Origin of the sequence: Phaeodactylibacter xiamenensis, assembly GCF_965229835.1 — a bacterium.
In the GTDB taxonomy this organism is placed as follows: Bacteria; Bacteroidota; Bacteroidia; order Chitinophagales; family Saprospiraceae; genus Phaeodactylibacter; species Phaeodactylibacter xiamenensis.
In genome coordinates this window covers 1,153,429-1,211,099 of sequence record NZ_OZ245931.1, presented here as the reverse complement: position 1 = coordinate 1,211,099, position 57,671 = coordinate 1,153,429, and the positions used below count along the sequence as shown (strand labels likewise).

The following is a 57,671-nucleotide window of genomic DNA, read 5'->3' as shown; positions in this document are numbered from 1 at the left end:
AACAATGGAATCATAGAGTGATTCTTGGTATCGAAAAGAAAAAGCCCCTGATCCGTTGCTGTAATTAGTGCATTACCGTGAGCAATGGTCTGGTTGTAGTAGTACTTTGGTAAGCCGTAGGGCTTTGCTTTATAGTCTTTTGTCAGTAGTACGATATCCTCTGAAGTAGAAAGGATGAAGCCATTTTTAGCTGGAGTTATCCCTTCGATACAGCTTCCTTTGAGTAGATAGGAGATATTGTCAGGTGTTCTTATGGCGAGTCCATTAGTTGTACCTATGAGCCAATCACTCTCTGGAGTTTGTATTATTTGGGTTATGTTAGGGCCATCTCCGTCCTCTAGTCCAATGATGTCCTCACTAAGCGTGAGCCTTTGTATACCTCTATCTTTTATGCTGTAAAGGTTGGGGCCTTCTGTGACATAAAGCTGACCTGATGAGTTTTGATAAAGGGTTCCTCCAATTATACATGTATCTAAAACTTTAGCACCCTTGAATAAGCCATCGTATGTATTGTAATAGAAATCTTTATTCCAGAACGCAATACCGCGCACAGAATGAGCACGAAGACTTCTGTCAAAAGAATGTAAAACCTTAAATTTGTAAATGTGATAATCTGTTGCAACATAGAAGTTTGAAGAGCTATCTACAGCTACAGTTGGCATAGGGTGCAAATCGGAGGAGGGGAGTTGATCGAGCCACGAAAGGTAGCTTTGCTTCAAGTTGCTGATTTTGACTTGGACATCATATTCGCAGGGGCACTTTTCATAATAGAGGCTGTCGAGGAAAAAGATATGACCATTGAAATCTGAGTCATAAAGACGAGTTGCGCCACTGTCGCCATCAACGTAGTATACACCTGTGCTGAAAGATGCAAAGATATTACCATTGCTATCATTAGCAATGGTGCCAATTGACTCGTTATAAGTGAAGACTTTTGTAAGAAGGGTGTCATTTCCCAATATTCTGCTTGAATAAAGTAAGGATATCAAGAGCAGGCAGCTGCTGAGTTTGTGCATATTCTGATTTTTAAAGGTGAACACAAATAATAGATGCTAGTGTATTTACCTGTCCGAATCTAAGAAGAAAAAAATGAGACTTAACTGCTTCTTAATATACAAAGCATTTCTCGATCATTTGATCAAATAAATCTCAATTGATTTCAAGCTTTTGGTTGTCAATCACTTGAAGTGGAATCCGTGTTTGTGCTTAGCGGGAGAAAGGGGTGAAAGTCAGGGGGGAGGCACTACACTCTAAAAGTGGTAAAGAGCCATAAATCACTTTGCACGTGGCCATGTAAAAAGGCCAGTGAAATAGTAATTGCTTGATAATCTAGACTTTACCTGAATTAAGCCAGAATTACTCTTTGCACTCATGAGATCCTTACCATTGCACTGGTTTGACGTGCCCAATCCACTGCTGTTTTTTTAAAAAGATGCCAAATATAACTTTAATTATTTTATTCTGCCACTTCTTGTGTATCCACTGAGAGGGCGGGCTTTACCGGTACGCTGTGTACTTAAGCTACTGAGCATTTTGAACGAGCAGCTTTTCCTCAATCAAAGCACTGCTGAGCCTCGATTTCAAAAAAGGGACCTATAATTCTCTCTTTTCATAAGGATAGGATAGACGAACACGAAACGAATAGAAAGGAGAAAAGAGCCCTACACAGAGCACTAGGAGTGGTTTCTTTTCTTACCAAGTTTAATGAACAGGCTGTCTGCAAAAGCAGGCTGACTGCATCATTTCCTTTGCTGCTATGAAATTTCGTGCCTCCATGTTCCATTTTTTCGCTCGTCCTGCATCGAAATTGTTGGCGATATTGACCCTCCTGCCCTGGTTATGTCAATATAATTGTCCTGAATTCTTATTACGAAAGAGAATCTTCAAGTTTTCAACAAAAATCATAAGCTTATGAAAAAACAAGGACAAAAGACAATGGTAGAACTGGCGAAGCGAAACATTGCGTGTAATGGCCGTAGTAGATGGGGCAGCCTGTTAGTTCGGATTCCCTGGCAGGCGAGTGTCTGTCTGATCTTATCGTTATGTTCTCAGGGGGCAGGTCCGATAGCGCCTGGGGAGAATATTCTTGGAAGAAGTAGCGGTAGGTCCTATGATGTTTGAAGAGAGTATCTGGAAGTCTGTTGCTAAGCAAATAGCACAATACAACAAAACTAAAATCACATGAAGATTTACTCAAAAAATGTGCACAAAAACCGTGTTTGTCAAAACACAACTTCACTCATGATTACTCAACTCTCAAATTCAACTCGAAGGTTGAGCCAAAATAGCTTCTTACTAGTCCTCTTCTTTGCAATTTCCTCCGCGTCAGTTTCTTTTGGGCAGAGTTGTGACTGTACGGAGTACGTTTACCTCAACGAGCCAGCTATTGGTTCAGTTTTAAAGTTCGAAGTAGGGGCTGAAGTTGCGCTTACAGAAGTGGTAGGAGTCAATGGAGGTGCTCCGCCGGCCCAGCACTGGTATCCAGGTACGGGGGTGTCAGAAATGCCTAGTCCACATGGTTTAGGGACTGATTTGAACGGTAGATTATTTATTGGTGCAAACGTTGGAAATAGTGCAATACGTGAATTTGATTGCGATGGAGCCATCAGCCCTACAGGTCCAACAACTATTCTTAACTTTGGAGATCACCAGAATATATTTGGTATAGGAAACACATTGTATGTGAATACTAGTGGTGGTCCTACTGCTTTTAACTCCTGTACAGGTGAAAACCTGGGACAGCTTTGTCTAAATGGTGCTGAAGGTAATTTATGGGGTTTATCTTATAACCCCGTGACGGAAACGGTTTATGCTGCACAGCGCGGGGGGAGTCATAAAGTATGGGTTTTTACACGAGCTGAATTAGAAGCGGGGATAGCAGGTACAGGTGCTTGTATCGACCCACTAATCACAAGAGGTACTAACGAAGTGGTGAATCCCGGGGAGAATTTTTTACCCAATACCTTTGAAAGTGTCTTTGGTGTTGTAGGTGATAATTCCGGGAACATCTATGTGGTTAAATCTAATGTAGATGGAGGAACATTGACCTATATTATTAAATATGATGCTTCAGGAGGGTATATTTCACAAACTCTTGATGGTATATGTGGTACGACACCTTGGTGTGCAGGGATAGGTTTGGCTTGGTCTGAGGCTACGGATCGGCTTTATTTGTCAAATTTTACGGACAACGCGGCTACGGATTGTATTTCGGCATTCGATGCAAACACTATGGCGTACGTTGGTACAGCTGCAGCGAACCCGGGTCTACCCCCAGATAATAGGGGTAAAGCTATCTCTATTTTAAAAGAGTGTTGCCCGGTTGGGTTGGCATCAAATTTACAGAAAGAAGTACGTGGAGCTCAGAATGACAAATTTTTCTTGAATCAGGAAACATTTAGTGAATGTGACGGTGTAGTCTGTGGTAGTAGCTGGACACCAGTAGGTACATTGACGAATATGACATTTGATGACTGTGACAACAGTATAACAGTAACAGGTCCGGGGTGCGGAACATTTTCATTGGACATTGGTGCAATCACAAGCACCGGTTGCGGTTCTCAGTCAACTACGCTCACGATTTGTAATGTTGATACCGATGGAGATGGCATTTCAGATGGCGATGAGGATGAAGATAATACTGACCCGATGGATCCCTGCGACCCTGCACAAAGCCCTAACTACGCGGGTTACGATGCGGAAAATGAAATCTGGGCTGCGGGTGACTGTGATGATGATGGTTTGACGAATTCAGAGGAGCTGGAAGCGGGCACTGATCCTTACAACCCAGATACAGATAGAGATGGAGTTATAGATGGTACTGAGGTTGAAGATCTTACCGATCCGCTTGAGCCATGCGATTACGAGTTTGCATCGGTAACCCTGGCAAAAGGTTCACTTTGGGCATTCGCCGATTGTGACAATGATGGTCTTTTGAACGAGGTTGAGCAGGATGAAAATACGGATACGGATGGTAATGGTACACCTGACTTTTTGGATAGCGATGATGATGGAGATGGTATTCCAACTAGTATTGAATTGGGAGAGCTTACCTGTATTGATGGTTTTAGTGTCAACCTAACGGGGGGGCTGAGTACAGGTAATCAATCTATGGATGCCTACTTAGATTCTTTAGGGGTGTTAATTAGGCATACGGATGCCGTTAACTTTATTCCCAATACCACCTTTTTTAATATTATTAATCATCCAACTTGGGATGAGGAAGGTGATACAGATGGGAAAATGATTTTTCAACCCAACTCCGGGGTGAGTTTTTCCTATTATGAGTCAGATGGTGTTACGAAATCAACAACAGACGCTTTTTCCGTATGGAGTGACCCTGTCACGGGGTTAGGGACTATCCGGGTAATTGCGAGAGATATAGATGGAAATATCCTTATTGACCGGCAAGATCCGGATGGGTCCAAACATTCAGTCAATACTTCAATGACTGAAGGGGTCAGAATTCATGAATTGGTTTTCGCCAATTCGACATCCGCGATTGACTTGCTTTCGGTAGGTCAAACATGTACTCCTCAAGATTCAGATAGTGACGGGCTCCCAGATTATTTCGATTTGGACAGCGATAACGATGGTATTCCCGATGCAGATGAAGCAGGAGAGGGGTACGCCTTTGACATAGATGAGGATGGCATACCTAACTACCTTGACTTAGATAGCGATGGGGATTCTTGCCCGGATGCTGTTGAAGCGGAGAGTGGGTTTAATCTTTTTGAGCTGGATGAAGAAAACCGCCTCCCTGGGGAAGTGAATGAAGATGGCATCCCCCTGGCGGCGATTGAAGGTGAGATGGTAGGGCTTGAAGCGACACAAGCCTGGGGTAGCGAAGAGTTTTTTGGTGAGCTGTGCGGCTCCGACCTTGGCGGCTACGTCTGGCTGGACAATGACCGCAACGGGTTATTTAATCAATGTAGTAACGGAGTAGCATTGGAGGAATCGGTATTTGGCTTCTCTGAATGTGAAGTAGGGCTTGCTGGCGTGCAGGTACGCCTGTACGGTACTGATGCCAACGGTAATCCCGTTGATGAGGTGCAGATGGCAGATGAAGACGGCTATTACCTCTTCGAGGTGGTACTGGCCGGCGACTACTGCATGGAGGTCAGCTTTGAAGGGCTGGACAATGCGGAAGACTACGTGCTGACCATCCCCAATGTAGAGTTCAACATGATCGACAGCCTGGACTCTGACTACTCCCTGGAAGGGGAGCGGTGCTTTACTTTGGAGACGGGAGCAGCGAGTGTCTATGACCTGAACGCCGGTGTCTTCCTTGATGCAGATGGGGACTACATCCCGGACGTGAACGACCCGGACATTGGTGGCGAGATGCTGGACCCACAGGGCTTCATCTACTGTGAGAATACGGGCGAGATCATCAGCGGTGCGGCCATTCAGGTAACGGGCCCGGGCAATGTGACGATGGTCGCGGACGGCTCTACAGGCTTCTATCAGTGGTTTGTGGACGCAAGCGGGGTCTACACGATGACACTAACAACACCAAACGGCTATGGTATCAGCACGGACTGTACTGACAGCGGTCAGCTGGACCCAGAGCCGGGCATTACAATCGTGGGCAGCTCAGAGGAAGCAATGAGTGGCTTCATGGAAGACGCGTCCTGCGGTGCGAACCCGTTCTACATGGAGTTTGTGCTTTCACCGGGCGACCTGGTGCTGAACAACAACCTGCCGCTGGTATGTGCCGAGATCGGCGACCGTGCATGGAAGGACTTCGACCGTGACGGTCTGCAGAGCCCCGGCGAGCCGGGCTTAGGCTACACGGAAGTGCGGCTGCTGGACTGCGCGGGCAACGGCGTGGACACAGTGGTGTCGGACATCGAAGGGCGCTTTTTGTTCACCGGGCTCCCGGCGGGCGGCTACGTGCTGGACTATGAAGGGCGTGCCGAATGGGCCGGCAGCCTGCCGAACCTGTGGTCGTATGCGGGCTATCAGGCCGGCTCAGCAGAGCTGGACTCCGATATTACGGCGAGCGGTTCCACGGAGTGCGTGACGCTGGGCGTAGGGGAGAAGAACTACACAGTGGACGGCGGCTACGAAGTGCCGTACACGTACAGCTGCAACTGCGACGGCTCGATCACTTTGGAGTGGTCGCCGGTCAGCGGGGAGCCTGGCGTGACGTACACGGTAGACATAGAAGACAGCGCGGGCAACCCGGTGCTGGACTACGTGAACATGACAGAAACGAGCGTGACGATCGCCCACGGCACGCTGCAGAACGGCGAGGAGTACCGCCTTGCGATCACGGAGAACATCAGCACGAGCAATGTCGTGTCCATCACCGGGCCACTGTACGCAGACTGCAACCCTGTGCCAATGGCATCGGTCATAAGCGCTGCGGGCCCTGCATGCCCCGGGGGCACAGACGGCAGCGTACTGTTTGAGCTGGAGGAATCAGGCTGTGCGGGCCGCTACGCGGTGTACCTGGAGCAGGCTGGCAGTGATATATTGGTCGCAGGGGACACGACGCTGGCGAATAGCTTCAGCGTGAGCGGGCTTGGCGAAGGCAGCTACAGCCTCCGGGTAGAGCTATTGGATACGCTGAGCTGCGGCTACGGCGTAGGGTGCTTCCCGCTGGAGGTGGAAGATTTTGTGGTGCTGTCCAATCAGGACATGGAAGGCCCGTCGCTGGGGGTTTCAGCGCAGGGCGGCGTAGGGCTGGGCTCTGGCGCGTCGTTCACTTATACGCCCCCTGAAGGGGAGTGCGGCGTACAGCTGGAGTGGCTGGCGATCACCACGGACAACTGCAGCGCTGTGGGTTCCATCGGGCTGAGCGTGAGCATTGAGAGCGATGTGGCAGGCGCGGCCCCCTGGGCGACAGCCGTACAGGCGAGCTCCGGCTATGCGGTGAGCGTCCATGCAGGCATAGGCACGAACACAGTGGTGCTGACCGCCACAGACGAGGCGGGCAACAGCACGGAGCTGTCCTACGAGATTACGGTAGTGGACAACCGCGCCCCAGAGATCTACGGCCCTGGCGACATGCAGGTGCAGATCCCGGGCTGCGAAGACGGCATGCCTGTGAACTGGCAGGTATCAGCAATAGACGACTGCAGCCTGGACGTGGAGCTGGTGCAGATCAGCGGCCCGCAGCCGGGCGATGTGCTGGCGCCAGGAGTATACACAGTAGTCTACGAGGCTACAGACGACTATGGCAATACGAGCCAGTACAGCTTTGACATCACCCTCACGCAGGCGCAGAGCCCTGCGCCGATCGTGGACGTGTCCGGCAACGGGCAGTTCGTGATCGAAGACTGTGCTGAGGACGGCTTTATCGTCTTCTCGGGCCATATTTATGACTGCGAGCTGCAGGCGGGCGATGTGCCCGACGGGCTGATCAGCATTAGCGGCGCGCCACTGGAGATCACCTACATCCTGGTGAACGAGGGCTATGCGTACTTCGAAGCCACGGGCAACCTGAGCGCCGGCAGCTACCTGATTGTTACCAGCTACGAAGGGGTAACAATAGGCCATGCTGTAGAAGTGGTGCAAGGCCCGGACACGCCGGCGGTAATAACGATGCCCGGCAACCTGGCCTACCAGGTGCCGAACTGCGAAGGCGAAGCGGCGGTAAGCTTTGCGGTACAGCTGGAAGACGACTGTGATGAAGACTTTGGCACAGCCAGCTTCACGGTGAACGGAGCGCCAGCGCCCCCATTCGACGCAGCGCTGTCGGGCCCTGCGAACGGCTACTTCGCGTGGAGCCTGAGCCTGAGCCCTGGCGTGTACACCATCGTGGGCACGTACACCGATGGCGGCGGCAATACCACCGAGGCTACGGCTACAATTACGGTGAACGCGGACGAAGACAATTCCGCCCCCGTTATCGTGTACCCATCGCAGAACATCACGGAGGAACTGGACCCCTGTGGGCCGGACGAGGCAGAAATCTGCTTCCAGGCTACGGCCATTGACGATTGCGAGGGCGATATTGTGCCCACGGTAACGGTGACAGGCCCTGGCGGCGCTGCCATCCAGGTGACGGCAGACGGCACTACCTACTGCTTCACAGCGGGCCCTGGCCAGTACACGGTGAGCATAGGGGCGGTGGACGCAGCGGGCAACAGCACAAGCGAAGCCTTCGGGGTGTCTGTCACACAAGACGATGCGCCGGAAGCGAACCTGGCGTGCAACGATGATATCAACGTGACGCTGGACGAGAACTGCTCCCGGGTGATCACAGCAGATATGGTGCTGGAAGGCAACTTTGGCTGCCTGCAGGAAGACGATTTCGCCATCACTATCGTCAACGATGACAACCCCGCCAACGGCAACATCCTTGACGGGCACGGGCAGTGGATTTACGAGATTGATGGGCCGGACGTAGCAGGCTTCGAGCCATGCTGGGGATACATCACTGGCGAAGACAAGACCGCACCAGTTGTTGAGTGCCCGGACGACACAGACGTAGCGACGATTTCTGAGTCTGTACAGAAGATCCAGGGTGCCCTTGAGACCACTGACGCACAGCTTGAGCTTGCGGACTACTCTTGCTTCCTTGACGGAGCGGGCCCAGTTGCAGGCGGACAGTACTATGACATCATCGAGTTCCAGGTGAGCGCAGATGATATCTACACGATCTACCTGAACACTTCCTGGGGCGATGGCTTCACTGCACTGTACCAGGGCAGCTTTGATGCGGACAGCCCATGTGAGAATATCCTTTACGCAGCGGATGACAACATCCTTGGCAACGCAGGCCCAATCGGCGGCTTGTTCGACCCACAAGTGCGCGTAACGCTGCCACTGCGTGCGTACGAGACTTACTTCGTGCTGGTTTCCAGCTTTGGCTCAGACGTGACTGGCTCCTACGAGCACACGATCTTCAGCGACGGCAACGGCCTTGTAGGCGCATGGAACTTTACAGAAACGATGCTGCCAGACTGGACGATCCAGTATGACACGACGTTCTCTGCCCTGCCATCGACTACTGAGCAGCTGTCTATCCCGCTGTTCTGTGACGACTTCGACCAGATCTACGGCGGCGACGCAGGTTCTGTAGCACAGGAGACTGCATTCATCAGCGGCACTTACCAGTGGGTAGGCGCGCCAAGTGCGACGGACAACTGCGACAACAACGTAGACATCACAGCGACGGACAGCTTCACTTCTTCAGGTGACTGTGGCGACGTAGTGATCACGCGCACGTTCACTGCTATTGACGACCAGGGGCTGACAGACGAGTGCCAGCAGCAGATCACGATCCGCAAGCCAACGCTTGACGACGTGAACTTCCCAAGCTTCACAGCAGTAGTAGAGTGCGACGAGGACTACCCAGCGCTGGCGAACGGCAACCCGGCTCCAGAGCTGACTGGCTATCCGTTCATCTTCACAGCGTTCGGCATCTTTGACATCGCTCCGAATTACTGCAACATCGGCGCTTCTTACGAAGACCTGCCAACAGTAGACGAGTGCGAAGGCCGCTTCAAGTTCCGCCGTGAGTGGACCATCTTTGACTGGTGCGACCCAGGCAGCAGCCTGCTGGTGAACCAGCTGATCAAAGTAGGCGACTACACAGCGCCAGAGGTGTCTTGCCCAGCGGGCACGCCAATCGCTTACTCTACAAGCCCATTCTCTTGCGGTGCATCTTTCGAAGTGCCAATGCCAAGCGTGAGCGACAACTGCTCTAACGTAACGGTATACACTGAGATCGTGACGACAACAGAGGAAGAGGTGATCAACCAGTACGGCCTGCCAACCGGACAGTTTGTGATCGACACCGTAGTGGTGCGCACAATCCAGCCTGGCGCGAACCGTTTTGTATCCTCTATCCCATTCGGCGACCACTTCTTCCGCTATGTGGCAGAAGACGACTGTGGCAATGAGACGGAGCTGTACTGCCCATTCTCAGTGATCGACCAGATCGAGCCAGTGGCAGTATGCGACGACCAGCTGAACGTAAGCATCGGCGGCGGCAACATCGTGCCTGGCCAGCCAGCGCTTGCACGGGTGTTCGCATCTGACGTGGACGAAGGCTCATGGGACAACTGCGGTGATGTATCTATCGCGATCTTCCGTAACAACTTCAACCCGGTCACTTACACTTGCGGCACGCAGAACAGCGTAACCGGCGATTTCGTCGACTTCTTCTGCTGTGACGTAGGCGTTACATCTGATATCACACTGGTTGTAACCGACCAGTACGGCAACCAGAACTCCTGCTGGCTGAGCGTTACGCCAGAGGACAAGATCAACCCATTCTGTGACGCGCCAGACAACGTAGTTGTGGATTGCGACGGCCTGCCATACGGCTTCGACGCATCTGACGCAGGCCAGCTGGAAGACCTGTTCGGCATGGCGACGGGCGCAGACAACTGCGGTGTAGCATCTGTACAGCAGGTAGCATCGAACGCTGACCTGGAGTGCGGCTACGGCTCCATCACTCGTATCTTCCGCGTCACTGACGTGAACGGCCTGAGCAGCACAAACAGCTGTGTGCAGGTGATCACGATCAATGAGGTGCACAACTACGAGATCTACTTCCCAGAGGACGCTGAGGCGAACTGTGGCACGCCAACGCCAGACACCGTTGAGTACAACGAGCTTGGCTGCGACCTGCTTGCAGTGACAAGCAACGACGAGCAGTTCTCTGCATCCGGCGACGAGTGCTACAAGATCTTCCGTACGTGGAAGGTGATCAACTGGTGCCAGTATGACGGCGAGAGCGACCCTTACATCGTGGGCCGCGACGAGGACTGCAACGGTGTTCCAGGCGATGGCGACCGTATTGCGAACAACGGCAACGGCTTCTGGCTGCTTGCACGCCCGAACGGCAAGATCTACTTCGACCGGGACACAGACGAGACACCTGACAACAACGTACCAGGCATCAACTTCTGTGGCGTATCGAACGACTACTACAGCTTCGAGTATGACGAGACTGGCTACTACCAGTACACTCAGATCATCAAGGTATACGACGACACCGCTCCTGAGATCAGCTTCACGCAGGCAGACGCATTCTGCTCCCTGGACAACGTGAACTGTGATGCGAACGTAACTTATCCGTTCAGCATCGATGAGGACTGTACGCCAGACGACCTGACGATCAAGGTGTTCCTTGACCCATTCCTGAGCGGCGACCTTGTACAGCTGACAGGCGTGGTATCTGGTTCTTACCCAGACTACACGATCACAGTGAACGACCTGCCAATCGGCAGCCACGCGTTCGAAGTGCACGTACTGGACGGCTGTGGCAACTCAGACCTTGCCATCCTGCCATTCGACATCATCGACTGCAAGGCGCCAGCGCCAATTTGCATCAACGGCATTGCGATCGAGCTGATGCCAGTAGACGAGGACGGCGACAACCTACCGGACCCGGGTGCAGGCATGGCTGAGATCTGGGCGAGCGACTTCATCGCTTCTCCGATCACTGATTGCTCTGAGCCGATCAAGTACTCTATCAACCGTGCAGGCGAGCCTAACGACCCTGACCAGACCGGCCTTGTGCTGACTTGTGACGACGAAGGCACGCTGGTGATCGAGATCTGGGCGTACGACGCAGCTGGCAACAGCGACTTCTGCGAGACTTACATCCTGGTACAGGACAACATGGGCGTATGCGGTGCAGCAGCACCAATGGCAGCCGGTGCGGTCAATACCGAGGACAACGAGCCGGTAGAAGATGTACAGGTCAGCCTTTCCGGCCAGGCTTCTACAGCGATGACGACTCAGAACGATGGCGCTTACGTATTCACGAACCTGACATCAGGCCTTGACTACACGATCACGCCACAGCGCGACGGCGACTACCTCAACGGTGTGTCTACGTTCGACCTGGTACTGATCAGCAAGCACATCCTGGGCGTTGGCCCGCTGAGCACGCCATACCAGCGTATCGCAGCGGACGTTAACAACTCTGGCTCTATCACAACTCTGGACCTGATCCAGCTGCGCAAGCTGATCCTGTCTATCGATACAGAGTTCGCTAACAACACCAGCTGGCGCTTTGTGGAGACGGCTTACGTCTTCCCAGACCCATCTAACCCATGGGCAGAGCAGTTCCCTGAAGTGATCAACATCAACGACCTGCCTGCGACAAGCATCATGGATGCGGACTTCGTAGCCGTGAAGATTGGTGATGTGAACGGTGATGCGGCAGCAAACAGCTTTGCAGTAGTTGACGAGCGCAGCTACGAAGGCACTTTTGCACTGCAGACAGACGAGCAGGAGCTGAAGGCGGGCAATGAGTACCGCGTAAGCTTCACAGCTGCTGAGCTGGCACGCATCGAGGGCTACCAGGCGACGCTGACGCTGAGCAACGGCGTAGAGCTGGTAGACATCGTAAGCGGTGTAGCTACTGAAGACAACTTCGGCCTGTCTTACCTGGGCGAAGGCATGATCACGACAAGCTGGAACGGCGAAGCATCTGATGCAGAGCTGTTCACACTGGTATTGCGCGCAAACAGCGACGTGATGCTGAGCGAAGTACTGGGCGTAAGCTCAGCAGTTACGAAGGCAGAAGCTTACGGCAAAGACGGCAGCTTCCAGGACGTAGCGATCGAGTTCAGCACCGGTACTGTAGCGGGCGCAGGCTTCGAGCTGTACCAGAACCAGCCGAACCCATTCAAGGGCGAGACTGTGATCGGCTTCAACCTGCCAGAGGCAGCACAGGTGACGATCACCATCAGCGACGTAACCGGCAAGGTACTGAAACTGTACCGCCAGGATGGCTCTAAAGGCTACAACCACATCACGGTTAAGTCTTCTGAGCTGGCGGCGACAGGCGTAGTGCAGTACACGGTCAGCACCGGTACGCACAGCGCGACGAAGCGCATGGTAATCGTGGAATAGCGATTGCAAGATGTTTTACTACGAGCAATAGCATTCGGGGCGTAAGGTGTTTTACGCCCCGCTTTTGCTCCTGACTGATTACGTAATAGTTTTGTGCTAATTCAAAGCGCCCCGCACCGGTATTTGGTGTGGGGCTTATTTGTTTGCAGATTCTGCAAACTTATTTTGAAGCCCCGAAGTGGGTAATTGCTATGTTATCTTGCGGCGTAGAAGCAAAGCCCCGTGCAACTAAGCAGATGGGAATTATAGATTAGGGAGTTTCAGGGAAACCTGTGTACATATCGAAAGCCGGGCAATCTTTCTAAGGTTGCAGGCAGTAGGGTAGGCCATTCCCACCTGAGTGGTTGTTGAAACATCAATGTATCTGGGCTGCTAATACTGGTGAACCGGTTTTTGGATAAACTCCTACATCAAAATTGACGCCCAATTGATTCCATCTTGCAGGGTATGAAGGATTGAAGCCTTTACGGATTGGCTTAAGCTGGACATCCGGACAAAACCGCGGGTTAGTCTCCTGTCAGTTTCATCCGGATGTCTCACAAAATCATATTTAGTTTTTCGAGAGCTTTAGTTTTGACAAGCCACTAGTGCGACTAAACCGAATTGTTTGATAGTGTTTTCACGCTTAAGCCTTCTGTAGTGCCTGATCTTTAACTGTCAAATATTTACGGCTCAATCCACTAGATGTCATTTTCCCAGAAAAACTGTACTGTTGTACCGTTCCCATCTTGATTGACCAGCCCTTCGACAGTAAAGAGGTCCTGCCCGACTACTGTATGGACTCCAAATGCTTTAGCTTTCCAAAAAGTCAAAATAAAAGGGCTCATTGGATTAACATCAGAAAGTGGCGTTACTGCCCACCACTCTTCATGGTTGTCTCCCTGCAGCTCCATCATCAAAGATTTTTCAGTACCATCTGAGCTAAGGTAGTGCATTTGTACTCCTTTCCACCAGGTAACATTGGTATTGGTTTTAAACCCAAACTGAATATTTTTGTCTGTCCTCGGGGTTTTAGTTACCGTGATTAGGTTGTCGTTGTCTACTGTATAGCTCTCTTGAAGTGCCTGTAGCTGTGGAATAGGCTTAGTGTTCCCTTTGAAAAAAGTACCTGCAGGGTAGCTTGGGCCTGAGTATTTTGCCCAGTAAACATCGTGATTGTTCGTGCTGTCTCCGGGAGGTGTCCAGACCAGCTCAAATGTATTGCCGTCTAAAGAAATATGTCCTGCTTTAGCAGTATAAAGGTAGCCTTCGCTTTCGACTACATAGGACCATTCCCGGTTTTTGCTCCAGGTTTGAATTGGAACTGGCAGACCAAGCCCCATATGTACCAAAGAATAGAGGTGGCTAACCTTTTGCCGGTCTTCCTTTTCTAAATCCTTGATAAGCTTAAATCCTTTTTCCTCTAACTTCTTTACGTCCTTAGCTATTTTATTTAGGGCCTTTAGCTCGCAAGCCATGTCGTCAGTGGGCGGATCCTCTGACTCGTAATCAATAGGATGGTCGTCGTCGTCAGGAGAAAGAACCTTTGCATAGAGCTGTTCTGCCGGACCTTTAATGAACTGGTACTGGCTGCGAAGTTCTTTGAAGGTTTCCTTCATAGGATCAGGGATTTTAGCCTTGATATTCTTATAAAGGCTTTTAGCTTTAGCAATGGCTTTTTTTGCGGTGGTTAAGTTTTTCGTAGCACTTGAAGAATTGGAGTTGCAATCATCTTCGTCCTCATCTTCGTCTTCGTCATTAGAATTATCTCCATCCTCATCCTGGTCGTCACTACTATCGTCCTGGTTATCAGAACTATCATCACCACTGTCTGTATCTTCATCGCCATCAGGATCGCTGCCATCACCGCTATCTGTTCCGGAATCATCATCCGCTGCCTGATCAGCGCCATCGGCTGCATCATCGGCTAAGTCTTCCGTCTGCCCTTCCATTTGTGTAAGAGCTTCGCTGCCCATATCTGCTGCCGCATCACCACTATCTTCTGCCGCGCTGAAGACTTCCGGGAATTCGGTAGCGACTTCCGAGGTGGTTTCGATAGACATTTCGGTAGTTTCTGCTGCAGTTTCAATAGCTTCGGCGGCGTCAACGGCATCAAGACCAGCTTCTGCGCCTGTTGTAGCTACTACTTCTGCGATGGCACCCGCTTCCACTTCTGCTCCAGCCCCGGCTGTAACCACGGTAACTACAAGCCCGGCAACAATCATCAGTGCATCCCCAACAAACTGGAATACCTCTTTGAACGTATCCCAGTTACGAATAATATCAGGTGGCGTATAGCTCACCTCTTGCCCCGCATCAAGACCGTCATTATAACAAAGCGCAGGGATGGCGCTTTCAAAACACCCTTCATGGTAAGCGTAGACCCAGATTTTCTCGGTACCTTGGTTAGTGAACGATACAGCTTGTTGGCTGGTCTGTGCCACACTATGGACCGTCAGTATCCAAAAACTGAGGAGCACAAGCAACGTTTTCTTTAAAAGCATATTTGTTATTTTAAATGAGTGAATGAATGACGAACTTGTCCCAGCGTATATATTGGGAAATCGAGATACAAACCCAGATTAAACCGAAGGATATCAGTTTCCTGCCCTCCAGGGTCGGTCCTGCCGTTGTTGACCATAGCGGCACTAAGCCCCAGGCTAAGCGGGCTGTTCTTTAATCCAAGAAAATATCCTGCACCCGGCGAGACAAAGGCTTCCAGGTTGATCTTTTCGGGAAACTGTCCACTTCGGATATCTTCCGCATCCTTGATCAGAAAAGAAAACGGGGCTCCAAGGTCAATGATCTGTAGTAAGAATGTATGGGCATACTTCCCTGTACCCATACTTAGAGCCGGGCCAGCGCAGATACCCATCGCTGTATGGAGGCCTCTCATGTTGCGGTCCGGGTGAAGGCTTGTTTCCATCCCGGAATGCAAGCCTGCATATCCCATCAGAAGGTAGGTCCGCTTGTTCTTTCTAAGGCTGGAAAAACTGGCATGTGGGAGGTAGATTTCCTTCAGGACCTTCTGGAAGCTATCCAAATCATCCTGGACTGCAAGATTCCCTAGTAGAAGCAAAAGCGGATGATTGTAAAGAGCTAATTCTTCTGCAATATTCATCAGTGCTTTATGCTGAGCTGACTTCGATTTGTTATGGTATCTGAGGTTGGCAATCGCAGACAGAATTTGCTCAGCGTCAAGAGCATCCTCAACGGACAAAAAGCACCCTCTTAGATCAAGGAAAGTTTGGATGAAATCCTGGAGTAGTTCAGGTCGCCGTATATTCCAATTTGCCCGCCGGGTATTTCTAACGAATCTATGGTAACTAATCATACCCTGAACATAGTTATCCGGGAGATTATCCATTATCTCAGAAGGTGCGGAAAGCCCGGGGGCATATAGCCCTGCCCACCAATGGCACAGCCGGGCTACTCTGCCACTCTCCTGCAAGCGTTTGATTGTGATAGGATGGAGGGGCTGATTGGCACTTACTTCGAAAGCCTCATTCAGAAATGAAAGCCAGCTATTGACCGGAAAAGAGGTCTCATCGTTATCTCCAGGAAAAACCGGAGGATCAATATGCCCTTGCCAGTAACGGTCTAACCAATACTCCCCTTCCTCAATGATCCGAGTACTTTGACTACTAAGCCGGCCTGTCTGTTGCAAGGCATAAGGAAAACGAGCGTCAAGTTGCTGATAATCGACTGCAAGAGCCGCCTTGAAATGCTGTAGAGCTACTGATGCCGGCATACCTGTTGAGTAGTTGAGTATTTGCCGGCTCACATTTGGGAATAAGATATGAACAAGAGTGTCAGTTTCCTGCAGCTGCTGCAACTCTGTTTTTATTATTCCAACAGCAGATTCTATGGCTTCTTCCTCAATTGCGTTAATCAGCAGCTCGTCGGTCACTTGCAGCCAAAACGGCTTGGGGGAATTTAATTGCTGGCGAGCGGGCATCCTCGGCTCGTCAGGCAATTCCATTACTCTGGTTAATCTCAGCGATACAGAGTCTGATAGGGGAGGAGAAATCATAGTTTGCAGTGTATCGATCGAGATCCATTCTCGGATGTCCCGGTACTGCTCTGACATCCGAGTGCTATCATACAGTTGTTGCTCTATAGTGGCACGGAGCATATCTTGTATCTTATCTACGGGGAGATCGCTGCAAGCACCTGTGGAAAGGCAGGCTTCCCAACTTTCGATAACAGGCCTGTAAGTCTCGCCAAGTACAGACAGGAGGCTTTCTTCCTGAGTGTTTTCCCAAATGAGTAATTGCTTAAGGGGAGAGGTCGTTTCCTCCTGCGCAGTTAAAGGGCACGCCCCAACGATAATCAACAGGAGGCTAAACCCTTTTATTAGTCTTTTCATATGTTGGATGATTAGAAAAAAATAGGCCATCAGCGAAATGTGCCGCCACTGAAGTGGATAGGATTATACGCTCAGAAGTCTTTTGTCATTTCTGCTCCGGCACTTCCAATATGCGCTGAGTTGAGTTAGGTTTTGATGCGATCCACTGAAAAAGTAAGAAGAAACAAACCAGACATATTTGTTTAATACGCTGATTATCATTTTTTTATAACGTGTTCTTTACAGGCTTTTTAAAATCAGTAAATACTTGTATTTTAGCTTCTAAGAAGCAAACACAACAGAGCAGCACGCCATAAATATTCTATAATCTGCCCCGGAAGGGGCTCCGGTTTGAATAAGAATGAGTAAAATAATTATTGCTGCAACTCTGGTTTGCTTATCTCTCTCCCTGATGGCAGAATGTCCGCAAGTTATAAATGCTTTACCTCCTGATTTTTCCGCAGGACGGTTGATTTCTCATATCGTACAGATGGATGCGGAAGGCAGCCCGGACGTGGACTGCCTGGCTGCACATTACAATAAGCAGTATGTAGTACCTGCACCCTTTTCGCTGCATGCACAATACTATTATAATCATCGGGCCAATCATTTTCTGAGAAGGAGCGCTTATGACTCTGCCTTTCACTACACCCGTTTAGCATTAAAGTGTGACTCCATACTTTCTGATTCCTTCTATCTGGCAACAGATCTTGGCTTGCTGGCGAACATCCATTTGATGAAGGGAGAGTTTGATAAGTCGATTAATTATTATGAACAATCCTTAAGTGTTCTAAATCCGAGAAAACACCCGGCAAATGCACTTTCGCTATTGTCGAATCTGGGAGTAGCCTATTTAAAAACAGATTACTACGAAACAGCGATGCAGTACTTCAGGCAAGCTTTGGAGTATGGGCAATATGCAGATACGCCTTATGGAAGAAGAAGCAGGCACGTTACCCTTCTTAACATTGGAATTATTCATAAAAAGCAGGAAGATTTCCCACAAGCTATTCAGGCGTTTCATAGCCTTTTGGATACCGCGCGCCTGTATGAATATCCCTACCTTAGCTATCTGGCTCATTTTAATATTGCACAAGTTTATCGCCAAACAGGAAGTGAAAAAAACTTTTTATCTCACCTCGATACAGCCTGGAATGTTGCGATAGAGCATGATTTTAACCAGCATTACCTGCTCACCGAAAGCATTTCCCATGCGCATGAGCAAAAAAACTGGAAGAAGTTTATAGACTATCTGGAAAAATACCGCACCTACTATGAAGAGGACGAGTTGGAATGTGATCCGGAATGGGCTATTTGGAATAGCCGACTTTTGCTGGAATATAATACGGAACCGGCACAAGCCTTATTCTTACTGAGCGAAGGGTTAAACTGTACTGATTTCTACACAGAAGATGCTCTTGATCTGTATGCGCTTCGGTCAGAAGTGTTTCAAAAACTGGGTTCTTACAAGAAAGCACTCAAAAACTTAACCAAAAGCAAAGTTATAAGCGATAGTCTGGCTAGAAGAACTAACCTTCGGATTCTGGCTGATGCGACTACTAGCTATCGCGTTGCCGAATATCAGCAAATGCTGGATCAAAAGGAAAAAGAAAAGGCGTGGTTGCGAAAACGGGCAAACTACACCAATGCTCTCGCGTTGGGGCTGGGGGCTGTTTTGCTACTTATATCCTTCCTTTTTTACTTCTATCGCCAAAAAATGCAGTACAAAAAAGAAGCTCTTGAGGCCAGAAGGCAACAACTTGAAACCCTGAACAAGTCCAAGCAGGAAGAACTAGCCCGTCAAAAACAACGTCTGCTCACTCAATCTGTACAGTCCAGCCAGCTGAAAGCAAAAGTCCTGGATGCTTGTGAGCGCTATCGGCGCAATTCAGCTATGCTTACCCGAAAAGTAGAAATGGCCTTTAACGAACAGCCTGTTTGGGAAAACTTTCTCTTGGATTTTAACCAGAATTACCCTGGCTTTATTGACCGTATCCTTCAGGAATATCCAGATACATCCAAGCGGCAGTTGCAGTATGTAGTACTTATAGCCTTGGGCTTTAGTAATCAGGAAATTAGCGATATGTTATTCGTAACGCCCGGTGGAGTGGAAAAAGCTAAATCCCGTTTAGCAAGGCAATTCCAAATCAATGATAAGAGGAGGCTTTCACAGGAAATAATGAACTTGTTTTTTAGATCAAGGCAGGAGCAATAGCAGCCCTACAATCTCTATGACTTCGAGTACGCTCAATTAGTGCTAAAGTGAGGCTGCGGGCTGTTCATTTGCTTTTAGTCAATGATCCAGGTATTAAAACACAGGGCGTTCAGAGGCCTGGCAAAGTCAGTGTCACAGGGAGCGGATTTAGGCTTCCGATGCAGAGTATCTTATCATTATTGGGAGAGCTGATGCAAAAGGAACGAATAACAAAAACCGGTTTTGTAGAAGAAAATTTTTTACAAAAAGAGGAAGGCAGAGTAAAAAAAAACAGCCAAAAGAATATACAGTTTGTCTACAACAGCAGAACAGCAAATCAACAAATTTGTATAAAATCCTGTTAATGAAGGATTTGTGTTTTAAGGGGCTGGTTTGGCGCAGTTGTATTTTATTGTCGAAATATCCTATACTTGTAAGAGAAACGCGGTAATAATCTAACGGTTAAATTGTTATCGAAGTGAGAAAACACGTGTGTGCGCTATCCTCTGTTAGAAACCCTCCTAAAGGGGCTGTTTGTTAGGCAGCCTGGCTTTTGTTAATGGTCACAATGCTCGCTCTTCCCCCGGAGGAGAGGTGTAAATATTTTTATTCAAACAATCAAAACGAAATGAAAGAACATTTGAATTTCAGGCAATGGATATTGCCGGTACTACTGTTTTTTTGTGTGTCAACTGCCCTTGGACAAAACCGTATCACTGGAACAGTAACAGATTTGGAGACCGGAGCGCCGCTCATTGGAGCTACTATAGAAAATATAGGCAACGGTAATGGTACGGTTACAGACCTCGATGGTCGATATGCTATCACTGCCGAATCAGGTTCTACCTTGCGATTTTCCTACATAGGGTATTCCAGTGTAGACCAAATAGTAGAGGCTGAGTCCGTTTTGGATATTGCTCTGTCCTCAGATGGCGAGAACCTTGAAGAAGTGGTTGTGACTGCTCTGGGTATCCGAAAGGAAAAGAAAGCGCTTACTTATGCAGTACAGACTCTGCAATCTGAATCTATTGTAGAATCTCAGCAGCCCAATATCGTTAACAGCCTGCAGGGGAAAATTGCGGGAGTGATGATCAATAACTCGAGTGGGGCACCTGGTGCTTCTTCTGTCATTATGATCCGGGGAGGAACTTCACTGAGCGGTAACAACCAGCCTCTCTTCGTAGTAGATGGCATCCCTATTGACAATAGTTCTCCTGTTGGCGGAGGGATAGGGCTTAGCGCTCAAAATACGAACAACAGCAACCGGGGAATAGATATTAACCCGGAAGACATAGCATCTTTGACTGTACTGAAGGGGCCTGCTGCAGCCGTATTATACGGTCTTCGTGCTTCAGAGGGAGCCATTATTATTACTACTAAAAAAGGACAGGCAGGAACTTTCCGTATCAACTACAGTAATGCCTTCTCCTATGATGTGGTCAATAAGGTTCCTGAATTCCAAACGGCCTATAAGCAAGGTATCGATGGCAACTTCAACCCCGATGCGCGGAGTTCATGGGGCCCTGCGTTCGGTGCCAACGAAACGGTATATGATAACCTTGGTAATTTCTTTCAGCCTGCGGTTTCACAGCGCCACGATATTTCTGCTTCTGGCGGTAGCGAACGTAGTACTTTCTACCTTTCCGCTAGCCGCTTAGACCAGAACGGCATAGTACCGAATACCAGTTTTGACAGGACTTCTTTCAGGTTGTCTGCAGACAGCAAAATCGCTAAAAACCTTAGTGCAGGTGGTTCCGTCAACTATATCAATTCTCAAAACCAGTCAACCCTTGGTGGATCTGGCATAGCAGAGACTAACATCATTGGTGTGACAGGTGGCGGCGGCGGCGGTACGATCAGAGGATTGTACAACTGGCCGCTCAATGATGACGCCCGCAATTATCTCACTGCAGATGGGAGGCAGCGTACACTTCTAGGTGTTGACAATGATGCTTCGTTTGTAGACAACCCATATTGGAGTGTATACAATAATCCGACAAGCAGCAATGTAAACCGTGTCATTTCAACAGTCAACCTAAGTTATGACCCTTTCTCCTTTCTCAACATAACCTATCGTGCAGGCACTGACTTTTACAATGAGCAGTTTACCTCCATACGAAGTGCAGGCACCGTAATTGGAGGAGAAGAAAAAGGAGCGATCACAGAAGTCGACCGTTTCAATCAGATTACAACTTCTACTCTTGTTGTTACAGGCAAGAAATCGTTTGGGGGGAATATTAACACGAGCCTCGCTTTGGGCCACAACCTTGAGTCAGCCCGAAACACTTCTGCCAACTGGTACGGCCGCAACTTCATCGTACCAACCTTCGCCAGCATCAATAATGTTCTCCAAAACGAAAGGGTGATCTCAGCAGGAGGCTCCCGCCGCAGAATCGTTGGTGCTTTTGCTGATTTTAATGCGGACTGGAAGTCCATATTATTCCTGAATATCCGGGCACGTAACGACTGGTCTTCTACATTGCCGGTAGCCAATCGTTCCTTCTTTTACCCCTCTTTTAGTGGGGGAGTTGTGTTGACAGACCTGCTCAATGAGATAGGAGCGGTCAATGGTGAAAGCGACTTCATCCCTTACGCAAAGCTGCGTGCTTCATGGACCCGGGTAGGTAAAGATGCGCCCCCACACGTGCTCGGCAATACTTACTTTAATACCACCAACTCTTTTACGGCAGGCCCTCGTGGTTTTATTGCTAATGTCTATGCTTTCGGTGCACCGGCACTGCGCCCGGAGTTCACCAACGCATTCGAAACGGGTGTGGATATCCGCCTGTTCAGAGGAAAGATCGGCGTTGACTTCACATACTACAATATGAGCTCGGACGATCAAATCCTTTTCACTCGTGTACCTCCTTCAGCCAGTTCTTTCATCTCCTATCTCAATGGTGGAAGAATAGATAACGAAGGCATTGAGCTTATGATAAATGCCACACCGATAAAAAGGAGCAACTTCACATGGAATGTAGACCTCAACTTCTCCCGGAATACTTCCACCGTTGTGGAGCTTCCAGGTACGTTAGACCGGGTAGAGCAGTCTGATGCCTCAGTAGATGGCTTTGTCGCTCAGGGAGCCGGTTTCCTGGGACAGTCTCTATTTGGCATCAACGGTGATGTATGGAAGCGCAATGAAGAGGGACAATTATTGCTTGACGATATGGGCTATCCTCAGGTGAGCTCCATTAAAGAAATTATTGGGGACAGGAACCCTGATTTCATTGCTGGTTTGACCAACTCTCTTCAGATTGGGAATTTCAATTTCTCCTTCCTATGGGATTTCCGAATAGGAGGGGATATCTACAACGCCACTGAAAACGCTCTGGTCCGCAATGGGTTGAGCACTAAAACGCTCGAACGCGGATCGGTCACTACATTTGAGGGCATTATCGAATCAACGGGTGAACCTAATACCCAGCAAGTCGTATTGGACCAAAACTACTACCAGACTATCCTGCGCGGCAACGGCCAGCTGTTTGTAGAAGACGGCAGTTGGTACCGCCTCAGGTATGCCACCTTATCCTATCGCATACCAAAATCATTTTTGGATCGAATTAATATTAAGGGTCTGGAAGTGTACGCTACCGGTCGAAACCTCATCCTCATCACGGATTATTCGGGCGTAGACCCTGAAGTAAGCTCAGGGGGGGCAGGCGTCCTTGGGACAGGCTCTATGGGTATGGACAACCTGGGCACCCCTTCGACCAGAGGTGCGGACTTTGGTCTCAGATTGAGCTTTTAATCAATGATTAATTCAACTAAATTACTTTGAAATGAAGTATTTATATATAATTGTTCTTACGACAATCGGTCTCTTACTGAGTTCATGTCAAGAGTTTCTTGACATCAATGCCGATCCTAACAATCCGCAGGAAATCCCGTTGGAGAGCCGTTTGATCGGCGCTATAACAATGACCAACGGAGCAGCGATGTGGAGAGGGGCCCGAGAGGTTTCCGCAGTATGCCAATATACCGCTTCTGGCAATGAAACTAGCGCACCAGAAACCTGGCGCTTTACCTCTAGCTATTTTTTCTGGCAAAACTCCTATACCTGGGCTATCCCCAACTGTGTCGATATGGTCGTGATGGGCAAAGCTGAGGGAGCGCCTCATTATGCAGGAGCTGGCCGTACATTAGAAGCACTGGTTTTTGGAATGCTAACGGACCAACTCGGTGCGATCCCGGTCAGCGAAGCCTATGATGGCGTTACTACAGCCCGCTTGACCCCTGCATTCGATTCTCAGGAAGAAGTGTATGCCCAAGTCATCGAAAAACTTGATGAAGCAATAGCACTTTTTAACGAGACAGAAAATGCCAAAGGGCTAAATCTGGACAATGGTGACATCATGTATCAAGGGGATATCGATAAGTGGCGGCGCTTTGCTTATGCTCTGAAAGCCCGCTACCTGAATCACTTAAGCAAAAAAAGCATATACGATCCTCAGGCAGTCATCGAAGCGTGTAGCAATGCCTTTAATTCGGATGGCATGGATGCGGAATTCCCCTATTTGGATAACGGTACAGCCACTGAGGCTAACCCTTGGAGTGATAAAGGATATGGTGGTTTCACCAGCGCAACTGCACCGCGCTATTTCTCCTTTACTCAGTTTTTTGTGGACCTCATGAAAACAGCACCCGTCACCAACGATAGCTTATTAGACCCCCGAATTGGGATCATCATGAATCCTGCTCCATCAGACGGGGAATTCAGAGGCCTGATACCGGGCCAGGGAGTTCCAGGAGGCATAGAAGTCAATGGGGATGACTATGGAAGAGTCACCGGAGGTTTTTATAGCCGGCCCACTTCTCCATTCCCTTTTATCACCTACGCAGAAGTCAAATTTATAGAAGCGGAAGCACGGCTTCGTTCAGGAGACAGCGGCGGAGCACTTGCCGCTTATCAGGAAGGAGTGAGTGCAAATATGCGCAAGTTGGGCGTAGCAGGTGATGACATAACTTCTTATTGGAATACCTTGGTTGACAATGGTGTGCAACAGCACTTCGATGACCTCACCTCCGGACTTAGCCATATCATGCGGCAAAAGTATATCGCGCAGGTCTTCAACCCGGAAACCTGGGTAGACATGCGACGAATGGATTACAGCCAGGAAATCTATGGCCCTTCTCTTAACAGGCCGACAAACCTGAATCCGCTCTTCAACGAAGGCGAGTGGATCCGCGCTATGATAGTGGAAGGTAACGAGGAGGTACGAAATGGAGCAAACGTAGGCAATAACACTCCTGTCTTCCGGTTGAAAACACCACTTTGGTGGGATACTCTCGATTAAATGTAACTGGTGGCCTGTCAAGGCTAAAACTAAGGGTTGCCGGCGGCGACTTTTGAGGCTACTCTTCCCTGCCTGACTGTGTCCAGCCAGGCAGGGTTGGGTAACCCCTAACATAGCGCTGCTATGCGCGGGAATCCCGCAGATGTTGCGGGACAGGCTATCCACCCCGCCTACCTTAGTACCTAAGTACGGTCTCCGGTAGTCAAAGCCAAAAGGCGACGAGACACGGACAGGTTGATTAGCCTCAAAATTCGCTCCCACTCAACCCAGAAATTAGCACCTGACAGACCACTAGATTACTCATGAGTAGTATGCATAGATGTTCTCCTGTAAACTCAGTTTAGTGGCCACTCCCTTTTGCGCCTTTTCCGGCTGGAGGCGCACGCAGTTATTTGATCAGCTGCCCCAAAGTCTGGAAATATTGAATAGCAATAGTATCACCGCTACCTCACATGTCCAGAATATCTGCTACCTTGCTTCCGCCGGTACGGCTTCACAAAACGATTCCTATGAGCACGTTCCATCCCCGCAATCTTCACCGCGATGGTTATGATTTTGACAGGCTTACGAAAGTCTATCCGTCCCTGCAGCCATATGTGACCAAGAACCCTGCTGGCGAGCCCACGATCTCCTTTTCGGACCCGGAAGCCGTGAAAGCGCTGAATACCGCCCTGCTCATCGGGCACTATGGTGTGCAGCACTGGGACATTCCCGATGGCTACCTGTGCCCGACAGTGCCGGGCCGGGCTGATTATCTACATCATCTGGCGGACCTTCTGGCAGCCGGAGGCCCCCTGCTGAGGGGCAAAGATATCCGCATACTGGACATCGGCACGGGCGCCAACCTGATCTACGCCATCCTTGGGCAGCGCATTTACGATTGGTCTGTGGTGGGCACGGAGGTGGATCCGCTTGCGCTGAAAACAGCGAAAGCCCTGATCGGCATCAATCCGGTACTGCAAAAGGGCATCAGGCTGCGACAGCAGAAAGATCGCCGCTCTATTTTGGAAGGGATCATCCGTGAGCATGATTTCTTCCATGCTACCGTATGCAATCCGCCTTTTTACGCATCCGAAGCGGAGGCAGCTGAGGCCAACGCCCGCAAACGGAAGAACCTCAAGCTCGGCAAGGTAGGCAGAACTGTGGCCGGGCAGCCTGCGGAGCTGTGGACGGAAGGTGGGGAAAGGTCGTTTCTCTTACAACTTATCAGGGAGAGCCAGGCCTACGGTCAGCAGATCGGCTGGTTTACCAGTCTGGTGTCCCAAAAAGAAAATGTGGAACCCCTGGGGCAGGCTTTGGAAAAAGCGGGAGCCAAAGCGGTGAAGGTCATTCCACTGGCTGCCGGACAGAAGCGCGCGCGGGTGCTGGCGTGGCGCTTTCAGGAATAGGGGCATTGCGCTGTTTGCAAAAGCCCGGCATTTGTCCAGGTATCCGTCCTCACTCCAAGCCGCAGTCCGATTTTAACAAATCCATAGTACTTCCGGCATTATTAACACGTTCTTAATACCCGTTAAACTGGGATTAAACCCCTTCCGGGCACTAGGGGTCAGTTGTTGAAAGGCATATCTTATGGTAAAGATTAAACCAAACCCGACCACCATGAGAACCCTTCAGTTTATAGTCGCCCTGGCCATCATCACCACCTCCTTTTCCTGCTCAGATTACGCCCGTCTGGAACGCAAGGAAGACCGCCTCATTGGCGCGTGGGAATTTGATAAAGCCTTCTACCGTGGCCATGGGCAAATCTTCCGAGACAACGTCATCGATCAGTTCAACGGAGACATCATCGAATTCTACGAAGACTACACCGCAATTTACGATGACTACAGTTCAGGCATCGTCTACGCCGGAGAATGGGAACTCTTCTTTGACCGCCAATGGGAAGGTGATGATACAGACATCGAGTTCTTTCTGGATATGTACTTCTTTGACCCTTACGGCCAGGAGTCTTTTGCCTACTTCACCTGCGTGAATCATATTAGCAACAATAAGCTACATATTGAGGCCCGTACCCGTCATGGTTTGTATACTTTTAAGCTTCGGCGGTTGTAGAGCTTATGAGGGGTGCAGGCACCACCACTGCCTCTACACCCAAACCAATTTCCCCTCATTCAGTTCCAGCTCCCCATCAAACCGGTAAGCAGTGAGCACCCCGCCCTTCGCCACGCTATAGTCTAGGCAGCAGGCATTGGGCGTCAAAAGCTCAGGCGTGCCCTTCAGCCAGTAGTGACCGAAGAATACCGGGCGGCTTCCGGTAGGGTAGTGGGTGGCCTCAATATCCCGGAAAGGCAGGTGGTCGAGCCCCAGTCCCGGGATGACGCTCATATCCTGAAAGGACTGCCCCTCCGGGTTTTGCCACCACTTGATGCGTATTTCGCGCCGCTCGTGCCCGTCTTTATCGTGGAAGTTATAGCCTTCCGGCAAGTCGGCTTCCCTGCCTTTGCAGGTCACTTCCACCCAATGGTACAAATCGGTACCCTTTTCTGCCGCTTCGGGCAGTAAGCTTTCCGGAAGGACTGCTCCGCCCAGCGTCTTGTGTAGCTTCCTGATCACCGCTTCATCCCAGCAGGCATGTACAGCACGTAAGTCTTCCGTTTCCAGGAACAGCGGTAGTGTCCTGAACCACGCAATAGCCGAGTCATAGTCGCCCGGCTTGTCACGGTACTGCTCCAGCGTAGCGGCATGCTGATGCGTATTCTTGGCCGTATGCGGCCGCAGGTACCCGCCTCCTTCCTTTGGCGTATTGTAGCAGATCGCATTGAACTCGTGGTTGCCGCACAAGGCAACCGCACTCCCCGCATCCACCATCGCCCGGACGATATCCACCACCTCCGGGCTGTCCGGCCCGCGGTCGATATAGTCACCAACAAAGATGATTTTGCGGTCGGGATGGCGGTAAGCACCGTCTTTGCGCTCATAGCCGAGCTTTTTCAATAAGGCTTTCAGGCGGTCGGCGTGGGCGTGGATGTCGCCGATGAGGTCGGTTGGGGTGGTCATTGGTTGATTTTTTATTACACATGAGTCAGTGCGTATCTTCCAATAACGTCAGAATTCAGAAAGTTTTTTTCTAAGCCTCTCGCGAAATTCCCGAAATTCTCGAATTTCTCGTTGCTTCTCAAGGGTACTAAAGTTCTTTATATGCCTGTCATCTACCTGAGAGTGGCATTCGATACAAAGGCACTGTAGATTACTTCTACTATTGTTTGTTTTCTCGTAGGCTACTTTGTGATGAACATGCATTAAATGATAGTATTTGGGGTCTGCAATATGTATGTTACACTTTTCGCATGTGAAGTTTTTCGTTTTTCGGAATGCAGTGCTGATCTCCTGCCAATTTAGCGTATAGCCATTTTTGTCAGTTCGGGTTTCCTTGTCTTCTGATTCTTCCATATCAAGAATAAAATCTGCAAAACTTTTTCCAGTCAAATCTTTAGCTGTCTTTTCCTTGAAAATAGATTCGCAGTATCCGCAAACATCAAGGGAAACTTTTTTGTAAAATTCAAATGTTTCACTGCAGGTGATGTTTACTAAATCCTGATTCGAGGGCACGTAGGGTAATCCCCCTTTTACTTTTTCACATTGAAAATAGTGTCGTTTAGGTAGGCCATAACTAGCAACTCTTGACCTTTTTAGATATAAAAAGGCTCTTCGCCATTAATAGTGGGTTTCGTATTTTTAGCAGATGAAAGACACCGAACTATTTGCAGCAGCCTTAGCGCTAAAATCACCTTGGTATATCAAGAAAATTGACTTTCGAGATACAGCACAGGGAGAAAAGGAACTCCATATCGAAGTAGACCACCATAAGCGGGTCAAATTTGAGTACGAGGGCGAGCTGTGCCCTGTGCACGATCATCAATTGCGGAGTTGGCGGCATCTGCGTTTTTTCCAACATGACTGCTATCTGCACGCACGTGTGCCGCGGGTGAAGACGGAGTCAGGAGAGGTACGCCTGGTAGCTGTGCCCTGGGCTGAGCCGGGCAGCTCCTTTACCCTTTTGTTTGAGCTTGACGTTCTAAAGCTTATGGATAAAGGGATGAGCGCCTCTGCAGTTGGCCGCCACTACAGCTTTGATTCCCGTATAGCTAGCCGTATAGTGGGCCGCCATGTAAGCAACGCTTTGGCTACTCAGGAGCTAAGAACGGTCAAGGACCTGTCTGTCGATGAGACCTCACGAAAGAAAGGGCACAACTACCTGACCATCCTATGTGACCGGCAAGCTAAAAAGGTAGTAGGCGTATCTCGGGGCAAAGACCAAAAAGCTGTAGGCCAAGCACTTATCGATATGGAAGCACGTGGCGCAGACAGGGCTACAGTACGGTCAGTGACTCTAGATATGTCACGCTCCTATATCGCGGCCTGTGAGTCCTACCTTCCACAAGCCGAGATGGTTTTTGACCGCTTTCATTTAGTCAAAAAGCTTAATGAAGCTATTGATACTATTCGAAGAGCAGAACAAAAGCAGTTTAAGGAGGCGCTCAAGCACAGCCGGTATTTATGGCTGCGCAATGCCAGCAAGTTATCTCAAAAGCAGCAACAACGCCTGGACTTGTTAAAAGAAGCATTCCCCAATCTAGGCCAGGCCTACCGGCTCAAAGAGCTATTCCGGGAAGTTTTCGATGCGGCTCAGTTCACCAAGCGCCTCAAGCCGCTCAATGAGTGGATAAAGATGGCTTGGGACAGCGGGATCAAGCCCATCCAGGAGTTTGTCAATATGCTCCATGACCATTGGTACGGTATTAAGACCTACTTCAAAAGATTGGCAAATAATGCTTTCGCTGAAGGGGTGAACCTAAAGATTCAGGAAATAAAGAGAATTGCCAGAGGCTATCGGAACCCACACAATTTCATCCTGATGATCTATTTCAAACTCGGAGGACTTGATTTGAAAATCCACTAAATATGGCGAAGAGCCTATAAAAAGGACCGGTAACGCTGATTCCCGGAAGCAAGAAAGTAGGCTCCATGATCTAGGACAACACCTGCACCGGTCATGCCAGCATCGAAGGAGGGACTTGCCCCCCGAATCACCAGAGCTTCCTGAGCCTCTCGAGTCGATCCAATTAGTTCCCCCAAGTAGGTGTCGAACTTACCATTTCTAAAATCGTACTCATTCATCGTTGAAAAGATTATTTAGCTTCATCACCACTTCTTCATTGGTTGTCACAACTGAAAAAGTTACTCGTCGGGAGCATGCCGGGCAGGGTGCTTCATTAGAGTTATGCACAAAGCGGCCGTTCATATCAATCATTCGTGTATACCCCATCCCGGTAGTAGTCATTTTAAAGTCCAGCTCCCCCTTTATACTGTCAGGTAATGCTTTATAAGTGGGGTGGGTACGTACCTTATTTAAGATTACCCTGGCTCTATCCTGTGATCCCTTCAAAATGGTCAAAAAAGGTTCATTCGATTTGTAGGCATGCCCCTCAATTCTGACTTCCTTTATTTCTTTCCAATACCCTCCATCAACTAGCAGACTGATGTACTTTTCAATAAATTCATTAAGTACTGCTTTGAAATCAGGTAGCATGGTCGCTTCACTTGGATAGAATTTTGCCTTTTGCTCCTGAAAGCTAATGGTTAATGTTGTGCTATCAAGTAATGCACCCCATTCGTCGAGATCGTCCCCCAGTTTATCTCGCAAAAGGTGATATACTTCTTTGTGCATATTCCTGTAGTTGCCCATGATTTTCGCTACAGAATCCTGTCGGTTTTTAAGGCGGTCATGTTCTTCCACCACTTGTGTTAAGACGAACTGAAGTGAATCCTTTGATATCTTTAGTGTCTTCGCAATATCATCAACGACTTTGGTTGTTTTTTGTGCCTCAAGAATATAGGCTACAGCAATAAACATAAAGATGATCATAAGCCCTGCCATGATATCCGATATCGAAACCCACTGCTGTTCTTCACTGAATAGGTTCCTCATCCTTAATTTTGATTTTGTACAGTTATCTCAATTGTTTTGTTGCTCTCGATATATTGCACGTACTCCATAATTAGTCTATCAAGGTTCTCGAAGCTTTTGTCTAATGCAGTTGTAATGCGCTTGTCAAATGAATTGTCCAGGATTTGCCACTCTTCCATTTTGATTCTTTCAAGATTAGCCAGATGGGAATTCAAGGCTGCTATTGCGCTATTGAACAATTGCATAGCATTATGCAAACTTTGTTCTCGTTGCAGCCATTCTGTAATTATGGCTTGTTCCTCCTCGGCATTTTTGGAAGCATTTTCCATCAAAGTTGCTGTATCCTTGATTTTATTCATAAGCTGCTGAAACTGACCATCTCCAAGTGCCACATTTTCCAGCTCTGTCAAAATTTGTGCTAACTGACTCTCAGAATCTACCAACTGGCTGATTAATCCGCTTATGTTTGAAAGGGTGCTATCGGTTTGAGACAGAGAACCAACAACTTCGCTTAGTCGGTCAACAAGAGCTCCAACTGCTTCGCGATTGGCATAGTGCCAGGAATTAATATCATTTAGCGCGTTCGTAGTAGTCGCTAGCGCATTCTCTGCACCCGCCAGCCTTTCTGAAGTTGCTGAAAGACGATTGACAGAAGACGTTACCATATCTCCTAACTGAACAAAACGTTCATCTTCTATCATTACCGTTTTCAGTGCGTTCAGAATTTCCTGTAGCTCACCCTCTGAACTTGAAATAGCAGCTACATGCTCAGACATACGTTGCAGTGAGCCTGCCGTTTGATCCAACTGTGATACAGCCAGAGGTACTTTTTCCTCTATCGCCTGTGTAAATTGATCGGTACGGTTCAACAGGAGGTCGAGCTTGTTGTACAGGGTATCCACCTGTTGACGGTTCTCCTGTTGCCAGCTATTGAGCGACTGTACACTTTCATTAAGTTCCTTGAAGTTTTGATTGACGAGGCTGGTGATTAGGTCACTGAACATATCGTTGAAGTCTTTAACCAGTCTCTCCATTGCCTCACGGAGCGCCTCTGTATTCGCCTGCGCCATCAATTCGCTAAATTCGGTGAATTTATCCCGCATGAGTTGATGGTTCTCGTTCAGTGATTTAACCATCGCCTCGGTATTTTTATTCGACTGTTCAGAAGCTTCAATAAGATGTTTATTTGTATCCTGAATCTCTTTTAGAAGTTTTTGAGTTGAATCGGCATTTGTTTCCTTGATTGTCCTTTGGTTCTCAGATAGACTTTTTGATATCGCCTCCAATAATGTATGCTGCTTTTCCGCTTCCACTCTTAAGACCTCTAATCGCCGGGATTCTTCAGAAGTAGGAAGCCTTATTGCATCGCCTTTTGAATGCAGTATGCTCCTCATAAACAAACCTGAAACAAAGGATAAAAAGATTCCGATAATGGAGGTCAGGAATGCTAGCTTCATTCCATTAAGCAGTTCTGTAATACTACCTTGGATATCATCCACCTGGAAATCATTCAGACCAATTGCTATGCCAAGGAAAGTTCCAAAAACGCCTATGGTTGTGAATAGACCGGGAACGCCTTGTAATAGGTAGGAGTTAACTTTTTCGGGATACCAGTTTGCCTTAATCAGATAAAATAGGGAGAATACAAACCATCCAGCTAACAATCCATACGGTAGATAAAATACTAGCGCTTCGTAGTTCATTTTTGTGGTTTCGCTTTGTTTAGGTATAAAAGGGGTATACGGATTCCCGGTATCAATGTTACGGACTGCCGATAAATTTCTAACCTATGGTGGTGGACATTACACCTCATCTGTATCTTTCAAGGACATTTGAGCGGCATTGACTTCAGTTCCATGAGCAGAAGGCTTGGAAGACATCTTCCTATATGAAAAGTGCTAAAGCGATACAGAATAAAAAAGATATCTATCTTTCCAATTCAAAACCAAGCGCTATGTCCCACATCTACCCCGATTCCTACCGCCACCCCCTCCCCAACGGCTTGTACTACGATATGGTACGGGTAGGCCCGGGCGTGTTTGTGATGGGCAGCGAAAGAGAGGAAGCTTATGCTCGGGAAAAACCCGAACATTTGGTACGCATTACCCAAGGTTACTACATCGGTATATACCCGGTTACTCAGGCAGTCTGGAAAGTAGTTATGAATGGGCACAACCCTTCCCACTTTGTTGGAGATAAACGTCCCGTAGAGCAAATCTCTTGGCAGGAGATTGTAGAGGTAGGGCAAGATGATGAAGTATCGCAAAGCTTTCTGTCCCGGTTGAATACACAGTATCCGGTAGCAGAGGGAGCTTTGAAAAACTTTGGATTCCGATTACCAACGGAAGCAGAGTGGGAATACGCTGCAAAAGGTGGGCATAGAACTGCGCTTTCGTCAGAACAGGTGCAGTCGTTTTTTAAAACCAACGAACCAAAGGCAGCGGGGCCGTACTCTGCATATGCCGGTAGCGATCAATTGAAAGAGGCGGGATGGAGCGATTTAAACAGTCATGGAGAATCCAAGCCTGTTGGTCTTCGGGAACCAAATGAATTGGGATTGCACGATATGAGTGGAAATATATTTGAATGGTGCCAAGACTGGTTCGATAGTGATTACTATGGGTCCTGTAAAAAACAGGGCATACTAGAAGACCCTCAGGGGCCTGATTCGACCCAATACCACGCCTACCGTGGCGGCTCTTGGGACGGCTACCCACGGCTCTGTCGTACGTCCTTTCGTGGCGATGGGCGCTCGACAATCCGCAGCTACAACGTCGGTTTTCGTTTGGTGTTGGCTCAGTTCAGCGGAGCGAAAATTTGGAATCAACTATTGAAGCAGAATGGATATCGAAAGCTTTTTTATATTTGAGTTTCCATCAATGTCAATAGTAATCCTATGCCCCAGCCCGCTATCATCGCAAAACTAGAGCAACAACTCCGCATCCCCATCGCTCCATCTGATGCGCCCGACCTCAACGCATTCATGCGCTACGGGCGCAAGGATAAGGACAATAGTCAGTATTGGTTAAAAGACGGTACACTTACCGGTCTGAAGCTGCGCACGCTGGGCTTGCAAGATACCAGCTTTCTGGAAGCACCGGAACTGTCAGGCTTACAGGGCTTGTACCTGGCGGAAAATGATTTCTCGAGCCTGCATTTACCCGAGTCATTGCAGCAACTGCAGCTGCTCAACCTTGCAGATAATAAAGTACTACAGACGCTGGAATTTGCCGGAGCTATGCCCCAATTGGAAGAAATCGACCTCAGCGATAGCGGCATACAGGCACTGCACCTACCGGACTGCCCGGCCCTGCAAAAACTGGATGCAAGCCGCTCCAGGCTGAAAGCGTTTTCTTTTGCCTCTGCCTGCCCCAAGCTGTGGTGGCTGGACTTGAGTGGGAATGAGGGGCTGTCTAGTTTGGAGCTGCCGAGCGGGTTTGAAGCATTACAATACCTGTATTTGTACAAGAGTGGTATACAGGAGCTACAAATCGGTGGTAAGCTGTCGAAGCTTATTGTACTGGACCTGGAAGGCAACCAGTTAAAGCAGTGGCCGGAAAAGTTCTTGCTGCCGGAAGGCTTGGAAACGCTTTACCTGGAAGGTAACCCCATCGAGAATATCCCGGAAACGATCCGGGGTAGCGGTGAACGCCATAATTCGGTGGAGGATGTGCGGCAGTACCTGCTTTCTATAATCGATGAGGAAAAGAGGGAATACCTGCATCAGGCAAAGATGATCTTGGTGGGGAACGGGGAAGTAGGGAAAACGTCTATTCGTATAAAACTGCTAGACCCGAAAGCACCTCTGCCGGAGAAAAAGGACCGCACTGCTGGTTTGGATATTGTCCCCTATGAACTCAAGCAGCTGCCTCAGGATTTGACAGGCTTGGATGAACCTATTGACTTCCAGCTCAATATCTGGGACTTTGGGGGGCAGGGGAAATACCGGGAGGTTCAGCAGCTCTTCTTTAGCCCGCAATCTTTGTACCTGTTTGTGACGGCCTGTGATGATACGCCAGAGGAAAAGGAAAGCTACGTCGCCTTTGACTATTGGATGTCACTGGTGCATGCCCTGAGCTACGACCGGGAACAGAAGCGTTCCAGCCCGGTCATCCACATAGTGAACAAGATCGATAAAGAGCGGATGGATATTGACCAAAGGGCGCACAACCGTTTTGGGAATGTGGAGGAATTCCACGCGATCAGCTGTAAGGAATTGACCAATTTTGAGGCTTTGCGAAAGGCCATTCCTCGAGTGTTGCCAAAGGTAGGCCAGGGCATCTTCCGCGATCAGTACAATGAAGACTGGCTCTGGGTTATGGAAGCGTTGCAGCGACGGCAAGCAGAGCAGCATATCACCTATCAGGACTACCTTGAGGTGTGTAAAAACCGCCTGGATGAAAAAGAAGCCCGTGCATGGCTCCGCATCCTGGACAGAATCGGGACGGTCATCTACTTTGGCGAGTACGAAAAGCTTAAGGACTGGATCATTCTCAATCCGAATTGGGTGAAGCAGGCGGTCTTTGAGGTGATCGACAGCGGAGAGCGCAACCCCGTACCTCAATGGCGGTTTGAAAAGCAAATCTGGAGCCATTATTCCGAACCAGAAAGGGAAAAGTTGCTGGAACTTTTGCAAGCCTATGACCTGGCGTATGTAAAGGAGAATGCCTACCGGGAGCAAGAGTTTGTCATCCCAGCCTTACTTGAAAAAGAAGCTCCAGATTATGAAGGGTTATTGCCACAAGAGGCATCGCCTTTGAAGCTGCGTTTTGCCTTTCAGCCTTTCCTGCCTGCGGGTACCGTCAATAAGCTGATGGTGCGGCTTAAGGATCACATCTACCGGGGCTTGATGTGGAAAGACAACGTAGTGGTCCACCATCCCGACACCAATGCCTACGGGCACATCAAAGAAGACTGGCAAAATCATTTTGTCAATCTTTCGCTCTACGGCGAAGACCTTGCTGTACTTTATGGGATGGTCGCCTCAACACTCGAAAGCCTCAACGAGGATTTTAAGAACGCCAAGTTTTTGAAAAGCCTCGACTTTGTGGTAGAAGGATTTGACGGTGAAGAGTGGCTGGGGCAGCGATTCCTGCAAAAACTACATACTGATACTTTTTGCTTCCTTTGGGAGCAGTCTCCTACTAAAAAACAACACCAGGATATGCCAACAGTAGATCAGGTAAGGGCGCTAGTGGCCCGCAGTCGAATTGATGATGCTATAGCTGCTTTGAAAGCTTTGGTGCCAGCAAGTTTATCAGCAGAAGTATTAGGGCTAGAAAGCCGCTACAGCAAGCTTCAAAGGGATAGCCGAATGGGTATCCTGTCAAATTCAGAGCAGAACCTTGAACGAAATCAAATCGTAGCTGCTATTTTAGACTTGGCCGGGGAAGCGGACCGGGAAGCCGGTTCACCTACTCCTCCTCCAACTGCGCCACCTTCTCCGGGACCGGATAGTGGCAAAAAGAAAATCCTCTTTATCTGTTCCAGCCCCAAAGGCAAAAACCTGTTGGATTTTGGGCAAGACTTCAAGCACATAGAAGAAGCCCGGCAATTGGCAGACAATCGGGACAACTACGAAGAGCCAGTCATTAAAACCAGTGTGGAGACAGATGACCTTCTGCATATACTCACCAAGTATCAACCCGACATTCTCCATTTCTCCCTGCACAGCTCCAAGTCGAAAGGACTGTACTTTGAAAATGCTATTGGTGATCCGGAGCCTGTTTCCGCTGAAGATTTTAAGGACATCGTTGAAACCTACATCAGTGACCCGGATGGAAAGGGAAAAATAGAGACGGTCATTTTATCCTGTTGCAATTCTGCGCCCTACGGCCAGGCGATTGCTGAGTTTGCTGACCACGTAGTGGTTACCAAAGATTTCTTTCCCGATGAAGCAGCCGTTGTATATACCAGAGATTTCTACAAAATGCTATTCAATGACAAAGACATCGCTTTCGCTCACCGGGTAGCCCAAACGGCAATAAAGCGGAAAAAGTATCCAGCAGATGGCTACCAATTCCCCATTCACGAAATTCCAGAACTCATTAAAAACAAGCCTCAATGATGAAATACCTGCAATCCCATCTGGAAGAGCAAGGCTACTTGTTTGTAGCGCTGCCGAAGCCTGATTTGGCTCCTCTTCACTTGCTCACTGAGCACAAAGGGCATTTAGAAGAGTACGATGGGTTACTGCTAGACCTATTCGAAAAAGATGAGTCACCGTTTCCGTTAAAAGAGCGCCAACTTCCGGATTTCAGCGGGCAACAGCTGCTTCAAACCGATTGGTCAGCGGGCGCAGACTTGTTGAGTGGCCTCTTCAAGTTTTTTCAGCAAAAAGAAGACAAGCTACAAGCCAGCCTAAGCGGAATGAGAGGATTGATCTTGTCCTTCGCCTACGAAAACATCGAAGAAGAGCGGGTCAGCGAGCAAGCACTGGATAATTTTCTGGCAGGATCGCTACCTAAGCAAAAAGGCTTTGAGCGTTCGGTGGAGCGGCTGCAAGATGGAGAGCTGTATGTACTGACCTCCGTACTGCGTAGCAATCAGTTTACCGTCACCATCAACTGTCAGCGCGAAGATCAAGGTAAATTAGAGGTAGCCGTCAATGAAATCGTAGACGCCCATGCCGGTGTGGAGCGCAAGCAAGGCAATAGTTTTAGCCTAAAGGCAGAAGGAGAGCAGTCGTTTGTCTTTGCCTGTCGGGCGGCACAAGTGCTTTATAACAAAAAACAGTGGTTCCAATTTTGGAAAAAAGACAAAGATGGCTTCCGGATTGAAAAACGCGATGGCATGGTGGTGAGAGGAGAAGAAGACTTTGCAATACAGCCCCTGCAAGTCCCTGGCGGCCTACTAAAATTCTAATACCGGATGCCAAAAGAGGGAGACTATCATACCGAAACCATCAACAAGCATACCTTCCGCCTGCGCTACCTGCCTGGCGGTATATTTGATATGGGGAGTAATAAAAGCCGTGAAAGACTCATCCACCAAGTAGAACTCTCGCCCTTTTACATCGGAGAATACCTCGTGACGCAGGCGTTCTGGAAAGCAGTGATGGGGGCAGAGAATAACCCCTCTCAGTTTATTGGTGATGATCGCCCGGTAGAGCGAGTATCCTGGATCGATATCGTGAAAGGAAATCAGGATAACGATGGTCAGCCTGCTTTTTTGCAAAAGCTCAATGAATGGACGGAAGCCTCGCGCCCCAAAGGATATGCTCATAGGCTCCCTACAGAAGCGGAGTGGGAGTACGCAGCTCGCGGCAGCCGGCAAGTCCGTATGGACGCAGCCTACGGTAGCGGTCAAGCACGAGGTGGCGAGCCTTATGAATACGCCGGGAGCGATCAATTGAAAGAGGTAAGCTGGTATTGGGGAAATAGCTATGGCGAAACGAAAGCAGTGGGCCTGAAGCGTCCGAACGGTTTTCAACTGTATGATATGAGTGGTAATGTAAGGGAATGGTGTATGGATAAATATTCTGATTCCTTTTATCAGGAGTGCTATGATCAGGGTATCGTTAAAGATCCGCTTTGCGATGATAAAGAGGCCCGGCTCCGCGTGGGCCGTGGTGGCTCGTGGGACGACGACCCGCAGGGCTGCCGTGTATCCTATCGCTTTTCCAGGCACCCGGCGTTCCGCTACAGCCTTGTCGGTTTTCGTTTGGTGTTGGCCCCTGTTCAGCGGTAGCGAAGCCAGCCTACGGAGCGGAATGGCCACTGCGCTTAAACTCGGAACGGAGAGTTTTGGGCGTAACGCACAAATCCGACGCACGAGTTTATGCCGACACGAAGTCATATTTGGTCCCAAAGTCCTTCGTCGTCGGTATAGCCGTGGCCGATGGAGTGCAGAAGGCTGGCTGAGCGGAAATTTGGAAAAATGAGAGTATGGAGCAAAAGGCAAGATATCATAGGGAGGCGGTGAATGGGTGTGCTTTTCGGATGCGGTATTTGGAGGGTGGGGTGTTTGAGATGGGGAGTAATGAAAAAAGTGAAAGCCCCATCCACCAAGTAGAACTTTCGCCTTTTTACATCGGAGAATACCCGGTGACGCAGGCGCTCTGGAAAGCGGTGATGGGGGTGAATAATAACCCCTCCAGGTTTATTGGGGAAAACCGACCGGTAGAGCAGGTGTCCTGGCTCGATATTGTGGAGGGGAATCAGGATGGTAATGGCACGCCGGCCTTCCTGCAAAAGCTGAATAATGCAACGAAATTCACCCGCCCTGCCGGGTATGCCTACCGGCTGCCCACAGAAGCAGAATGGGAATATGCAGCTCGTGGTGGCGAGCCTTATGAATACGCCGGGAGCGATCAACTGAAGGAAATAGGCTGGTATAGAGGAAATAGTCATGGCGAAACGAAAGCAGTGGGTCTTAAGCGCCCCAACGGATTTCAACTGCACGATATGACTGGCAATGTATGGGGATGGTGCTTGGATAAATTTTCTAATTCCTTTTACAAGGAGTGCTATGATCAGGGTATCGTGAAAGATCCGCTTTGCGATGATGAAGAGACCCGGTTCCGCGCGCTCCGCGGCGGCTCGTGGTACAACTACCCGCAGCGCTGCCGTGTATCCTATCGCAGCTACTGGCTCCCGACGTCCCGCTACAGCCGCGTCGGTTTCTGTTTGGTGTTGGCCCTAGTTCAGCGATAGCGAAGCCAGTCTACGGAGCAGAGTGGCCCCGGCGCTTAGCCCGACCTACAGAGTAGAAAGTCAAGGCGTAGCGCCAAGTTTTGAGCAACAATCAAACCCTTCCTAAGTGAATATGCTCAAATGAAACTCCCTTTGCCAAATTTTTAATCGACCGGGACTATCGAGGGGGTGTTTTTTAAAACATTTAGACAGTTCAGCTGGGAGTTATAAACAATATGTGGAAAAATACTACCACACTTTGCTTGCCTTGCTGTATGTTTGGGCATAAATTGCGATGAAACAAAAAATTGAATACGGTAAACAAAAAAATCCTCGCGAGGCTGAGCACCTGACGAGGACTGGATGAGTGTGCGACTCGCAGAGGGCTTACCACCCATCTTGCTCGTCGAACAACTATTGACATAAACAAATGTAGAGATTAATCTACAGTATTAAAAGCGCTCATCCCTTCTTATTGGCTCCGGAGTTTATTGTGCCTTCCTCTTCGTTAGTTAGCAATGCGAAGGCTGTAACTTCAATACTTAAATAAATGAATTTGTTTTTAAGAAAACCGGGGACTAACCGGTTTGGCAGTAAATTTTCAGACCGTGAAGTCGAGGCCGTTTGGCAGAAGGGTCAAGTCATCCCTGGGGAAAATCCCAGCTTTTATCGGAAAGATGCTTGTGGTGCTATTATGTATCGTTACCATTATGGTAAGCAAGTCAATAATGGTTGGGAAATCGATCATATCAAGCCATCAAGTAAAGGTGGCACTGATGATCTATCTAACCTCCAACCTATGCAATGGGAAAATAATCGCCAGAAAGGTGATAATTACCCAAACTATGAATGTGCTTTAACGGCGTAGAATTACATTTATGTAGAGTGCTGGCTGGAAGGCTGGCACTCTTTTCTCAAAATCAGAACTAAGATGGTCAATCGTTGGAACCAATTTTGGAATAAATATGGTTTGTTCGGAACAATACTAATTGGCTTTTCAATCCTGTCAATTGGCATAGGAGGCTATGCCGCTATACAGTTTTTGATAAAAATCTCCCCTCTGTTTCATATTGCTCAAGGCGGAGAACCTATTGATCTAACTGCTACAGGAACTACCGGTGACTTTATTGGTGGAGTGACAGGCTCTCTTTGGTCGTTGGCTGGAGTCTTGTTGTTCGTTTTAGCGCTTCGGATGCAGAGTAAAGAGCTGAGTCTTCAAATTGAGGAGATGCGCGAAACCAAAGAGGTCTTTCAACTTCAGCAGTTCGAGATCACCTTTTTTAATTTGTTGAAGGTACAACAGGATATAAGACAAGAGCTTTATGACCAGGATAGGAGAAAGCCGTTTTTCAAGTTTCGCGTTTCAGCACTCCATAACTGTTACAATACACTGGAACAAGGAGTTTCAATGAACATAGCAAATATGGGCACTTCAGCAGGCAAAGAGGTTGCAAAAAGAAGGCAAACAGGAATGCAGGTATCTCCAAAAGATATTGCTGTAGCTGCCTATGCAGAGATTTTCCAGCAGCATCATGACCAGCTTGGGCATTATTTTCGGCACTTATTCAACATCCTCAATTTTATTGAGCAAAAAGAAGCAGAAGAACTATCCTCTACCGCTCCCAGTGAAGAACAAAGCGCACAAATTCAAAGTAAATATAAAAGGTACGCCAACCTGATACAGGCTCAAATGACGACTTCAGAGTTGAAATTGCTATTCTACAATGCCCTTTGCTTTGGAAAGATGAAGCGGCTCATGCATAAATACGATTTTCTGGAAAACCTTTCCCTTGAGGATCTATTAAAGCCTGACCATGGTTCCTTCTATGCAGGCACATTTGATCAATCCGGGGAACAACTCCCTCCTATCCATTTCAAAAAAAGGGGCGATATCTTTTTTAGCTCCCTATCCGGGAATTAATCAAAGTGCTCCATCTGCTGCCCAAACTGGTAATCCTTACTCAAATTCCTTTCCCAATCCGCGGTTTTTATCCCAGCGCTTAGTAAATTACGCCCTGCAGGTTACCAAAATGAAGTAGTGGATAAAGTGTGCTAACGCCTGAGCTTGTATCATTTCACAACAATAAAGCGGCTAGCGAACGAAAAGTGCCCCTTTTAGCTGGAAATCTAATTCCGGAATTAGGCTAGAAAAGCACCAAAAATCCAGGGTAACCTTAAACCTGGAATCAATGAACCGACCACAGTCCATACTAATCTTTTTGCCCGATGGGTCACCGAGAGGCATCAAAATTGCCCAAATCAACAACAGGGTGATGAAGGCGATCTTGTTTCCCAGGAATAAGTTTGACCTTGCCGGGCAGAGAGATGAAGTGAAGAATGTTGGCATCTATTTCTTATTCGGGGAGTCAAGTAGTAAAGCTAAACCTCTAGCCTATATTGGGGAAGGGGAAAACTGCTTTGAAAGACTGAAAAGCCATAACCGGAACAAAGAATTTTGGACCCACGCCGTCATCTTCTTCTCCCAGGTCAAAAGCTTCAACAAAGGGCATGTCAATTACTTAGAACACACCGCTATAAAAGAGGCAAAAGCGGCAAATCGGTATGAATTGGAAAACGCCGATACGCCTAAACGCCCCCATATCCTGGAGCATGTGGAAGCAGACCTGCTGGATAACTTCGAAACCATAAAGATGCTCCTCTCTACCCTGGGCTATCCAATATTTGACCCCATTACCCGCTCTGCAAGGGAAGATGATGAAATTTTCACTATTTCAGGCAGCGGCATTACGGCAGAGGGAGATTTGAATGACGATGGGTTTGTTATTTACAGCGGCTCTTATGCAAGGTTGGAGACCACTAACTCCTGCCATGATTATATTATTACGCTTCGGGAGAAGCTACTGAACGACGGAATTTTAACCCCAAAAGAAGATAAGCTCCAATTTGTAAAAGACCATTTGTTCAATTCCGCCAGCACTGCTGGAATGGTGGTGCTGGGCAGGCCAGTGAATGGCTGGACAGCCTGGAAAAACAAAGCCGGCAAAACCCTCGACGAACTCAAAAGAACATAACACACCCATGTCTGAATCACAAAGAAAACATCTGGAGCGGCAACTCTGGAATATTGCGGACGCCCTCCGCAGCAAAATGAATGCCGACGAATACCGCAACTATATCCTTGGCTTTATCTTCTTCAAGTTCCTTTCGGAGAAGATGCACAACTTTGCCAACCAACAACTGGAACGGGCACCGATCAAGTCCTATACCGATATTCCGGAAGGGACAGCGGAAGGCGACAAGTACCTGGAAGTGATGGAAAGTAAAGCCCTGAAGACGCTGGGCTATTTCCTAAAACCTTCCGAGCTGTTCAGTAGCCTGGTGGAGCGGGGCACTGCGGGGCAGGATGTGGATGGTGAAGCAGAGGGGGATGAAGAAGAGGCAGAGACGTCCGACAACTTTATCCTGGAAGACCTGCGGGACATCCTCCGGCATATCGAAAACAGCACACGGGGTACGGAGAGCGAAAAGGACTTTATCAATCTCTTTGAGGATATCAACCTCAACTCTACCAAGCTGGGGCGTACAGTGAAGGCGCGGAATAAGATCATCGTAGATGTGCTGCGCAACCTCGCCAAGATCGACTTCAAACTGGATGAGATCGACGCCGATGTGCTTGGGGATGCCTATGAATACCTGATTGGTGAATTTGCTAGTGGGGCCGGTAAGAAAGCGGGGGAGTTCTATACTCCGCAGCAGGTGTCCAAAATACTGGCCCAGATTGTGACGACTGGTAAAACCCGCCTTCGCTCCGTCTATGACCCGACCTGTGGCTCCGGCTCCCTGCTGCTGCGGGTGGCCCGGGAGGTGGAGGTGGGCGACTTCTACGGGCAGGAGCAAAACCCGACGACCTACAACCTCTGCCGCATGAATATGATCCTGCACGATGTGCATTTTTCCAAATTCGACATCTACAACGATGATACCCTGGAAAACCCGGCTCCCCGGCATCAGGACCTGCGGGCGGAAGCCGTGGTGGCCAATCCGCCCTTCTCCGCCAATTGGTCTCAAAGCCAGGTCTTTATGACGGACGACCGTTTCAGTCAGTACGGAAAGCTGGCACCAAAGACCAAAGCCGACTTTGCCTTCGTGCAGCACATGATTCACCACCTGCACGAAAACGGTACAATGGCTTGCGTACTGCCCCATGGAGCATTATTTCGGGGTTCCTCCGAAGCGCACATCCGGGAGTACATCATTAAAGACCGCAACTACCTTGATGCAGTGATCGGGCTGCCTGCCAATATCTTTTACGGAACAAGTATCCCAACCTGTATCATGGTGCTGAAAAAGTGCCGGGAGGAAGGTGAGAATGTGCTCTTCATTGATGCAAGCCAGGAATTTGAAAAAGCTACCAACCAAAACTTGCTCTCAGATGCACAAGTCGATAAGATTATCAGCACCTACCGGGAACGGAAGACAATAGACAAATACAGCTACGTGGCGAGCCTGGAGGAGATCGCCGAGAATGACTACAACCTCAACATCCCCCGCTACGTGGATACCTTTGAGGAGGAGGAGCCGATTGATCTGGCGGAGGTGTCTGCCTCATTGAAGCAGCTGAATGCAGAGATGGAATCCACGAATCAAACGATTACCCAATTTTGTAAGGAGCTCGGTATTGATACGCCGTTTTAACAGCATATAAATGATAGAAAAAAAGATGGCGCCCAGATTGAGATTTCCAGAGTTCAATGATGGTTGGAGTACACTTTCTGTACAGCAAATTGTAAACCGGGTATCAGATTCAGTTGAAGTTGTTGAAAATGAGGAATACCAAGAGATAGGGATTCGCTCACATGGTAAAGGGATTTTTTATAAAGAGCCTATCTTAGGTAAATCAATAGGTAACAAGAGAGTTTTTTGGGTCAAAGAAGGAATGTTTATTGTCAATATTGTTTTTGCATGGGAACAAGCTGTTGCTAAAACGACTGAGAAGGAAGTAGGGATGATAGCATCCCATAGATTCCCAATGTATGAACCAATCAAAGGAGTTCTAGACCTCGATTATATTCTATATTTCTTTTTGACTAAAAGAGGAAAACACCTGCTCGGTTTGGCATCTCCTGGTGGAGCAGGGCGAAATAAGACTCTTGGTCAGAAAGCATTTGAAGAACTGAAGTTCAAAGTACCTTCAATAGAAGAACAACAAAAAATCGCCACCTTCCTCACCGCCGTAGACAGCAAGATACAGCAGCTCACGAAAAAGAAAGCCCTGCTGGAACAGTACAAGAAAGGCGTGATGCAGCGGATTTTTAAGCAGGAGATCCGGTTTAAAGATGAAAATGGGGAGGTGTTTCCGGAGTGGGAGGAGAAACGACTGGGGGAGATAGCAACTCCGATAAAGAAAAAAGCAAAAGGCCTAGATGCCCCAATTTTGACAATTTCAGCGGGAAATGGCTTTTTAAATCAGATGGAAAGATTTAGCAAGATAATAGCAGGAACGAGTCTCAGTAAATATAATATAATCAAAAAAGACGAGTTCTCCTACAATCGTGGAAACTCGAAGAGTTTTCAATATGGATGCATATACAGACTCAAAAATTACGATAAAGCTCTAGTTCCATTTGTGTATAGAAGTTTTAAGATTTCAAGCGGTGTTCCTGGCTTTTTTGAGCAGCTCTTTTTGTATAAATACTTAGATCGGCAGCTCAGAAAGATGATTTCCTCTTCTGCTAGGATGGATGGATTGTTGAATATCAGTGAAAAAGATTTTTATAAAGTCAAGGTAATCATACCATCTCATCAAGAGCAAGCGAAAGTTTCTAGTTTTCTTGCTATTATTGATCAAAAAATTGATCAGGCAGACGCCCAGCTCGAACAGCTTCAACAATTCAAAAAAGGCCTCCTCCAAAAGATGTTCGTATAGTTGGAACCAATAAAAAAATATAACCCACCGATAGATGTTGCTCAAAAGCTATTTGAGAACGGGATTGATTTCATTATAAAGTCTCTTGTAGATTTCGAGAACAAAGACTACAAGTATTCCATCATTCACTTTTCGAGCGGTATAGAAGTATTATTAAAGGCAATCATTGCACAGGAAGATTGGAAGCTTGTGGTAAAGCCGAGTAAGAAGTCGACTCCTGATAAGGAAAAACTAATCAAGGGAGAAGCTAAAACGATTTCAGCTATGGATTGCCTTTCTCTGATTCAAAGTGATTTGAAATTAGATCTAAAAAACGGGGGAGAGAGCTTCAGACAGTTAGCCTTCAAGCGGAATGAAGCAATTCACTTTTACATAGTAGGGAATAAAAGTGGCATAGAGATTCTCCAGTATAATGCCTTTGAGGATTTGTGGCATTTCTTAGTGAAGAAAAAGAAAAAGGAGTGGTTTGATAAAGAGCAAGTAAAGTCTTTATTAGCTAGCCTAGGCAATCAATTTAGAAAAGAGAACGGAAACCTTATCGATGACTTTATTGATGCATTAGATAAGAGAAACGATGAGCTTAAAAGCAAAATCAATCAGTTTATCCGATACAGAAAAGGCGTGGCTGAGTATTTTTATTTCCAGTGTATGTCATTAGAATCTAAGGGCAGCAGCCGTTTTGTTGATTGGAAAGATGACACTTTAGGCGCTATATGTAAGCTACAAAAAAGCTGGAATCGGAAAGCCAAAGCTCCAAGACTCATTTATGGACAAAAAGGATTGACGCTTGATAAGTATGGGAACGAAGAAGGGCATATTATCTGCGAAATAGAGCCTAATAAAAATTTTGCCATCGACTATTTAGCTTATCTAATTGAGGTCAATAGTACATATTTTAGGAGAAGGGTAATTGGTCATGTAGTGCCAATGATTTATTTGAATGATATTAGATATCTTCCAATAAAAGTCCCGTCTCCTTTTTACAGGAAGAAAATACTTGGCTTTTTAGGTAGCCTAGATCGAAAAATAGAGCTTCTAGACAAGCAACTTAAACTACAGATTCGATACGAGCGGGGTCTCAAGGAGAAGATGTTTGTTTAAAGGATTTTGAAAAGAGAACAGCTAAAAGGATGCATACCCCATGAGCAATACCGAGTCCGAAGAAATACTGGAACAAAAGCTCGTCCAACAACTGACGAGCACGCTTGGGTACTCCTTTGTGCCCATACCGGATGAGACTGCCCTGCTGGCCAATTTGAAAAAGCAGCTGGAGATTCACAATAAAGTCTCCCTCAGTGCGGAGGAGTTCAAGCAAGTCCTCAACAAGCTCGACAAAGGAGGCGTATTCGAACGGGCGAAGATACTGCGCGAACGGCTGGACTACCTCAAAGACAATGGAGATACCGGCTATCTGCAACTGCTGAATATCGAGCATTGGTGCCGCAACCAATTTCAGGTCACGCGGCAGGTCACGATGGACAAAGGCTCCTACAAAAACCGCTACGACGTCACCCTCCTCATCAATGGGCTGCCCCTCGTACAGATAGAACTCAAGCGGCGCGGGCTGGAAATGAAAGAAGCCTTCAACCAAATCAACCGGTACAAGCGGCATTCCTTTTGGTCGTCCCACGGGTTGTTTCAGTACGTTCAGCTTTTCATCATCAGCAACGGCGTCAATACCAAGTACCTCGCCAATAGCGGAGAGCGGGTACTGCCCTACAAGTTCACCAATTACTGGGCGGATACCGACAACAAAAAGATCACGCAGCTTACCGACTTTGCAGATGCCTTCCTGGAGAAGTGCCACCTGTCTAAGATGATCTGCAAGTACATCGTGCTGCACCAAACCACGCAAACGCTGATGGTGCTGCGCCCGTATCAGTTCCACGCCGTGGAAGCCATCATCAACCGGGTGAAAGACACGGACAAAAACGGCTACATCTGGCACACCACCGGCTCCGGCAAAACGCTCACGAGCTTCAAGGCAAGCCAAATCCTGATCAAGCTGCCCAAAGTCCATAAGGTCGTCTTCGTAGTTGACCGGAAAGACCTCGACAGTCAGACCATACGGGAGTTTGACGGCTTTCAGCGGGGCAGCGTTGACAGCTCAGACAATACCAAGGTGCTGGTACAACAGCTCACCGACACTTACAAAGACCCCAAGACCGGCGATTTCAAGCAGAATGATCTCATCGTCACCACCATACAAAAGCTCAACCGGGCCATTCTCAGAAATGCCTACAAAAAACAACTGGCCCCGCTTCAGGACAAGCATATCGTATTCATCTTTGACGAGTGCCACCGCAGTCAGTTTGGAGAAACCCACAAGCGCATCAAGGAATTTTTCCATTCCCATCAGATGTTTGGGTTTACCGGTACGCCCATCTTTGCCAAAAACGCGGTGCGCAATGAGCTCGGCAAACGGACAACCAAAGACCTCTTTGACAAACGGCTGCATCAGTATGTCCTACCCGATGCCATCCGGGATGAGAATGTGCTGAAATTCTCCGTAGACTACTACAAAACCTTCAAGGAAAAAGAAGAAGATCAGGACAAACCCGACGTGCTGGTAGAAGGCATTGAATCCAAGGAAGTGCTGGAGGCCGATGCGAGGCTGGAAGCCGTCACGGACTTTATCATTCAAAACCACGACAGCAAGACCCAAAACCGGCTGTTCTCCGCCATCTTCTGCGTCAGCAGCATTGATATCCTGATCAAGTATTACGACCTCTTCAAGAAGAAAAAAGAAGAAGGCCAACACGACCTGCGGATTGTCACCATATTCTCCTACCGCACCAACGAGGAAGACCAGGATGTGGAAGAAGGCAACATCCCCGACCCTATGGATGCCTTCGACGAGAAAGAGCCCGTCAACTCCCACAGCCGGGACAAGCTCGACGAGTACATTGCGGATTACAACAAGATGTACAAGACCAAATTCTCGACCAAAGACAGCAAGCTCTTTTACGATTACTACAAAGACATTGGGCAGAAGCTCAAGAACCGGGAGAAGGAGCAATTCGCCTCGGTCCACCATCCCCACCGCATAGACATTCTATTGGTCGTCAATATGTTCCTCACCGGCTTTGACGCCAAGAAGGTCAACACCATGTACGTGGACAAGAACCTGAAACAGCACGGACTGATTCAGGCCTTTTCGCGTACCAACCGCATCATCAACACCAAGAAGCACCACGGCATCATTTACTGCTTCCGCAACCTGCGCAAAGCCACAGATAATGCCATCAAGATGTTCTCCAACAAAACGCCGGTGGAGGACATCCTTCTTGAGCCCTATGAGCACTACAAGGAGAAGTTTGAAGAAGCGGTGGAGCAACTAAAAGCCATCGCACCCGAAGTCAGCAGCGTAGACGAGCTGCTAACCGAAGCCGATGAAGCGGAATTTGTCAAAGCCTTCCGGGAGCTCGTCCGCCTCAACAATATCATGTCGGGCTTTGATGAATACGGCCAGGACGAGGAGCCTGTAATCGACCCACAGGAATATGCCGACTACAAAAGCAAATACCTCGACCTTTACCGCAAAGTCCGGGAAGACCGCAGCAAGCAGAAAACCTCCATCCTCAACGACCTGGATTTTGAAGTAGAGCTGATTCAGCGCGTAGAGATCAACGTTGGCTACATCCTCCAACTCCTGGGCGACCTGCACAAAACCAAAAAGAAAGACCAACCCAGGAAGCGGAAGGAGATCTACGACCTGTTGGGCGGGGAAGTCGAGCTGCACAGCAAGAAAGAGCTTATTAAAAAGTTCATCGAGCAGCAGCTGCCAAAGATTGCAGATGCAGAAGACATCCCCACCGCCTTCGATAACTTCTGGACAGCCGAAAAGCAAATTGCCTTTGAAGACCTGGCCAGTGCAGAAAAGCTCGACCCCAATAAGCTGCTCACGGCAGTCAAAGATTACCTTTACACCGGCAAGCGCCCCCTTCCCACCGTAATCGAGGACATGCAATTAGAGCCCCCCGGCTTCTTCGAAAGCGAAGCCACGGAAGAACGGATTTCAGACAAGATTGTCGAGTTCGTCAAGACCTTCGACGATGGTATGGGAGACACCACCACAGATAATATCCGTACCCTTCCGCAACCCAATGGAAAAGGCACCGCCAAAGTCGTTGACGTAGCAGAAATAAGAATAGCCGCAGACCAGGAGGGCCCCTCCTACTCCCGGCAGCAAATGGAAATAGAGCTGACCTTTGATTTTGATATCTTCTCCAATGAGGACATTATATGGCTCATTGAAGAATTGGAGCAAACGCTGGGCTTATCCAAAAAGATCCATATCCTCCTCAAAGAGCGGGGCAGTGTACTGCTGACTGTAGAGATGGAAGAAACAGCAGCCAACCAATTGATTATAGCGATGAATACCGGTCAGTTAGCCAAGCTAGGTATTCATAACGCAAAGATCAAGAAGTTTTTGCCCCAGGAAGCTGTCCTGCCGACAGGAGCAACCGGATTAAAGGAACGCTTACGTTATTACAAAGGGCTCCTCTCCTCCGGAGATGCGTTAAAGATGCTGGAGTCCATTCAAAAAGACCTGTCTGGCAATCGAGACACCGAACAACAAGTCATCAGTTTGCTCGCTCAGCTCAACACCCTTAAGCAGGATTTCACCAGGGGAGTAATAAGCTATGAGGAGAAGACAACGATGCTTAACCGGGTTCATTTGTCGGCTAGTGATTTGCTGTATCGGCTTTGGGAGGCGGATTTTGGGTGAGGGGGTTAAAAAACTCAGTCAGTCAAGGCTTTTACTAACCTCATACATCTAACCAACATGGAACACCTAGAAGAAATCATTCTGGATTATGTCAATACTGACACTTCCAACAATTATGCCGTCATGATTACGGGGGATTGGGGAAGTGGAAAGACCTTTTACTTTAAAGAAACCCTAAAAGGAAAAATAGAACAAACAGGAAAAGAGCTATTATATGTCTCATTAAACGGGCTCCGTAAACCAGCTGATATTTTCAATGAATTGATTGCTGAAAGATACCGGATTGCTGAGTTTTTTGGAAAAACAAAAACAGGAAAAATAGCATATGGTGCTCTACAGTCTGCCTTCAAAATTGGAGTGGGTGCAATGAGAATAATCTCAGGTGTAGGAGAAACGGCGAAAGAAATAAACATTAAACCCACTGATTTACCAAGTATAGCCATTCAGGAGCTTGTGAGTTTTTCGAAAGAAAAGCATGTGTTGTGTTTTGATGATTTGGAAAGGGTCAGTGCAGAGTTCAAGACTGAGGATGTTTTAGGGTTTATTAACCGTAACTTTGTTGAGCATGAAGGGATTAAAGTGATCATTATCTGTAATGAGAAGGAAATAATACCTCTTCAGGGGACACGTGATCAAGATCAGGGCAAGAAAGATAACGAAGGCGAAAACAAATACTACCAGATCAAGGAGAAATTGATCGGAAGAACTCTTCAGTTCAAATCTAACCCCGTAGCAGTGTTCAACGCCTTCATCGACCTCTATGAAAGAGAAAAGCGTCCAGGGCATGAATTCTTTTCAGACAACAGGGCGTATTTACAAAGAAAATTATCGTTATCAGGAGAGCAAAACTTGCGGACTTTACTCTTCATGTTGGATAATTTGGAGTTGATCACAGAAAGAATTGATAGCAGGTATCGAAGACAGTTATCTAGGGAGCTGATCCTTTCGACTATTCTTTTTTCTTTTGAGGAAAAGAGAGGCAACCTTGGCAATTATCAATCAGTAGAAGACCTTCCATGGGTCTTACAGGCTAACTCTAATGATGTAGTGATGGTTTCTGATGGAATGGTTCTTGACATTCTTACAGACAATCCAGAAGATAACAATCTAGGTGAAGAAGAATCAGAAAAGAAGAAAAGGAAAGCATACCGGGATTATCTTAAGAAAAATTACTGGGGCGATGATACGTATCACTTTTTTCCGGCGATTTTCACTTTTGTGAAAACCGGATACTTAGATGCGGATAAGCTCAATAGCGAACTGAGTGAGCTTATGCCAAAAGAAGAGCCCCCTCATTTACAAGTCTTGAACAAGATTAAGCAAAGCTACAACTTGTCAGATGCTGAATTCAATGAATGCCTACCGCAATTGATTCAACATATTGAAAAGGGAGATTATAATCTTGCAGAGTTTATTGAGGGAGCAAAAGTCCTCCACGATCTATCAAGCAGTGGAGTAATCAAAGGTTATTCTAAAGACACTTTGAACGCATTTCTCCTCAAAAACATCGATAAAACCAGAAGAGAAGCCTCAACTGAAGACTTAAAAGCCATAAAAAAGGCAAAGGGTTTCCTTAACAACCCACTAATTGAATCCGAAAACCTCCTTGAAGAAATAAATCGCTATCAAAGTTTAATCGCCTCTGAGCTAAAGACGGTTGAAATAAATGAAAACCTCCGAGTTATTAGAGAGACTGACTACATGACTTTAGAGAGAGAAAGTTTTCGTGACATTATCATTTATCATAGCCTGGAATCAATTCAAGAAGTAATTCAGCAAAAGTTTAATGACAACCCAAATAAATTGATGCTTATTATTGATTTGTTTGATCACACTTACCCAACAAAGCATTCGATTAGTAATACAGTACTTCCTCAGGAATCAGAAAAGCTTAAGAATATTGCGAAGTGGGTAGACGACCTACAAGAGTCTATTTCAACAGAAGATAAACCGATATCAAAGTATTGGGTTAAGGCCCTGTCGGTCAGATTGACGAAAATAGTAGACAGTTTAGAAATAAGAGAGGAAAGGGTAACAAGGTTTGACTGAAAAGAAGTGGTCATTTGATTTAGTCAGTTTCAAAATGAGGTGTTTTCGTTACACTTGCTTAGAATGTGGAACAAAAGCCTTTGTATGCAAAGTTATCCCCCCCTTGTTGATGTGCAATGGTGTTTTAAACTGAGTTATGGTATTTTCTAAGAACCGCTACATTAGCGCTGATTTATATCATTGTTTTTAATTAAAAGTTGAGATACCTTTACGGTCTTACATCCAATACGGCTCTGTTTTTTCTAAATAGGAGCACTCTAATTACCCCCCCCTTAATCAGGCTTTTTCTTCATTGGGACGGATATATAAGTGTCTGTCGGGAACAATGCTCGGAATAGGTATGGCTTTTATTTGAGTTGCTTAACTACAGATTTTTTTACATAAAAATCTGTATTCTGGTTTTTGAAGTTGTACACCTATTAAATATAGTTCTGCTACAAATATGCTAGGTACAATTGAAAATGCACTAAGCACTCGTTATAGATTAATTCAAATGAAAAATCACTAAAAATGGACTCTGTTTTTCATATCCAGCAAGGACAAGAGTATTTAACCAAGCAAGATGAGGGTTCAATGGAAAAGGCTCTGAGGCATTTCATTAGCGCCAATAAAATGATCGAAGAAGGTCATGTTCAAAAGCCATTAGTGTTATTTTATTTAGCATTAGTTAATTATCAAATTGGAAATGTTGCACTTTCCTACAAAATAACTCAAAAAGCTAAAAGAAACGTTGACCTGGTAATCAAAAACAATCCATTCTTAAGAGAGAGAATGAAAGATTCTTCATTTGAGGAAGAATTAGACGGGTTAATAAATTATATAAAAGAGAGTTATCCGCAAATAATAATGTTTATAGACGAAGATGATGATAACTTTAATGAGAACACTTCAAATTTTTCTCATGTTAGCCAGTACCTACAATCAAAAGAAATGGAAAAGGTCGTACCAAGCTATTCGTTTGATAGTTTGACTGATGAGGTTATGATTGCAACTTTTACAGGATTGTGCAGAAACGATGACGAGTTGGTCTTTTTTGATAAGCTTAAAGGTGATGTACTAATGCAGGTACAAGGGTATCTATGCTCAATGACAGAAGACACAGCCGTTTCAGATAGAAAGTTTTATGAACGATTAAAGAGAAGAGAGCCAGCGGATTTTATAGATAAAAATAGATATATTCTTATTGACAGGTTGCCACTAGTTGACTTCTTGGATGAATATAGAAGGCAGTCAAGAGGGAGAGAACCGTTTACATCATTCACTCATTTTTTTGCAAAAGAGATCATGAAAGAGTTTTCTTATAATCATGATATAACGGTTCATGATTTAGTTTTTAGCAGCTACATACAAGACAAATTCCACAAAACCTTTAGCGCTAATTACGGATATAGATTTCAAGAACTCAAGAATCAATATGTAAGTATTTTTGAAAGTACAGTGGACTCTTTAGTTGAGAGTTGGCTGAAAAGAGTAATATTTGATGGTGAAGAAAAAGGTCAAAAAAGTGGAAATGAAATAGAATTAGATTTTGTGTTTAAGTCTTCTGACCATCTTCGATATCAAGATGACATTCATGTATCTGGACCACATGGGGGTGCGGCTAGAGCGATTAAAGTTGAGCCGAACATAAATGGTTGCGAAGGGTATAATATCAAAGGAGGCGAAGGATATATCGTAACTGTTTATAACTTGGATGGGAACCACCCCATTTGGCAAAATAATGTTCAAATGACATCAAAACCGATGAATATCGTTAGTCGTTCATCTAGTAAAATCGTATTACGCGGTTATCGTGTCGAAGCAATGTCGCCATTTGGTTGGGTTGATTTTAATGGTGAGGATTATGGGTTAAGCATTTATCTTGAGAATAACAAGTTAGAGAAATGTATTCTTCATATGCATGACAGAAATGTAGATATCGAATATTTACCCTAATAATAGTAGACTAAACAGCAACAGCCAAACTCTTGATTTTAATGACTCCTACGAGAACAGGACAACTTAAAGTAAGTAATTATTGCTTTTCAAGTTGCCCTTTTCTGGCGGGAAGAGTTACAGTTGTTTCCTTGAATTCTACCCAGTTTTTTTCATCTAAAAAATATCCTCCTCTCTCTCCCTCTTAGTTTGTTTTACTGGTTTAACTTCCACTTCAATTTCATCATTTTTTAATTTCTCTGTATTTGGTTTTGCACTTGCAGGTCTTGCTCTAGTCGAAGCCCATTCCCTCAATCCGTCTATCTTGTTTTTCATAGTTTGGGCAAGCGGAACTATTGGTTCTATTGCTTTAATAACATGACTACTTTTCAATTCGGAAACATCAGGATTTTCGATGTATGAAATAAACATCGCTTCTTTTACCGCTTCCTCAATCTCAGCACCGTTAAAGAATTTTGATTTTTTTGCTAACTCATCAAAATCACCAATCCCACTTTGATTATTCTTTTCTAAATGGATTTTGAAGATATGTTTTCGTTCCTCAAAACTTGGCAAATCCACAAAAAATATTTCATCAAACCTTCCTTTCCTTAAAAATTCAGGGGGCAATTGGCTTATGTCATTTGCAGTTGCCACTACGAAAACAGGTTTAGTCTTTTCTTGCATCCAAGTTAAAATGGTCGAGAATACACGTGAATTTGTGCCGCCGTCTTTTTCTCCACCTCCTACATTTAACCCTTTTTCAATTTCGTCAATCCATAGAACACAAGGTGCAACTGCTTCTGCTGTATAGATAGCCTGTCTAATATTATTCTCACTCGCTCCCACTTCCGCTTGAAAAACTTTACCGACATCCAATCTCAAAAGGGGCTGTTTCCATAAAGATGCAATACATTTAGCAGTTAAACTTTTTCCACAACCAGGAACACCTAATAGTAGAATACCCTTTGGTTCTTTCAGTCCAAATCGTTGGGCTTTACTCTCAAAAGCTTTGCTTCTTTGCTTTAACCAAGTTTTTAGATTTTCAAGTCCTCCTACTGTTTTATCCAAGTCTTGATTTACTTGAAAATAATCGAGTATGCCACTTTTCTTGATTATTTGCTCTTTCTCATTCGCTACTATTCGGGCAGCTTCGGGGGTATTCAAACCGCTTTTTTGCTTGGCTAACCTGAATGCTAAATCAGCTTCCATGTCAGTCATCCCCAAAGCCGAGTCAATCAAGTACTTTTTTAAGTCGTCATTTAGCGCTTCCTTTTTTAAAATGACATTTAATCTTTTTTCTAAGTCATTTCTGTCTGGTAAAGGAATATTTACTACGGTAATAAACTTTTCTAATTCAGGTGGAAACTTCACAAAAGGTCCAACAATTAATATATGTTTATCATAAAATTTTAGCTGCTCCGCCAATTTTCGGAGCATCACAACTACATCAGTTTCCCTGAAATATTTGTGAAAATCCTCTAAAAAAAATAATTCTTTTCCTGACTGTTGTGTTGAACGCCTTATGTATTGTAGAACATCTTTGTAATCTTTAATTTTGTCAGGATGTTCTTTAACCTTTGGCTTTCCTTGCTCATCTTGTTCATGTATTTCTAATCCAGCTATACAATCCCATGTATTAAAAGCGAATTGATTGGTGTGAGCAATTCTTCTTACATATTGAAGCGTTCTATTATATTCTGTTGTCGCCAAATAAATTAAAGGATAGTTAGCTTTGAGCATATCCTTTAAATCTTCAAAAAAATATCGATTCGTTGCTACCGTTGACATTTTTATTATCTTTTAATGGTAATTTTATTGGTAGTTGATGTTTCTTGATTTGACTTGATCTGACCTGATGCGGTACAATAAGTTTTACCCTTGTATTTTTCAGGAATAGACTTGCGTTTGATTTCAAATCCTTCTCTTCGAGTGGTGCCGAACGCGTTATCCAATTCCGCCATTGCCTTATCTGCCAGTTCGTGAATGTCATGAGGGATATAATTGGAATCCGTTACTACCGTTCCGTCTTTTAATATCGAAAACTTTATAACAGTTTCTCGTTCTTCTTCCCCCTCCATACGGGTTTCAGCTACCATAAAAAATTGTTTAGCGATTTCCTCATCAGCTCTAAAATCCCAATCTCTACGCATTCGGAAACCTGCTTTTTCAAATTCTTGCAAAATGCTTTGTTCGGCATATTGTACATTTAGTTCATAAAACTGACTTTGTAAATCCTTCACAAGTTCTCTACCATTTTTCATATAGTAGCTATTGAAAGAAACAGTATTGCCTCGAACTTTCAAAGCATATTCCCCATGTAGATTGGCATTTTGATTTGCATTATAAACGATTAGTTCATCTTGCTTGATTTCGTATTTCCAACCCAGTTTTTTGCAAGCATCCATTAAAACTTGCCTATTCATTACTTGTGGGTTTTTCAAAAAGGTGGACGATTCAAAACATGACATATTTATCTTTTTTTATTAGTTGATCGATTAGGTTTTTTTCTTTTAGGTTTGGTTTTCTTTGGCACACTACTAAGTGCCTTTATTTGACCTTGTACTTCCTCAACTAGTACCTTGCACTTTGAGGCAACGTCTGATTTTTCATCAAAAACTTCGTTTATTATTTTGGAAGCGCTATCCTCAAAGTTTCTTAATTCTGAAATAGAGAAGTACGAAGTATTATCCTTAAATCTTTCTTCAAGAGATTTCAATTCTTCTTCAAGTTTGGACTCTAGATCACCTTTGAGCATGAGAATTCTGCCTTCAGAATTTTCCAAAAATTCTTTTATTCTTGCTTTTAATTTTTCATTATCCAAGAAAAATTTCAGGGAGTTTAGCTGTGACGAAACATCATTAATTACCTTTTTTGATAACCCATCCTTATTGATGCTAAGACCTTCTAGCTTAAGGATTTTTAGCTGTGACAAAACATCACCAATTACTATTTTTGATACCCTTCCCTTATTGATGCTAAGGTTATTTAGTTTAATCTTTATTTCCTCTTCGATTCTATGGAAATATTCATGACCTAAAAGATCTTTATAAATATTGTATTTTTGAATTATTGAGCTATCCAAATTGGATGATTTCACGAGTACTTCCCGTTTAGCCAATTTGTAGTCTTTTCTAAATTTAACTTTTATCGAAGACTGCGTTTTAAGTATAACCCATTTATTTTCCCCGTTCTTTGAAAGAATAAATGGGCTTTCTATTTCTTTTGCTGAGCTAAAATACACCCAAGGGTTTTCGATAGAGCACTTAGTCAAATATTCTTCATATCTAGATAAAATCCCTTCTTTGGTCACAATGAATAATCTATTGTGTGGTTTTAATTGCTTGTTAATTATTACTTTAATTTTAGAAAATATATTTTCACTTACATCACTTAAAATCATCCAAAACTCTCTACTCTCTTTATCGAAGACTTCTTCTAAATTTAGTTCTAAATATGCCTCATCAATCATTGCTGATTCGAGATAAAAGGCTTTACTTTTCTCAAATGCTTCTTTTAGCTGTTTACCTGAAAGTAGTTTTTCGATTTCTTTTTGCACATTAATCGCCTTTGCCTCATAACTTTTTTGAATATCATTTTTTTCTGTTATCTCGCAGGTTTCGAAATCAAACTTTTCAAGTATTTCATTTCCAATATTATCATCCGCATTTATCATCTCAGTAATTGGGTGATGAATTTCTTGCTTGTCATCAAAGGCTAAAAATCGAACTGAATTATCAATGAAAGACACCAATGCTACTATCGAAAATTCAGGGCTATAAATAGTTGAGCCTCTCAATTCAAGATTGGTAAAATTTCTTAACTGCTCAGGATTGTAAATTTCGGGTACTTGGGTCTTGGCTACTTCTTTTACAAATTGTTCGGTCTCAATATCAAGGTCT

General features: G+C 46.6%; 30 protein-coding genes (2 of these 30 only partly in view). 21 read left to right on the top strand and 9 right to left on the bottom strand.

Annotation, left to right across the window (positions count from 1 at the left end; translation table 11 throughout):
- On the bottom strand, window positions 1-1,016 hold the 5' portion of the coding sequence (locus ACO08I_RS04415; protein ID WP_282775725.1) for a hypothetical protein. It extends 724 nt beyond the left edge of the window; 1,016 of the gene's 1,740 nt are visible here — the first part of the coding sequence; it begins with the start codon at window positions 1,014-1,016; the stop codon falls past the left edge of the window.
- 2,365 nt (window positions 1,017-3,381) lie between these two features.
- Here ACO08I_RS04415 and ACO08I_RS04410 point away from each other — a divergent pair.
- Window positions 3,382-12,828, top strand: a complete 9,447-nt coding sequence (locus ACO08I_RS04410; RefSeq protein ID WP_421948613.1) for an SdrD B-like domain-containing protein — start codon at window positions 3,382-3,384, stop codon at window positions 12,826-12,828.
- 680 nt (window positions 12,829-13,508) lie between these two features.
- On the opposite strand, the gene ACO08I_RS04405 is transcribed toward ACO08I_RS04410, so the two are convergent.
- Both ACO08I_RS04405 and ACO08I_RS04400 read right to left on the bottom strand, forming a co-directional pair.
- Entirely contained in the window at window positions 13,509-15,311 is a 1,803-nt protein-coding gene (locus tag ACO08I_RS04405) for a hypothetical protein (RefSeq protein ID WP_421948612.1), read from the bottom strand.
- A 5-nt stretch (window positions 15,312-15,316) separates the two neighbouring features.
- A complete protein-coding gene (locus ACO08I_RS04400) occupies window positions 15,317-17,206 on the bottom strand; it encodes a hypothetical protein (RefSeq protein WP_421948611.1) in 1,890 nt (629 codons plus the stop codon).
- A 310-nt stretch (window positions 17,207-17,516) separates the two neighbouring features.
- On the opposite strand from ACO08I_RS04400, the gene ACO08I_RS04395 reads away from it, so the two are divergent.
- The 5 genes from ACO08I_RS04395 to ACO08I_RS04375 all read left to right on the top strand — a co-directional run bounded on the left by ACO08I_RS04395 (window position 17,517) and on the right by ACO08I_RS04375 (window position 26,698).
- On the top strand, window positions 17,517-19,370 hold the full coding sequence (locus tag ACO08I_RS04395) for a tetratricopeptide repeat protein (RefSeq protein ID WP_421948610.1): 1,854 nt from the start codon (window positions 17,517-17,519) through the stop codon (window positions 19,368-19,370).
- A gap of 607 nt (window positions 19,371-19,977) precedes the next feature.
- Window positions 19,978-23,100 carry a SusC/RagA family TonB-linked outer membrane protein gene (locus ACO08I_RS04390; protein WP_421948609.1) on the top strand — a complete coding sequence of 1,041 codons (3,123 nt, stop codon included), beginning with the start codon at window positions 19,978-19,980 and terminating at the stop codon, window positions 23,098-23,100.
- 31 nt (window positions 23,101-23,131) lie between these two features.
- Entirely contained in the window at window positions 23,132-24,646 is a 1,515-nt protein-coding gene (locus ACO08I_RS04385) for a SusD/RagB family nutrient-binding outer membrane lipoprotein (RefSeq protein ID WP_421948608.1), read from the top strand.
- Window positions 24,647-25,155: 509 nt separating this feature from the next.
- On the top strand, window positions 25,156-26,034 hold the full coding sequence (gene rlmF, locus ACO08I_RS04380; protein ID WP_421948607.1) for a 23S rRNA (adenine(1618)-N(6))-methyltransferase RlmF: 879 nt from the start codon (window positions 25,156-25,158) through the stop codon (window positions 26,032-26,034).
- 211 nt (window positions 26,035-26,245) lie between these two features.
- Window positions 26,246-26,698 carry a hypothetical protein gene (locus ACO08I_RS04375; protein WP_421948606.1) on the top strand — a complete coding sequence of 151 codons (453 nt, stop codon included), beginning with the start codon at window positions 26,246-26,248 and terminating at the stop codon, window positions 26,696-26,698.
- 33 nt (window positions 26,699-26,731) lie between these two features.
- On the opposite strand, the gene ACO08I_RS04370 is transcribed toward ACO08I_RS04375, so the two are convergent.
- A complete protein-coding gene (locus ACO08I_RS04370) occupies window positions 26,732-27,643 on the bottom strand; it encodes a metallophosphoesterase (RefSeq protein WP_421948605.1) in 912 nt (303 codons plus the stop codon).
- A 685-nt stretch (window positions 27,644-28,328) separates the two neighbouring features.
- Here ACO08I_RS04370 and ACO08I_RS04365 point away from each other — a divergent pair.
- Window positions 28,329-29,546: an ISL3 family transposase gene (locus ACO08I_RS04365; RefSeq protein ID WP_282777646.1), complete on the top strand. Its 1,218-nt coding sequence runs from the start codon at window positions 28,329-28,331 to the stop codon at window positions 29,544-29,546.
- A gap of 210 nt (window positions 29,547-29,756) precedes the next feature.
- Here ACO08I_RS04365 and ACO08I_RS04360 read toward each other — a convergent pair whose 3' ends face one another.
- Both ACO08I_RS04360 and ACO08I_RS04355 read right to left on the bottom strand, forming a co-directional pair.
- A complete protein-coding gene (locus ACO08I_RS04360) occupies window positions 29,757-30,575 on the bottom strand; it encodes a hypothetical protein (protein WP_421948604.1) in 819 nt (272 codons plus the stop codon).
- 2 nt (window positions 30,576-30,577) lie between these two features.
- Window positions 30,578-32,257 carry a MotA/TolQ/ExbB proton channel family protein gene (locus ACO08I_RS04355; RefSeq protein ID WP_421948603.1) on the bottom strand — a complete coding sequence of 560 codons (1,680 nt, stop codon included), beginning with the start codon at window positions 32,255-32,257 and terminating at the stop codon, window positions 30,578-30,580.
- A 251-nt stretch (window positions 32,258-32,508) separates the two neighbouring features.
- On the opposite strand from ACO08I_RS04355, the gene ACO08I_RS04350 reads away from it, so the two are divergent.
- From ACO08I_RS04350 to ACO08I_RS04285, 14 genes are all read left to right on the top strand, one after another.
- The gene (locus ACO08I_RS04350; RefSeq protein ID WP_421948602.1) at window positions 32,509-33,423 is read left to right on the top strand and encodes a formylglycine-generating enzyme family protein; all 915 of its coding nucleotides are present in this window, start codon (window positions 32,509-32,511) and stop codon (window positions 33,421-33,423) included.
- A 27-nt stretch (window positions 33,424-33,450) separates the two neighbouring features.
- Window positions 33,451-36,621: a COR domain-containing protein gene (locus ACO08I_RS04345; protein WP_421948601.1), complete on the top strand. Its 3,171-nt coding sequence runs from the start codon at window positions 33,451-33,453 to the stop codon at window positions 36,619-36,621.
- Complete coding sequence (locus ACO08I_RS04340; protein ID WP_421948600.1) at window positions 36,618-37,418, top strand: hypothetical protein; 801 nt, start codon at window positions 36,618-36,620, stop codon at window positions 37,416-37,418. Before ACO08I_RS04345 ends, ACO08I_RS04340 begins: the two co-directional genes overlap by 4 nt.
- A gap of 6 nt (window positions 37,419-37,424) precedes the next feature.
- A complete protein-coding gene (locus tag ACO08I_RS04335; protein WP_421948599.1) occupies window positions 37,425-38,243 on the top strand; it encodes a formylglycine-generating enzyme family protein in 819 nt (272 codons plus the stop codon).
- Window positions 38,244-38,440: 197 nt separating this feature from the next.
- A complete protein-coding gene (locus ACO08I_RS04330; protein WP_421948598.1) occupies window positions 38,441-39,208 on the top strand; it encodes a formylglycine-generating enzyme family protein in 768 nt (255 codons plus the stop codon).
- A 529-nt stretch (window positions 39,209-39,737) separates the two neighbouring features.
- Window positions 39,738-40,055 carry an HNH endonuclease signature motif containing protein gene (locus tag ACO08I_RS04325; protein WP_421948597.1) on the top strand — a complete coding sequence of 106 codons (318 nt, stop codon included), beginning with the start codon at window positions 39,738-39,740 and terminating at the stop codon, window positions 40,053-40,055.
- A 63-nt stretch (window positions 40,056-40,118) separates the two neighbouring features.
- Window positions 40,119-41,108 carry a putative phage abortive infection protein gene (locus tag ACO08I_RS04320; protein ID WP_421948596.1) on the top strand — a complete coding sequence of 330 codons (990 nt, stop codon included), beginning with the start codon at window positions 40,119-40,121 and terminating at the stop codon, window positions 41,106-41,108.
- A gap of 268 nt (window positions 41,109-41,376) precedes the next feature.
- Window positions 41,377-42,219: a GIY-YIG nuclease family protein gene (locus tag ACO08I_RS04315; RefSeq protein WP_421948595.1), complete on the top strand. Its 843-nt coding sequence runs from the start codon at window positions 41,377-41,379 to the stop codon at window positions 42,217-42,219.
- A 7-nt stretch (window positions 42,220-42,226) separates the two neighbouring features.
- Complete coding sequence (locus tag ACO08I_RS04310) at window positions 42,227-43,843, top strand: type I restriction-modification system subunit M (protein WP_421948594.1); 1,617 nt, start codon at window positions 42,227-42,229, stop codon at window positions 43,841-43,843.
- A gap of 10 nt (window positions 43,844-43,853) precedes the next feature.
- Complete coding sequence (locus ACO08I_RS04305) at window positions 43,854-45,074, top strand: restriction endonuclease subunit S (RefSeq protein WP_421948593.1); 1,221 nt, start codon at window positions 43,854-43,856, stop codon at window positions 45,072-45,074.
- Window positions 45,075-46,175, top strand: coding sequence for a hypothetical protein (locus ACO08I_RS04300; RefSeq protein ID WP_421948592.1), 1,101 nt, complete (start codon window positions 45,075-45,077; stop codon window positions 46,173-46,175).
- A 40-nt stretch (window positions 46,176-46,215) separates the two neighbouring features.
- The gene (locus ACO08I_RS04295) at window positions 46,216-49,806 is read left to right on the top strand and encodes a type I restriction endonuclease subunit R, EcoR124 family (RefSeq protein WP_421948591.1); all 3,591 of its coding nucleotides are present in this window, start codon (window positions 46,216-46,218) and stop codon (window positions 49,804-49,806) included.
- A gap of 57 nt (window positions 49,807-49,863) precedes the next feature.
- Window positions 49,864-51,855: a P-loop NTPase fold protein gene (locus ACO08I_RS04290; protein WP_421948590.1), complete on the top strand. Its 1,992-nt coding sequence runs from the start codon at window positions 49,864-49,866 to the stop codon at window positions 51,853-51,855.
- A gap of 510 nt (window positions 51,856-52,365) precedes the next feature.
- Window positions 52,366-53,790: a hypothetical protein gene (locus ACO08I_RS04285; protein WP_421948589.1), complete on the top strand. Its 1,425-nt coding sequence runs from the start codon at window positions 52,366-52,368 to the stop codon at window positions 53,788-53,790.
- A 156-nt stretch (window positions 53,791-53,946) separates the two neighbouring features.
- Here the strand turns inward: ACO08I_RS04285 and ACO08I_RS04280 are convergent, their stop codons facing one another.
- The 3 genes in view from ACO08I_RS04280 to ACO08I_RS04270 are tightly spaced (at most 47 nt apart) and all read right to left on the bottom strand, a layout consistent with a single transcriptional unit that may run on beyond the window.
- Window positions 53,947-55,560: an AAA family ATPase gene (locus ACO08I_RS04280; protein WP_421948588.1), complete on the bottom strand. Its 1,614-nt coding sequence runs from the start codon at window positions 55,558-55,560 to the stop codon at window positions 53,947-53,949.
- Between the two features lie 5 nt (window positions 55,561-55,565).
- Window positions 55,566-56,195 (bottom strand): hypothetical protein, encoded by a 630-nt coding sequence (locus tag ACO08I_RS04275; protein WP_421948587.1) that lies wholly within the window; start codon window positions 56,193-56,195, stop codon window positions 55,566-55,568.
- A gap of 47 nt (window positions 56,196-56,242) precedes the next feature.
- Window positions 56,243-57,671: the 3' portion of a hypothetical protein gene (locus ACO08I_RS04270; protein WP_421948586.1), read on the bottom strand. Its footprint extends 524 nt past the window's final position; the window shows 1,429 of its 1,953 coding nt (coding positions 525-1,953); its start codon lies beyond the right edge, outside the window — the gene reads right to left on this strand; it ends in the stop codon at window positions 56,243-56,245.

Bases quoted from the DNA above. Each gene is read 5' to 3' on its own strand.
- ACO08I_RS04330 (WP_421948598.1), top strand. From the start codon at position 38,441: ATGGAGCAAAAGGCAAGATATCATAGGGAGGCGGTGAATGGGTGTGCT.
- ACO08I_RS04335 (WP_421948599.1), top strand. From the start codon at position 37,425: ATGCCAAAAGAGGGAGACTATCATACCGAAACCATCAACAAGCATACC.
- ACO08I_RS04315 (WP_421948595.1), top strand. From the start codon at position 41,377: ATGAACCGACCACAGTCCATACTAATCTTTTTGCCCGATGGGTCACCG.
- ACO08I_RS04295 (WP_421948591.1), top strand. From the start codon at position 46,216: ATGAGCAATACCGAGTCCGAAGAAATACTGGAACAAAAGCTCGTCCAA.
- ACO08I_RS04385 (WP_421948608.1), top strand. From the start codon at position 23,132: ATGAAGTATTTATATATAATTGTTCTTACGACAATCGGTCTCTTACTG.
- ACO08I_RS04390 (WP_421948609.1), top strand. From the start codon at position 19,978: ATGAAAGAACATTTGAATTTCAGGCAATGGATATTGCCGGTACTACTG.
- ACO08I_RS04290 (WP_421948590.1), top strand. From the start codon at position 49,864: ATGGAACACCTAGAAGAAATCATTCTGGATTATGTCAATACTGACACT.
- ACO08I_RS04370 (WP_421948605.1), bottom strand. From the start codon at position 27,643: ATGACCACCCCAACCGACCTCATCGGCGACATCCACGCCCACGCCGAC.
- ACO08I_RS04340 (WP_421948600.1), top strand. From the start codon at position 36,618: ATGATGAAATACCTGCAATCCCATCTGGAAGAGCAAGGCTACTTGTTT.
- ACO08I_RS04280 (WP_421948588.1), bottom strand. From the start codon at position 55,560: ATGTCAACGGTAGCAACGAATCGATATTTTTTTGAAGATTTAAAGGAT.
- ACO08I_RS04320 (WP_421948596.1), top strand. From the start codon at position 40,119: ATGGTCAATCGTTGGAACCAATTTTGGAATAAATATGGTTTGTTCGGA.
- ACO08I_RS04365 (WP_282777646.1), top strand. From the start codon at position 28,329: ATGAAAGACACCGAACTATTTGCAGCAGCCTTAGCGCTAAAATCACCT.
- ACO08I_RS04305 (WP_421948593.1), top strand. From the start codon at position 43,854: ATGATAGAAAAAAAGATGGCGCCCAGATTGAGATTTCCAGAGTTCAAT.
- ACO08I_RS04325 (WP_421948597.1), top strand. From the start codon at position 39,738: ATGAATTTGTTTTTAAGAAAACCGGGGACTAACCGGTTTGGCAGTAAA.
- ACO08I_RS04310 (WP_421948594.1), top strand. From the start codon at position 42,227: ATGTCTGAATCACAAAGAAAACATCTGGAGCGGCAACTCTGGAATATT.
- ACO08I_RS04395 (WP_421948610.1), top strand. From the start codon at position 17,517: ATGAGTAAAATAATTATTGCTGCAACTCTGGTTTGCTTATCTCTCTCC.
- ACO08I_RS04405 (WP_421948612.1), bottom strand. From the start codon at position 15,311: ATGCTTTTAAAGAAAACGTTGCTTGTGCTCCTCAGTTTTTGGATACTG.
- ACO08I_RS04400 (WP_421948611.1), bottom strand. From the start codon at position 17,206: ATGGCCTATTTTTTTCTAATCATCCAACATATGAAAAGACTAATAAAA.
- ACO08I_RS04350 (WP_421948602.1), top strand. From the start codon at position 32,509: ATGTCCCACATCTACCCCGATTCCTACCGCCACCCCCTCCCCAACGGC.
- ACO08I_RS04275 (WP_421948587.1), bottom strand. From the start codon at position 56,195: ATGAATAGGCAAGTTTTAATGGATGCTTGCAAAAAACTGGGTTGGAAA.
- ACO08I_RS04355 (WP_421948603.1), bottom strand. From the start codon at position 32,257: ATGAACTACGAAGCGCTAGTATTTTATCTACCGTATGGATTGTTAGCT.
- ACO08I_RS04360 (WP_421948604.1), bottom strand. From the start codon at position 30,575: ATGAGGAACCTATTCAGTGAAGAACAGCAGTGGGTTTCGATATCGGAT.
- ACO08I_RS04285 (WP_421948589.1), top strand. From the start codon at position 52,366: ATGGACTCTGTTTTTCATATCCAGCAAGGACAAGAGTATTTAACCAAG.
- ACO08I_RS04345 (WP_421948601.1), top strand. From the start codon at position 33,451: ATGCCCCAGCCCGCTATCATCGCAAAACTAGAGCAACAACTCCGCATC.
- ACO08I_RS04375 (WP_421948606.1), top strand. From the start codon at position 26,246: ATGAGAACCCTTCAGTTTATAGTCGCCCTGGCCATCATCACCACCTCC.
- rlmF (WP_421948607.1), top strand. From the start codon at position 25,156: ATGAGCACGTTCCATCCCCGCAATCTTCACCGCGATGGTTATGATTTT.